The 54133-nt window shown below is 64.7% G+C and carries 62 protein-coding genes (1 of these 62 only partly in view); 31 read left to right on the top strand and 31 right to left on the bottom strand.

Annotated elements, in window-relative coordinates; all coding sequences use genetic code 11:
• Positions 1-319: 319 nt before the first annotated feature.
• The 5 genes from ACJYUO_RS06585 to infB form a co-directional block, all read right to left on the bottom strand.
• Positions 320-652, bottom strand: coding sequence for a DUF7126 family protein (locus ACJYUO_RS06585; RefSeq protein ID WP_494344594.1), 333 nt, complete (start codon positions 650-652; stop codon positions 320-322).
• Entirely contained in the window at positions 649-1566 is a 918-nt protein-coding gene (gene guaA / locus ACJYUO_RS06580) for a glutamine-hydrolyzing GMP synthase (protein WP_494344593.1), read from the bottom strand. Before guaA ends, ACJYUO_RS06585 begins: the two co-directional genes overlap by 4 nt.
• Positions 1566-3257, bottom strand: coding sequence for a glutamine hydrolyzing CTP synthase (pyrG, locus tag ACJYUO_RS06575; protein ID WP_494344592.1), 1692 nt, complete (start codon positions 3255-3257; stop codon positions 1566-1568). Before pyrG ends, guaA begins: the two co-directional genes overlap by 1 nt.
• 151 nt (positions 3258-3408) lie before the next feature.
• Entirely contained in the window at positions 3409-3834 is a 426-nt protein-coding gene (locus ACJYUO_RS06570; RefSeq protein ID WP_494344591.1) for a hypothetical protein, read from the bottom strand.
• 236 nt (positions 3835-4070) lie between these two features.
• A complete protein-coding gene (gene infB, locus ACJYUO_RS06565) occupies positions 4071-5870 on the bottom strand; it encodes a translation initiation factor IF-2 (protein ID WP_494344590.1) in 1800 nt (599 codons plus the stop codon).
• A gap of 200 nt (positions 5871-6070) precedes the next feature.
• On the opposite strand from infB, the gene ACJYUO_RS06560 reads away from it, so the two are divergent.
• Both ACJYUO_RS06560 and ACJYUO_RS06555 read left to right on the top strand, forming a co-directional pair.
• Complete coding sequence (locus ACJYUO_RS06560) at positions 6071-6316, top strand: PRC-barrel domain-containing protein (RefSeq protein WP_006430467.1); 246 nt, start codon at positions 6071-6073, stop codon at positions 6314-6316.
• A 4-nt stretch (positions 6317-6320) separates the two neighbouring features.
• A complete protein-coding gene (locus ACJYUO_RS06555; protein WP_494344589.1) occupies positions 6321-6779 on the top strand; it encodes an NOB1 family endonuclease in 459 nt (152 codons plus the stop codon).
• Positions 6780-6854: 75 nt separating this feature from the next.
• On the opposite strand, the gene ACJYUO_RS06550 is transcribed toward ACJYUO_RS06555, so the two are convergent.
• Both ACJYUO_RS06550 and ACJYUO_RS06545 read right to left on the bottom strand, forming a co-directional pair.
• Positions 6855-7976: a CPBP family intramembrane glutamic endopeptidase gene (locus ACJYUO_RS06550; protein WP_494344588.1), complete on the bottom strand. Its 1122-nt coding sequence runs from the start codon at positions 7974-7976 to the stop codon at positions 6855-6857.
• Positions 7977-8081: 105 nt separating this feature from the next.
• On the bottom strand, positions 8082-9377 hold the full coding sequence (locus ACJYUO_RS06545) for a phosphoglucose isomerase-related protein (RefSeq protein WP_494344587.1): 1296 nt from the start codon (positions 9375-9377) through the stop codon (positions 8082-8084).
• Positions 9378-9533: 156 nt separating this feature from the next.
• On the opposite strand from ACJYUO_RS06545, the gene ACJYUO_RS06540 reads away from it, so the two are divergent.
• The 4 genes from ACJYUO_RS06540 (at position 9534) to ACJYUO_RS06525 (ending at position 12981) form a co-directional block, all read left to right on the top strand.
• Positions 9534-9758: a hypothetical protein gene (locus tag ACJYUO_RS06540; RefSeq protein WP_494344586.1), complete on the top strand. Its 225-nt coding sequence runs from the start codon at positions 9534-9536 to the stop codon at positions 9756-9758.
• Between the two features lie 65 nt (positions 9759-9823).
• Positions 9824-10297 (top strand): DUF5812 family protein, encoded by a 474-nt coding sequence (locus tag ACJYUO_RS06535; protein ID WP_494344585.1) that lies wholly within the window; start codon positions 9824-9826, stop codon positions 10295-10297.
• A gap of 186 nt (positions 10298-10483) precedes the next feature.
• A complete protein-coding gene (secF, locus tag ACJYUO_RS06530; RefSeq protein WP_494344584.1) occupies positions 10484-11359 on the top strand; it encodes a protein translocase subunit SecF in 876 nt (291 codons plus the stop codon).
• Positions 11356-12981 (top strand): preprotein translocase subunit SecD, encoded by a 1626-nt coding sequence (locus ACJYUO_RS06525; protein WP_494344583.1) that lies wholly within the window; start codon positions 11356-11358, stop codon positions 12979-12981. Before secF ends, ACJYUO_RS06525 begins: the two co-directional genes overlap by 4 nt.
• Positions 12982-13020: 39 nt before the next feature.
• Here the strand turns inward: ACJYUO_RS06525 and ACJYUO_RS06520 are convergent, their stop codons facing one another.
• The 3 genes from ACJYUO_RS06520 to ACJYUO_RS06510 all read right to left on the bottom strand — a co-directional run bounded on the left by ACJYUO_RS06520 (position 13021) and on the right by ACJYUO_RS06510 (position 14523).
• Complete coding sequence (locus ACJYUO_RS06520) at positions 13021-13128, bottom strand: DUF7563 family protein (RefSeq protein ID WP_494344582.1); 108 nt, start codon at positions 13126-13128, stop codon at positions 13021-13023.
• A gap of 151 nt (positions 13129-13279) precedes the next feature.
• On the bottom strand, positions 13280-14176 hold the full coding sequence (locus tag ACJYUO_RS06515; RefSeq protein ID WP_494344581.1) for an acyltransferase: 897 nt from the start codon (positions 14174-14176) through the stop codon (positions 13280-13282).
• Positions 14177-14301: 125 nt separating this feature from the next.
• Positions 14302-14523, bottom strand: a complete 222-nt coding sequence (locus ACJYUO_RS06510) for a hypothetical protein (protein ID WP_494344580.1) — start codon at positions 14521-14523, stop codon at positions 14302-14304.
• A gap of 127 nt (positions 14524-14650) precedes the next feature.
• Here ACJYUO_RS06510 and ACJYUO_RS06505 point away from each other — a divergent pair, with 127 nt between their 5' ends.
• Positions 14651-15757 (top strand): aldo/keto reductase, encoded by a 1107-nt coding sequence (locus ACJYUO_RS06505; RefSeq protein WP_494344579.1) that lies wholly within the window; start codon positions 14651-14653, stop codon positions 15755-15757.
• A 45-nt stretch (positions 15758-15802) separates the two neighbouring features.
• On the opposite strand, the gene ACJYUO_RS06500 is transcribed toward ACJYUO_RS06505, so the two are convergent.
• From ACJYUO_RS06500 to ACJYUO_RS06490, 3 genes are all read right to left on the bottom strand, one after another.
• Positions 15803-16072 carry a hypothetical protein gene (locus tag ACJYUO_RS06500; protein WP_494344578.1) on the bottom strand — a complete coding sequence of 90 codons (270 nt, stop codon included), beginning with the start codon at positions 16070-16072 and terminating at the stop codon, positions 15803-15805.
• A 104-nt stretch (positions 16073-16176) separates the two neighbouring features.
• Positions 16177-16497 carry a DUF7521 family protein gene (locus ACJYUO_RS06495; protein ID WP_494344577.1) on the bottom strand — a complete coding sequence of 107 codons (321 nt, stop codon included), beginning with the start codon at positions 16495-16497 and terminating at the stop codon, positions 16177-16179.
• 1 nt (position 16498) lies between these two features.
• Positions 16499-16843, bottom strand: a complete 345-nt coding sequence (locus ACJYUO_RS06490; RefSeq protein WP_494344576.1) for a helix-turn-helix domain-containing protein — start codon at positions 16841-16843, stop codon at positions 16499-16501.
• A 102-nt stretch (positions 16844-16945) separates the two neighbouring features.
• Between ACJYUO_RS06490 and ACJYUO_RS06485 the strand changes: the two genes are divergently transcribed.
• From ACJYUO_RS06485 to ACJYUO_RS06470, 4 genes are all read left to right on the top strand, one after another.
• On the top strand, positions 16946-17380 hold the full coding sequence (locus ACJYUO_RS06485; protein WP_494344575.1) for a hypothetical protein: 435 nt from the start codon (positions 16946-16948) through the stop codon (positions 17378-17380).
• Between the two features lie 278 nt (positions 17381-17658).
• Positions 17659-17793: a DUF7560 family zinc ribbon protein gene (locus tag ACJYUO_RS06480; protein WP_494344574.1), complete on the top strand. Its 135-nt coding sequence runs from the start codon at positions 17659-17661 to the stop codon at positions 17791-17793.
• Positions 17794-17948: 155 nt separating this feature from the next.
• A complete protein-coding gene (locus ACJYUO_RS06475) occupies positions 17949-18935 on the top strand; it encodes a bile acid:sodium symporter family protein (RefSeq protein ID WP_494344573.1) in 987 nt (328 codons plus the stop codon).
• Between the two features lie 110 nt (positions 18936-19045).
• Positions 19046-19498 (top strand): NUDIX hydrolase, encoded by a 453-nt coding sequence (locus ACJYUO_RS06470; protein WP_494344572.1) that lies wholly within the window; start codon positions 19046-19048, stop codon positions 19496-19498.
• 94 nt (positions 19499-19592) lie between these two features.
• Here the strand turns inward: ACJYUO_RS06470 and ACJYUO_RS06465 are convergent, their stop codons facing one another.
• Positions 19593-21029: a ribonuclease FAU-1 family protein gene (locus ACJYUO_RS06465; RefSeq protein WP_494344571.1), complete on the bottom strand. Its 1437-nt coding sequence runs from the start codon at positions 21027-21029 to the stop codon at positions 19593-19595.
• On the bottom strand, positions 21026-21403 hold the full coding sequence (locus ACJYUO_RS06460) for a DUF7532 family protein (RefSeq protein WP_494344570.1): 378 nt from the start codon (positions 21401-21403) through the stop codon (positions 21026-21028). Before ACJYUO_RS06460 ends, ACJYUO_RS06465 begins: the two co-directional genes overlap by 4 nt.
• 171 nt (positions 21404-21574) lie before the next feature.
• On the opposite strand from ACJYUO_RS06460, the gene ACJYUO_RS06455 reads away from it, so the two are divergent.
• Entirely contained in the window at positions 21575-22627 is a 1053-nt protein-coding gene (locus ACJYUO_RS06455) for a pentapeptide repeat-containing protein (protein WP_494344569.1), read from the top strand.
• Between the two features lie 19 nt (positions 22628-22646).
• Here the strand turns inward: ACJYUO_RS06455 and ACJYUO_RS06450 are convergent, their stop codons facing one another.
• On the bottom strand, positions 22647-23354 hold the full coding sequence (locus ACJYUO_RS06450) for a DUF2270 domain-containing protein (RefSeq protein ID WP_494344568.1): 708 nt from the start codon (positions 23352-23354) through the stop codon (positions 22647-22649).
• Between the two features lie 217 nt (positions 23355-23571).
• On the opposite strand from ACJYUO_RS06450, the gene ACJYUO_RS06445 reads away from it, so the two are divergent.
• Positions 23572-24594 carry a PrsW family intramembrane metalloprotease gene (locus ACJYUO_RS06445; protein ID WP_494344567.1) on the top strand — a complete coding sequence of 341 codons (1023 nt, stop codon included), beginning with the start codon at positions 23572-23574 and terminating at the stop codon, positions 24592-24594.
• A gap of 57 nt (positions 24595-24651) precedes the next feature.
• On the opposite strand, the gene ACJYUO_RS06440 is transcribed toward ACJYUO_RS06445, so the two are convergent.
• The gene (locus ACJYUO_RS06440; protein WP_494344566.1) at positions 24652-25257 is read right to left on the bottom strand and encodes a riboflavin synthase; all 606 of its coding nucleotides are present in this window, start codon (positions 25255-25257) and stop codon (positions 24652-24654) included.
• Positions 25258-25378: 121 nt separating this feature from the next.
• Here ACJYUO_RS06440 and ACJYUO_RS06435 point away from each other — a divergent pair, with 121 nt between their 5' ends.
• Positions 25379-25630 (top strand): DUF7533 family protein, encoded by a 252-nt coding sequence (locus ACJYUO_RS06435; protein WP_494344565.1) that lies wholly within the window; start codon positions 25379-25381, stop codon positions 25628-25630.
• Positions 25631-25852: 222 nt separating this feature from the next.
• Here ACJYUO_RS06435 and ACJYUO_RS06430 read toward each other — a convergent pair whose 3' ends face one another.
• The 4 genes from ACJYUO_RS06430 to ACJYUO_RS06415 form a co-directional block, all read right to left on the bottom strand.
• Positions 25853-27019 (bottom strand): M24 family metallopeptidase, encoded by a 1167-nt coding sequence (locus tag ACJYUO_RS06430; RefSeq protein ID WP_494344564.1) that lies wholly within the window; start codon positions 27017-27019, stop codon positions 25853-25855.
• Positions 27016-28893: a UvrD-helicase domain-containing protein gene (locus ACJYUO_RS06425; RefSeq protein WP_494344563.1), complete on the bottom strand. Its 1878-nt coding sequence runs from the start codon at positions 28891-28893 to the stop codon at positions 27016-27018. Before ACJYUO_RS06425 ends, ACJYUO_RS06430 begins: the two co-directional genes overlap by 4 nt.
• A 63-nt stretch (positions 28894-28956) precedes the next feature.
• On the bottom strand, positions 28957-29115 hold the full coding sequence (locus tag ACJYUO_RS06420) for a DUF7563 family protein (RefSeq protein WP_494344562.1): 159 nt from the start codon (positions 29113-29115) through the stop codon (positions 28957-28959).
• Between the two features lie 206 nt (positions 29116-29321).
• Positions 29322-29507 (bottom strand): HVO_0416 family zinc finger protein, encoded by a 186-nt coding sequence (locus tag ACJYUO_RS06415; protein WP_083902775.1) that lies wholly within the window; start codon positions 29505-29507, stop codon positions 29322-29324.
• Between the two features lie 179 nt (positions 29508-29686).
• Between ACJYUO_RS06415 and ubaA the strand changes: the two genes are divergently transcribed.
• Complete coding sequence (ubaA, locus tag ACJYUO_RS06410; protein ID WP_494344561.1) at positions 29687-30529, top strand: SAMP-activating enzyme E1; 843 nt, start codon at positions 29687-29689, stop codon at positions 30527-30529.
• Positions 30530-30586: 57 nt separating this feature from the next.
• Here ubaA and ACJYUO_RS06405 read toward each other — a convergent pair whose 3' ends face one another.
• Positions 30587-31561: a hypothetical protein gene (locus ACJYUO_RS06405; RefSeq protein WP_494344560.1), complete on the bottom strand. Its 975-nt coding sequence runs from the start codon at positions 31559-31561 to the stop codon at positions 30587-30589.
• 105 nt (positions 31562-31666) lie between these two features.
• Positions 31667-32452 carry an SDR family oxidoreductase gene (locus ACJYUO_RS06400; RefSeq protein ID WP_494344559.1) on the bottom strand — a complete coding sequence of 262 codons (786 nt, stop codon included), beginning with the start codon at positions 32450-32452 and terminating at the stop codon, positions 31667-31669.
• Between the two features lie 111 nt (positions 32453-32563).
• Here ACJYUO_RS06400 and ACJYUO_RS06395 point away from each other — a divergent pair, with 111 nt between their 5' ends.
• Positions 32564-32884, top strand: a complete 321-nt coding sequence (locus ACJYUO_RS06395) for a DMT family transporter (RefSeq protein WP_494344558.1) — start codon at positions 32564-32566, stop codon at positions 32882-32884.
• A gap of 39 nt (positions 32885-32923) precedes the next feature.
• Here ACJYUO_RS06395 and ACJYUO_RS06390 read toward each other — a convergent pair whose 3' ends face one another.
• The 4 genes from ACJYUO_RS06390 to ACJYUO_RS06375 form a co-directional block, all read right to left on the bottom strand.
• Positions 32924-33382, bottom strand: coding sequence for a Tfx family DNA-binding protein (locus tag ACJYUO_RS06390; protein ID WP_494344557.1), 459 nt, complete (start codon positions 33380-33382; stop codon positions 32924-32926).
• 290 nt (positions 33383-33672) lie between these two features.
• On the bottom strand, positions 33673-34029 hold the full coding sequence (locus tag ACJYUO_RS06385) for a hypothetical protein (RefSeq protein ID WP_494344556.1): 357 nt from the start codon (positions 34027-34029) through the stop codon (positions 33673-33675).
• 171 nt (positions 34030-34200) lie between these two features.
• A complete protein-coding gene (locus ACJYUO_RS06380) occupies positions 34201-35193 on the bottom strand; it encodes an MBL fold metallo-hydrolase (protein ID WP_494344555.1) in 993 nt (330 codons plus the stop codon).
• Positions 35194-35330: 137 nt separating this feature from the next.
• On the bottom strand, positions 35331-35816 hold the full coding sequence (locus ACJYUO_RS06375) for a TRAM domain-containing protein (protein ID WP_494344554.1): 486 nt from the start codon (positions 35814-35816) through the stop codon (positions 35331-35333).
• A gap of 206 nt (positions 35817-36022) precedes the next feature.
• Between ACJYUO_RS06375 and ACJYUO_RS06370 the strand changes: the two genes are divergently transcribed.
• The 3 genes from ACJYUO_RS06370 to ACJYUO_RS06360 all read left to right on the top strand — a co-directional run bounded on the left by ACJYUO_RS06370 (position 36023) and on the right by ACJYUO_RS06360 (position 38991).
• Positions 36023-36814: an electron transfer flavoprotein subunit beta/FixA family protein gene (locus ACJYUO_RS06370; RefSeq protein ID WP_494344553.1), complete on the top strand. Its 792-nt coding sequence runs from the start codon at positions 36023-36025 to the stop codon at positions 36812-36814.
• Complete coding sequence (locus ACJYUO_RS06365) at positions 36811-37764, top strand: electron transfer flavoprotein subunit alpha/FixB family protein (protein WP_494344552.1); 954 nt, start codon at positions 36811-36813, stop codon at positions 37762-37764. Before ACJYUO_RS06370 ends, ACJYUO_RS06365 begins: the two co-directional genes overlap by 4 nt.
• Before the next feature lie 384 nt (positions 37765-38148).
• Positions 38149-38991, top strand: coding sequence for a polyprenyl synthetase family protein (locus ACJYUO_RS06360; protein ID WP_494344551.1), 843 nt, complete (start codon positions 38149-38151; stop codon positions 38989-38991).
• A 7-nt stretch (positions 38992-38998) separates the two neighbouring features.
• Here the strand turns inward: ACJYUO_RS06360 and ACJYUO_RS06355 are convergent, their stop codons facing one another.
• Both ACJYUO_RS06355 and ACJYUO_RS06350 read right to left on the bottom strand, forming a co-directional pair.
• Positions 38999-40114, bottom strand: a complete 1116-nt coding sequence (locus ACJYUO_RS06355; RefSeq protein WP_494344550.1) for a DUF373 family protein — start codon at positions 40112-40114, stop codon at positions 38999-39001.
• Positions 40115-40243: 129 nt separating this feature from the next.
• On the bottom strand, positions 40244-41806 hold the full coding sequence (locus tag ACJYUO_RS06350; RefSeq protein WP_494344549.1) for a hybrid sensor histidine kinase/response regulator: 1563 nt from the start codon (positions 41804-41806) through the stop codon (positions 40244-40246).
• A gap of 143 nt (positions 41807-41949) precedes the next feature.
• Here ACJYUO_RS06350 and ACJYUO_RS06345 point away from each other — a divergent pair, with 143 nt between their 5' ends.
• The 3 genes from ACJYUO_RS06345 to ACJYUO_RS06335 all read left to right on the top strand — a co-directional run bounded on the left by ACJYUO_RS06345 (position 41950) and on the right by ACJYUO_RS06335 (position 44090).
• The gene (locus ACJYUO_RS06345; protein ID WP_494344548.1) at positions 41950-42945 is read left to right on the top strand and encodes a radical SAM protein; all 996 of its coding nucleotides are present in this window, start codon (positions 41950-41952) and stop codon (positions 42943-42945) included.
• Positions 42834-43088, top strand: a complete 255-nt coding sequence (locus tag ACJYUO_RS06340; protein ID WP_494344547.1) for a DUF8061 domain-containing protein — start codon at positions 42834-42836, stop codon at positions 43086-43088. The genes ACJYUO_RS06345 and ACJYUO_RS06340 overlap by 112 nt, the downstream gene beginning before the upstream one ends.
• Positions 43089-43355: 267 nt before the next feature.
• On the top strand, positions 43356-44090 hold the full coding sequence (locus ACJYUO_RS06335; protein WP_494344546.1) for a hypothetical protein: 735 nt from the start codon (positions 43356-43358) through the stop codon (positions 44088-44090).
• A 33-nt stretch (positions 44091-44123) separates the two neighbouring features.
• Here the strand turns inward: ACJYUO_RS06335 and ACJYUO_RS06330 are convergent, their stop codons facing one another.
• On the bottom strand, positions 44124-45200 hold the full coding sequence (locus ACJYUO_RS06330) for a helix-turn-helix transcriptional regulator (protein WP_494345380.1): 1077 nt from the start codon (positions 45198-45200) through the stop codon (positions 44124-44126).
• Positions 45201-45680: 480 nt separating this feature from the next.
• On the opposite strand from ACJYUO_RS06330, the gene ACJYUO_RS06325 reads away from it, so the two are divergent.
• Positions 45681-46916: a DUF7096 domain-containing protein gene (locus ACJYUO_RS06325; protein ID WP_494344545.1), complete on the top strand. Its 1236-nt coding sequence runs from the start codon at positions 45681-45683 to the stop codon at positions 46914-46916.
• A 210-nt stretch (positions 46917-47126) separates the two neighbouring features.
• Positions 47127-47585 (top strand): type IV pilin domain-containing protein, encoded by a 459-nt coding sequence (locus ACJYUO_RS06320; protein WP_494345379.1) that lies wholly within the window; start codon positions 47127-47129, stop codon positions 47583-47585.
• Positions 47586-47605: 20 nt separating this feature from the next.
• On the opposite strand, the gene ACJYUO_RS06315 is transcribed toward ACJYUO_RS06320, so the two are convergent.
• Positions 47606-48229: a methyltransferase domain-containing protein gene (locus tag ACJYUO_RS06315; protein WP_494344544.1), complete on the bottom strand. Its 624-nt coding sequence runs from the start codon at positions 48227-48229 to the stop codon at positions 47606-47608.
• Positions 48230-48386: 157 nt separating this feature from the next.
• Here ACJYUO_RS06315 and ahaH point away from each other — a divergent pair, with 157 nt between their 5' ends.
• The 7 genes from ahaH to ACJYUO_RS06280 form a co-directional block, all read left to right on the top strand.
• A complete protein-coding gene (gene ahaH, locus ACJYUO_RS06310; protein WP_006430417.1) occupies positions 48387-48719 on the top strand; it encodes an ATP synthase archaeal subunit H in 333 nt (110 codons plus the stop codon).
• Complete coding sequence (locus tag ACJYUO_RS06305; protein ID WP_494344543.1) at positions 48706-50970, top strand: V-type ATP synthase subunit I; 2265 nt, start codon at positions 48706-48708, stop codon at positions 50968-50970. The genes ahaH and ACJYUO_RS06305 overlap by 14 nt, the downstream gene beginning before the upstream one ends.
• 229 nt (positions 50971-51199) lie before the next feature.
• A complete protein-coding gene (locus ACJYUO_RS06300) occupies positions 51200-51475 on the top strand; it encodes a hypothetical protein (protein ID WP_494345378.1) in 276 nt (91 codons plus the stop codon).
• Between the two features lie 24 nt (positions 51476-51499).
• A complete protein-coding gene (locus ACJYUO_RS06295; protein ID WP_494344542.1) occupies positions 51500-52081 on the top strand; it encodes a V-type ATP synthase subunit E in 582 nt (193 codons plus the stop codon).
• Positions 52078-53130: a V-type ATP synthase subunit C gene (locus ACJYUO_RS06290; RefSeq protein WP_494344541.1), complete on the top strand. Its 1053-nt coding sequence runs from the start codon at positions 52078-52080 to the stop codon at positions 53128-53130. The genes ACJYUO_RS06295 and ACJYUO_RS06290 overlap by 4 nt, the downstream gene beginning before the upstream one ends.
• Positions 53127-53459, top strand: coding sequence for a V-type ATP synthase subunit F (locus tag ACJYUO_RS06285; protein WP_494344540.1), 333 nt, complete (start codon positions 53127-53129; stop codon positions 53457-53459). The genes ACJYUO_RS06290 and ACJYUO_RS06285 overlap by 4 nt, the downstream gene beginning before the upstream one ends.
• A 3-nt stretch (positions 53460-53462) precedes the next feature.
• Positions 53463-54133, top strand: partial view of an ATP synthase subunit A gene (locus ACJYUO_RS06280; protein WP_494344539.1) — the start only. It continues 1093 nt past the right edge of the window; 671 of the gene's 1764 nt are visible here — the first part of the coding sequence; the start codon lies at positions 53463-53465; the stop codon falls past the right edge of the window.

The following is a 54133-nucleotide window of genomic DNA, read 5'->3' as shown; positions in this document are numbered from 1 at the left end:
GGTTGGCAGTGGTGGGAAGGGTGCTGTGGTGGGGTTGCTGGAAGTCGCGGGTGCAGGTGGTGGGGTGGGTGCCATCGGTGGGGTCTGCCCGTCGACCTCCATTGCTACACAGCGGCGAATACCACTTGAACGGCGGCGATGGTATACCGCTCTTACGTCGAATTGCCTTCGAGTCAATCCGAATTTATTTGGCCGAAATGGCGGCCAAGAAAGTTCATGCGGAAGGTGCAAGTAACAGTAATTAACTGTCGAAACGAACGGTCGAATTCGGGCCAGCACTCGAGAAAGGTGTCCTTCCCCGGGGTCGGCGGGCCGGAAGTCAGTTAACGAGTTCGTCGGCGACGACACTCGCATCCATTAGCTGTGGATCGATGGCGATATCGAGTTGTCCCTTGACGAACTCGGGAACGGTCCGCCGAGCGTAGACGACGGTCCGCACGTCCTCGTTCAGATCACAGACGATCGGGATCGTCGTCGCCTGTCCGACGTCGGTCAGCACGTACAGGTCAGTGTCGACGACGCCTGCCTCCTCGAGTTCCGGGCGCGAGATGACGCCCTCGAGTCGGGTCACGTCGACTCCTTCGGCCTCGAGAGCCGCCGCGATGCCGTCCTCGTCGGGGCCGACGACGACGGCGGTCGTCCCGGGACTCATTCGTACTCGATGGTCGCGGGCGGTTTGTGGGTCACGTCGTAGACGACGCGGGCGACGTTCTCGTGTGCGCCCGTGATCCGGGACTGCATGCGCTGGAGGGTGTCCCAGTCGATTTCCTGTGCGCGGGCGGTCATCCCGTCGCGGGACTCGACCGAGCGCACGGAGACGACCCAGCCGTGGACGCGGTTATCGCCCTTGACCCCCGTCGCCTTGCCGATGACGGCCGCCAGGGCCTGCCACGGCTCGTACTCCTCGAGTTCCTCCTCGACGACGTGGTTCGCCTCGCGAGCGACCTCTAGCTTCTCCTCGGTGATCTCGCCGATGATCCGCACGGCGAGGCCGGGACCGGGGAACGGCATCCGCTCGGCGACGAGTTCGTCGAGCCCGAGGTGGCGAGCGACCTCGCGGACCTCGTCCTTGTAGAGGTCGCGAACGGGTTCGACGATCCCCTCGAAGTCGACGACCTCCGGCAGGCCACCGACGTTGTGGTGGGACTTGATCCCACCCTCGCTCTCGATGCGGTCGGGGTAGATCGTCCCCTGGACGAGGAAGTCGGCGTCCGCGTCTTTGGCCTCGCGCTCGAACTCCCGGATGAACTGCTCGCCGATGACCGACCGCTTCTCCTCGGGGTCGGTGACGCCCGACAGGGCCTCGAGGAATCGGTCTTTGGCGTCGACGATCCGCAACGAGTCCATGTAGTCGAAGGTCTCGCGGATCTGGTCGGTCTCGCCTTTCCGCATCAGACCGGTGTCGACGTAGACCGGCGTGAGTCGGTCGCCGATGGCCTCGTAGGCCAACGCGGCGGCGACCGAGGAGTCGACGCCGCCCGAGAGGGCGATAACGGCGTTTGCGTCGTCGATTTCGGTCTCGATCTCTGCGACTGCGTCTGGGACGAACGTCTCGGTGTCTACCATCAGTGGGTTACCTCGGTTTCTGTGTCGGAATCGGCGTCTGCAGTCTCGCTATCGGTCTCGGTCCCCGTTTCGGTCTGCTCGAGGACCGCCTCGACCAGCCCCAAAAACGGCGGGCTCGGCTGACCGGGTCGGGACGTGTACTCGGGGTGGAACTGCGTCCCGAGGAAGAAGGGATGGTCCTCGAGTTCGAGGATCTCCATTCGGTTGCCCGCGGTCCCGGAGAAGACCAGCGACTCGTCTTCGAACTGGTCGAAGTACTCGGGATTGACCTCGTAGCGGTGGCGGTGGCGCTCGGAACAGGACGTATCGCCGTAGAGGTCGTAGGCCAGCGTCTCGGGCTCGATGACGGTCGTGTGCTCGCCGAGTCGCATCGTGCCGCCCATGTCCTCGACCTCGTACTGTTCGGGCAGGATGTCGATGACCGGATGCGGCGTGTCTTCCTCCATCTCCGCGGAGTGGGCACCGTCGAGGCCGAGCACGTTCCGGGCGTACTCGACGACGGCCATCTGGAAGCCCAGACAGAGTCCGAGGAAGGGAACGCCGTTCTCGCGGGCGTACTGGACCGCGCGGATCTTTCCTTCGGAACCGCGCATCCCGAAGCCACCGGGGACGATGACCCCGTCCATCCCCTCGAGTTGGCCGTCGTGGCCCTCGCTCAGTTCGTCGGCGGCCACCCAGTGGACGGTCACGTCGCTGCCGACCTCGAAGCCGGCGTGTTTCAGCGACTCGTGGATCGACATGTACGCGTCCTCGAGATCGTACTTGCCGACCAGCGCGATGTCGATCTCGCCGGTTTTCTCGGTGGTGACGATCTCGCGCCACTCGTTCGCCCGTTCGCCCTCCGGCAGTGCCTCGTCGTCGAGGCCGAAGCGCTCGAGGACGTACTGGTCGAGACCTTCGTCTTCGACCATCAGCGGGACGTGATAGACGTCTTCGACGTCCGGGTTCGAGAACACCGCTTCCGTGGGAATGTCACAGAACAGCGCGATCTTCTCTTTGGTCTCAGGGTCCAGTCGGTCCTCGCAGCGGCCGACGATCACGTCGGGCTGGAGGCCGATCGAGCGGACCTCCTTGACCGAGTGTTGGGTCGGCTTAGTCTTCTGTTCGCCGTTTTTCGAGTAGGGAACGAGGGTGACGTGGGTAAAGAGGACGTTCTCCTCGGGTTCCTCGTGGGCGAACTGGCGTAAGGCCTCGAGGTAGGGCATCCCCTCGATGTCTCCCACCGTCCCGCCGACTTCGATGATACAGACGTCGGTCCCCTCGGCGGCCTCGCGAATGCGTCGCTTGATGTCGTCGGTGATGTGGGGGATGATCTGGACCGTCTTTCCCAGATAGTCGCCCGCACGCTCTTGCTCGATGACGTGCTGGTAGGTCTTGCCCGTCGTAATGTTGTGGTCCGAGGTCATGTCGATGTCGAGGAACCGCTCGTAGTTCCCGAGATCGAGGTCAACCTCGCCGCCGTCCTCCAAGACGTAGACCTCCCCGTGCTGGTAGGGGTTCATCGTGCCCGCGTCGACGTTCAGGTACGGATCGATCTTTACCGCGGTGACGTCGAACCCGGCATTTTTGAGGAGACGGCCGGTGCTCGCGGCCGTAATCCCCTTGCCGAGTCCCGACATGACGCCGCCGGTGACGAAGATGAACTTGTTCCCCAGTGAGGGGTCATAATGAGTGTCCGATTCCGTCGGCATACCGAGTGTGCGCGCGACCGCTTGAAAACGATTTCGGGACCGCACCGACTCCGACAGAGGTTGTCATCCCTCACCGGTTCGGATTCGATCGGCGGTTGCCTCCTCGAGTCGACGTTCGTCCAAAAAGAGACACTGACTCGAGCGAGGCCGCCTACGGCTCGTCGTCCATGGACGTCTTCCCGTGGGAGTCGTCGTCGCTGGCAGCCTTCCCCTCGGCCGGCTCTGCTTGGACCTCGAGGTCCTGTACCTCGACGATCTCGGCCTGTGGGACGTTTTCGATGCCGCCACCCATGCGCAACTGGAGTGTCCGTCCGGGAAGGTCCGGATCGTCCTCGGCGGTCGGCTCCCGCGGGACGGAAACGGCGGTGACGCCGTCGATGGTCAGCGAGCGGCGCTGGATCGGATCGCCCTCGTGCTCGACGGTATCCCACGTCTCGATGTCGAGGTCGTCCATGTCCGTGCCGAAGTAGTCCTCCGCGTCCGGATTGACCGTGTCTTCGGTCTGGGATTCGCCGGTCGTCCTGTTGTCGTCGAACTGGACCTCCTCGTGTTTGTACTGGCGGAGTTGGACGAGCATACACCACCTACGACCTGCTGTGTGGTAACTCTCATACCGGAACTCGCCGGGCCGACTCGAGCGGCCCAAGGAGTGAGTTCGCGGACGCTCTGGTTACCACCGAAGCATCCGCGAGCGTAGCGAGCGGTTCGCCGCCGAAGCGGGCGAAGCCCGCGAAGGCGGCCTTTTTAGCGTAGATTTTTGCGCCGAGTGGTGAGCGAGCATAGCGAGCGAACCCGAGGCGGAAAAAGGTACGTTTACTTGCCCCAGAAGGGGTCCCGACTGCGCTGCTTGTCGAGGTACATGTTCAGCGCCTCGAGTTCGTCGGCGGGGATCTCGCTCGCGAGTTCCTGCTCTAAGATCTTCGCGTGTTTCTCGGGGATCTCGATCCAGAGTTCGTCATCCTCCTCGATCTGGCGGCCGACGGTCGGGCCGTCGATGGCGACCGAGACGCGGTTGCCCGCGCGGGCCTCGTCGACGTCCTCGCCCTGCTCTTGAATCCCCTTGACCTGCCCGACGCGGTCGGGCTCGTTGCCATCGAATTTGACGACGTTCGCGTTGTTCTGGACCGTTCCGGAGTTGACCTCGACGCCGACGACCGCGGGGTCGTTCTGGCGGAAGGTGTGATCCGGCAGGATGCGGAATCGAGCGGGCCGGGTGATGTTGTCGAGGATGGTGTCCTGCTGGGCCTGTTCGATCCCTTCGACGTACTCCTCGTACTCCTCGATGAGTTGGTAGATGACCTCGTCGGTGAAGATGGTCACGTCCTCGATTCCCGCGCGCTGCTCGGCGTCGTCGAGCACGTCGACGTTGAACCCGAGGATGGCCTTCTGTTTGCCGTCTTCGGCCGTCGATGCGACCGAAACGTCCCGCGGCGCGACATCGCCGACCTCCGCGCGGACGATCGGCACCTCCGCGTCGTCGAGGGCGTCGGCCATCGCCTCGAGGCTGCCGAGGGTGTCGGCCTTGACGACGACCCCCTCCTCGGCGGTGTCGACGGCGATGTCCGCGAGTTCGGCCTGCACTTCCGCGATGACCTCGTCGAGGTCGCGGTCGCGGACGACCCGGACCGGCGCGCCGGCCATGGCGTCGGCGAGTTCCGGCGCGGCGACCTTGATACCGGACGCGGCCGAGACCTCGTCGACCTTTTCGAAGCGGCTCTCGGTGCGGATCTCGGCCAGCGGGCGCGGCTGGAGCAGCGCGCGCACGTCGGTGACGATCGGCTCGTTTTGCCCGCCGACGACGAGCTGATCGTCCGAGCGGATCGTTCCGTCGTAGAGGACGGTATCGATCGTCGTCCCGAACCCTTTCTCCTCTTTGACCTCGAGGACGGTGCCGACGCCAGGGCCGGCGACGTCGATCTCCATCTCCTCTTTCATGTAGCGCTGGGAGAGGCCCATCATGACGGTCAGGAGGTCGGGAACGCCCTCGCCGGTCATCGCCGAGACCGGGACGACGCCGACGTTGCGCTGGAAGTTCTGAACCCGCCAGTAGAGGTCGGCGGAGAAGCCCTCGTCCGAGAGGTTGCCGATGATCTCGTAGAGGCTTTTGTCGAGGCGCTCGCGCACGCGGTCGGACTGGGCCTCGTAGGTGTCGTTGATCGGCGAGTCCTCGTTGGCGTTCCACCCTGGAACGGTGTCGATCTTGTTCGCCGCGACGATGAACGGGGTTTCCGACCGCCGGAGGATGTCTAAGGCCTCGAGGGTCTGGGGCTGGAAGCCGTCGTTGACGTCGACGACGAGGATGGCGATGTCGGCCAGCGCGCCCCCGCGGGATCGCAGCGTGGTAAAGGAGTGGTGACCCGGCGTGTCGATGAACAGGAGGCCGGGGAGGTCGAAGTCGTCCGGGTCGACGAGATCGCCCGCGATCGTCGAGATGATGTCCAGCGGAACGGCGGTCGCGCCGATGTGCTGGGTGATCGCGCCTGCTTCGCCCTCGATGACCGCGGAGCCGCGGATCTTATCGAGGAGACTTGTCTTGCCGTGATCGACGTGTCCGAGGACGGCGACGATCGGCGTTCTGAGAGATGTGGGGTCGCGTGTATCCGTGTCCGACATGATGAACCACCCGAGAAGGTCTTACCTGAATCGTCCGTAGCGCCGTAGTTAAACCCATCGTCATCCGCGTTCCGAACGCGACGGCGAGCGCCGCGGTCACGATCGTCACAGGCGAGTCCGTTTTCTCGGCGTCGAGCGGATTCCGTCGCCCGTGGGCGTTCCCCGTGGTCTTTAATACCGATTAGTAAGTACGGGGATGCATGAGCGATATACTCGCTGAAAACCTCTCGGGGAAGTCCGTCATGGGGTCGGACGGCACCGAGCTCGGATTGCTCTACAACATCACGATGGATCTGAAATCCGGCAAGCTCCACGATCTCGTTATCGAGCCCGACGAGGAACTCTCGAGTCGCGCCGTCGATTTCGACAGCGACGACGCCGGCCGATTTCTCGTGCCCGTCAACCGCGTCCAAGCGGTGAAAGACTACATCGTCGTCCAGCGCTAACGGTATGTACGTTCTCGACTCCTCCGCTTTTATCCACGACTTCCATACGACAGAACAGACTGCAACCATCCCGCTCGTCCGCGAGGAACTCGAAGACGAGAGCGCCTATCGCTACGACGCGATGGAGGGCTCCGGGATGCACATCCACATTCCTAACGACGACACCACCGAAAAAGTCGAGCGTGCGGCCCGGGAATCCGGCGATCTCGACGTCCTCTCGGAGACCGACGTTCGACTCGTCGCGGCGAGTTTCGAACTCGACGCCACCCTCGTGACCGACGACTACGCGATGCAAAACGTCGCGGAGAAACTCAACGTCGGGGTCGAGGTGATCGCCCGCGAGGGGATCGACGAACAGCGCCACTGGCGCTATCAGTGTCAGGGCTGCGGTCGCGAGTTCGACGAAGAAAAGGATCGCTGTCCGATCTGCGGGTCGGAACTGGCACGGAAGAACCCGTCGTAGGCCACGATCGCTGAGTCCGAAATCGATTTCTGTCGCAGTCAGTCCGACTCAGGGAGCTACCGCTCGAGCGAGCGGTCAGCCGTAGACGAAGTAGAGGTTCGCAAAGAGGATCGCATTGTAGACGCCGTGGATCAGCGCCGGGACGAGGAGGTTGTCCGTTCGCTCGTAGATGACGCCGAGGACGATCGCGAGCCCGAAGATGGTCCCTAGACTGGCGATCACCGCGCCCAGTCCGGCGGTGGCGTACGCGAGCACGTGGACCGCCGCGAAGATGACGCTGGCCACGGCGACGGCACCCGGCCGCGAGAACGTATCGTACAGTGACTTCTGGATCACGTTCCGATAGAGCAGTTCCTCGAACGGCCCGATGATCAGGATGGCAAGCGGGACCAATACCAGCATTAGATCGGGACTCTCCTGGGCCCGCTGGGTCGTGGAGTGGTCGGCGCTTTCGACGCCGGTCGACTCCATGAGAAAGGAGATCAGAAAGAGCGCGCCGAAGAGGACGACCAGTCCGCCGATCATCCAGCCGATGTCCCGCAGCGTCGGTCGACGCACGTCGATAAAGGACAGGTCGCGGTCGGTCAACGAGAGGTAGGTCCCCGCGACGAGCATCGTTCCGAGGGCCATACACACCTGCGTGAAGACGGTGCTTTCGATCTGGGAGATCGGCTCGAGCAGCGGCCGGACCGGAATCACGAGGATGGCGACGACGAAGGGCGTGACGAGGAGGCCGGCGAGGCCGACGGCGGACAGTATCAGGGCCTGTACGGTCCGCTGTTTGAGCCCGTGACCGCTGATGCCGTAGTAATCCGCGACCCCGGCGGCGACGGTTAGTCCCGCCGTGAGGAAGGCCACGAAGACGATCGGGATCGACAGCGGAACCGTCGGCACGCCGGTCGGTGCGGTCACCCCCTGGTTCAACGCGTAGCCGGCGAGCAACACGACGGCACCGCTCGAGCCGGCGGCAGTGAGGCCGGCGATTTCCCCCTCGAGAAAGCCGTGGCGTTGGGCCAGGAACGCGAGGACGGCGGCGACGGCGAACGCTGCGCCGGCCCAGACGACCGGGTCGTCGACGCCGCGGCGAACGGGAACGAACATGGCGACCATCGTGATTCCCGCGAGAATGGTCCCGACGCCGGGAACCACGCCGGACGCGACCGGGGCGGCGTCGTCGGTCCGTGCAGTCTCGGTCATACGTCGATATTCGTGCGAGGGCTCATACAAATTTCGAGGCGGGAACGATGAGCGCGACACGCTGGCCGTCGCCCGCTCGAGTCACAGAAGAACCAGCGTCACGGCCTATCGCTCGACTCGAAGCTCCGTCTTCTCGGCGACCGCGTTCGCCTCCTCGAAGTCGCCGCCGCCGAGCAGGCCGCGGGTGGCCTTTTTCGCCCACTCGACGGCCGGCTGTTCGAAGGTGTTCACGCCGGAAAGCTCGCCCGCGAGCACGCAAGCGGCCTCCATCCCGTAGAGCAGCCCGCCGAGTTCGTACTCGTCGACGCGCTCGAGTTCGACGCGGACGTTCGGCCGGCCGGCGGCCGCGAGGCTCGCCTCGGTGGCTTCGAACTCGGCCTCGAGCAGTTCCCCGAGCGTCGCGTCGCCGAGATACGCGAGATCCTCGACGTCGGTGTCCGGGATCGGCCGGTCCGGACCCTGCTCGGTCGTGACGAAGGTGACGAGCTTGTCCCGCGGGCCCGCGCGATAGAGCTGCAGTTGCGAGTGCTGATCGGTGACGCCGAGCGCTCGCACCGGGGTCTGGCCGAGGTCGTCTTTCCCCAGACTCTCGGCCCACAGCTGGGCGAACCACTCCGCGTACGTCTCGAGGGATTCCGCGTAGGGCATTACGGCGTTTACGCCGGCCCCGCGCTGGTCGAGCGCGTAGGTCGTCGCGCCGTAGGCGTAGGCGGGACAGTCGAACAGCGAGCCCGACAGCGTCTCGGCCTCGGCTGCGGCACCCGAAAGCAGCGCCTCGAGGTCGTGGCCGCAGACGGCCGCGGCGACCATGCCGACCGCCGACAGCGCCGAGAAGCGACCGGGGACGCCGTCGGGGACTTTCAGCGACGGCAGATCGTGGCGGTTCGCAAGGTCCCGAAGCGGACCGGACTCGCCGGTCGTGACGATGGTCCGCTCGGTCCAGTCGACGCCGGCGGACTCGAAGGCCTCCCGGACGACGAGGAAGTTCGCCAGCGTCTCCGCGGTCGTCCCCGACCGCGAGACCACGTTGATCGCCGTCTCCTCGAGTGGCAGTCCCTCGAGGTGAGACGAGATCCACGCGGGATCGACGTTGTCCAGAAAGACCGTCTCGGTGTCCGACTCGAGCGCGTTCGTGATCGTCGCCGCGCCGAGGGAACTGCCGCCGATGCCGATGGTCAGCAGCGCCTCGGCGTCCGCCACCGGTTCGACCGCCGCCCGAATCTCGTCGGGTTCGGTTCGCTGTGGAAGATTCAGCGCCTCGTAGCCGTGTTCTTCGTTCGCCATCCCCGTCTCGATGCGCTCGTGGGCGGCCGCGACCTGTTCGTCCAGTCGCTCGAGGGAGTCCCGCGAGACGCCCGGCGAGGCGACCGACGACAGCGCGTTGCCGATGTCGACGTTCATACGGAAGGGCGCAACACCCTACAGTAAAGGCGTTCCGTGATCGAATCGGATCGTCGGTCGGCGCCGGCGGAGGCGGGTCGGCAGACCGGATCCCAATCTGACACCGAGCTAACGGAACATACTTATTACCGATCACTCAACCGATTGACTACATCCGTGTCAGACGAATCCGACGACGCGGCCGCCGACGTCGACGCCAGACTCGAGACGCTGGAGACCCGAGTCGACGAGCAAGCCGCCCAACTGCGGTTCATCTGGGTGCTGTTCCTCTACGGCGTCGCGACGCTGATCGTCTCCGTGCTCGTCCCGCAGATAGGGCTGATACTCGGACTGATGGGTGCGATGTTCGGGTGCGCGGTCGCGGTCGCCCGAGTCACCTAATCGACCGTTCCGAACGGCAATCGAAAGCCGAAACCCGGAAAACGACGCTGTGCCTACGACCGTCCATGACCGAAAAGACCGGCACCTTCGTCGTCACCCACGCCGAGGCCGAGTCGGCCGTCGTCCGCGACGCCGAGACCGCACAAGTCCACACCCTCGCGTCGAACCCCGGCCTCGAGGTCCACGACGTTCTCGAGGCGACCGTCGCACCGGAGCCGCCGCTGGAAGTCGCCTGGGAAGTCGTCGACGTCGAGGACAGGCGGACGATCGAACTGGTCGACAGCGACCTCGAGCCGACCACACACGAAATGGAACTGGCGGCTGAGGTCGAAGTCGGCGACCTCGTTCAAGAAGACCGGGCCGGAACGGGGGAACTCCACGTCTTCAACCTCCCCGACGGCGAGGTCGAATCCGCGGCACAGGACGTCCTCGACGACGAGGAAACGATCGCTCGAGCAGCCCGGCTCGAGGCCGTCCGCGTGGAGGTGCGCCGTTCGGCCGAGGACGGCGTGTTGAGCGTTCGGTATCTGCCGGACTGATCGGCGGAAAGCCGGCGACCAGCACGGACGGCCGATAACTGATCCCCGCACCTGTTCGTCGCGAATCGCGACTCGGCGGACTCGAGCAGTCGCAAATCCCGGAAGTGAGGGTGCCAGAGTGTGACGAACAATCACGTTTTCGAAATTGAGAAGGCTTACCTCGGGGGGCTTCGAGTAGTCCGGTATATGGCGTATTTCGACGTACCGGAGATCGATTACACCCGGTACAGTAACCGCCAGCTCGCGGCGGTTCCGCTCGCGGTTCTCGCGGTTGCACTGCTCGTCCTCAGCGGCTCGTTTCTCGTGTACGGCACGCCGGTGCCGCTCGGGATGGACTTCGCTGGCGGTTCGGAGCTAACCGTCCAGACGACGACGCCGGAAGGCGACATTCCGGCGGCGTTCGACGAACAGCCCGAATCCGTCACGGGAACGAGCGGCGACAATCAGTACATCGTTCGGTTCTCCTCGACCGACGCACAGACGCTCGAGGATCAGGCCACCGACGGACTACAACAGGACGGCAACGCCGATATCGTGCAGTCGGTCTCGTCCACGTCGGCGAGTTTCGGCCAGCAGAGCCAACGGACGGCCATGATCGGGATCGCAGTGGCGTTCATCGGTATGAGCGCGATCGCCTTCCTCCTCTTTCGGACGTTCGTCCCGTCGATCGCGATCGTTCTCTCGGCGTTTTCCGACCTCGTGATCCCGCTCGCGTTCATGCGGCTCGCCGGCATCCCACTCTCGCTCGGGACGGTCGCCGGCCTGCTGATGTTGATCGGATACTCCGTGGACTCGGATATCCTGTTAAACAACCACATCCTGCGCCGCAGCGGTGACTTCTACGAAAGCACGCACCGCGCGATGCGGACCGGTGTCACGATGACGGTGACGTCGATGGCCGCGATGTTCGTCATGGGCGTCGCGGCGTACCTGCTCGGCATCGATCTCTTGGCCTCGATCGGGATCATCCTGTTCGTCGGCCTCGCAACCGACCTGCTGAACACCTACATGTTGAATCTGAGCTTGCTTCGCTGGTACAAATTCGAGGGGGTGCGATCATGAGTCCGATCGACGCGCTCAAGAACAACTGGCGTGTCCTTCTGCTCGTGGTGTTCGTCGGCTTCTCCGCCGTCGCGCTCTTCATTCCCGGCGGGATCGTCGCCGACGACAGTCTCGCCGACGACAGCATCGACGACAGTCCCACCAACCTCGAGTTCGGCCTCAGCCTCGAGGGCGGAACCCGGATGCGGGCTCCGGTCGATGGGCTGACCGCCGAGGACATCGACACCGGCGCGGTCAGCGACGACGGACAGATCGATCAGGACCGGCTCGACGAGGTCGACGCGACGATCCGCGAGGAACTCGACCTCGACCCGGCCGACTCCAATATCAACGTTCAGGACGACGGGACCGTCACCGCGGAAGTGTTCGACGGGAACGTGACCGAAGCCGAGTTCGCCGCGGCGTTGCAGGCGGCGGACGTCGACGCCACCGAGGACGACATTCGCCCGGGCGTCACCCAAGAGACCCGCGATAGTATCATCGAGACGCTCCAGTCGAAGATTAACGCGGCCGGCCTCTCCGGCGGGACGGCCTACGAGTCCTCGACGCTCGAGGGCGATCACTACATCGTCGTGGAAGTGCCGAACATGGGTGCCAGCGAACTCCGCGATATCCTCTCCGACCGCGGGCAGGTCGAGGTTAGAGCCTACTACCCGGACGACAGCGGCAACCAGACGAATCAAACGAACGAGACGGTGCTGACGGGTGAGGACATCGCTAACGTCGACCCGCCGGAACAGAGCCAGCGCGGGTCGGGATACGTGGTCCCGGTTCAAGTGAGCGAGGACGCCGCACCCGGGTTCCAACAGCAGATGAACGACCTCGGCTTCACCGGCGAGGGACAGGGGCGGTGTAACCTCCGCGGCGACGGCGAGACCATCAGTTTCGACCACGAGAACGAACAGTACTGTCTGCTGACCGTCGTCGACGATGAGGTCGTCGACGCCCACAGCATGGGCCAGAGTCTCGCGACCAGTATGTCGAGCGGCAGTTGGGAGAGCAACCCGACCTTCCAGATGGGCGCACAGAACCAGCAGGACGCCCAGTCGCTCTCGGTCAACCTCCGAGCGGGGAGCCTGCGTGCACCGCTCGACATGGACAACAATCAGGTCTACTCGATCCAGCCGTCCCACGCTGACCAGTTCAAGCAGTACTCGCTGCTGATCGGGCTGCTTTCGGTGGTCACCGTCAGCGGCGTCGTCTACTCCCGGTACACGGACACGCGCGTTGCCCTGCCGATGATCCTCACGGCGGTAGCCGAGGTCGCAATCCTGCTCGGGTTCGCCGCGCTGATACGCATGCCGCTGGATCTCTCCCACGTCGCCGGATTCATCGCCGTCGTCGGGACGGGGGTCGACGACCTCGTAATCATCGCCGACGAGGTGATGGACGAAGGCGATGTCAGTTCGGAACGGGTCTTCCAATCGCGGTTCCGCAAAGCCTTCTGGGTTATCGGGGCCGCCGCGGCGACGACGATCATCGCGCTCTCGCCGCTCGCGGTCATGAGCCTCGGCGACCTCCAAGGGTTCGCCATCATCACCATCCTCGGCGTGCTCATCGGGGTCCTCATCACCCGGCCCGCCTACGGTGACATCCTGCGGCGGCTGCTGACCGACCGGTAGCGAGTTCGGTTCGCCGCTCTTAGTTCTCACCGACCGATCCTACCGCCCGTTCTGACACCGCGGACACCAGTCGACGGATCCTTCTACACCGTGTGCGCGAGCAAAATCGTACGAAACGGGATTGTCACACGTCGTACAGCGTGGCATAGAGAGTCACCACACCAATGCACCGGCGGCCGACTACTGAGTCCCCGGCCTGCAATCGCAGCGGCTCGGGTAGAAGCGGATACTCGAGGACGGGCACAGAAACGGTCGATTGCCGCTCGTCGGGTTGCCGTCGACTCGAGGCGAAGCGACGCTAGGGCTGTTGCAGGTCCCGCTGGAACTCGTCGAAGACCTCGAGGTCGTCAGGGAGGTCGTACTCGCGGTGGCGCTGTTCCTGGCGGTTGGTGCCGGCGTCGTCGATGGGCGTGGCGGTGTCCTCCCAGCCGGGTTTGATCTTGACGCTCTTTGCGGGCATTCCGATCGCGATGTGGTGGGCGGGAATGTCGTGTTGGACGATACCGCGTGCGCCGACGATGGCGTTTTCGCCGACCTTGCAGCCGGCGCGGACCATCGCGTCGTAGGTGAGCCGGACGTCGTTCTCGACGATGGTGTGGTAGTTGCGGACCTCGGTCTGGTCGACGACGTCGTGGTCGTGGCTGTAGATGTGGACGCCGTCGGAGATCGAGACGCGGTCGCCGATGGTGAGCTTCCCGCGATCGTCCAGATGGACATCGTCGTGGATGACCGTGTTGTCCCCGATCGTGATGTTGTGGCCGTAGGTAAACGAGATGCCTTTGAAAAAGCGACAGCCGTCACCACAGTCCTCGAACAGGTGGTCGGCGAGCATCCGGCGAAATCGCAGCGCGAACTCGACGTTGTCCGCGATCGGCAGACTGTCGAACTGCCGCCAGAGCCACTGTAGGTGTTTCGAGCGCCGGAATTTGTCTTCGTCCTTTTCGGCGTAGTACTCGCTCTCGAGGGTCGTGTTACAGGGATCGTAGCTCTGCAGACGGACGCGCTCGGCGGCCGAGACCGACTCGCCGCGCTGCCAGCGTTCGTAGGCCTCGCGGTCGCCCGAGAGGTCGATCAGGACGTCCTCGACGACCGAGCAGGTGTCCTCGTCGCTCGAGAGCCGTCGATCGACCTCGTCGATGAACTCGCGCATCCCCGCTTCCGCCTCGTCGGGGAGCGCAACGTACCGCTTTGTCATACCCCGAAGTATTGCCCGCCGAGTTGATAGGGGTTCGGTTGTCCGGACGCGGTTGCCGGACCCGCTGGCACGCGGGTTACCAGTTCGTCGGGCCGGCACGGCTCGGCGCGCTCGGCCCGATGATTTCACTCCTCGTCGGCGTTCTCGCTCGACTGCCAGCCCGAAAGGAGCAACGCGGGCAGCGCGAGCGCGCTGATCACCAATAGGGCCCCGCCGACGACCGCACCGATCGTGACGCGGTCCCCGGGAAACTCGAGCGCCCTCGCGGCGAGGAGTCCGAGCGAGACGGTGACGAGGAGGACCGTCAGCACGAGCGGGGCGGGGTTCCGAGCGCGAGCGTCGGCCATACGAAGACGTGTCAGCCGCGACCCAAGAGCGGTTCGACTCGAGCCGGCGGCCGGAATCCCGAATCCGTTCGGGTCGCTGCTCGCGCGTTCCGCACGCCATAAGTTCCCCCGCTTCGAAGGGTCGTGCATGCAACACAGCGAACTCGGCGACTCCGGAGTCGAGGTTAGCGAGGTCGGTTTCGGCGCGTGGACCGTCGGCACCGACTGGTGGGGCGACCGCTCGGAAGAGGACGCGATCGAGATGCTCCAGTACGCCGTCGATCAGGGAATTACCTACTTCGATACGGGCGACGTCTACGGCCACGGCCGCAGCGAGGAACTGGTTGGAAAGGCCCTGAGCGAGATCCGCGACGAGGTCACGATCGCCACCAAGGTCGGCTACGACTTCTACAACAATCCCCAAGCCGGCCACGGGGAACTCCCCAAGGAAATGGACGTCGACTACCTCCGCGAAGCCGTCGAAAAGAGCCTCGATCGGCTCGGCCTCGAGTCGGTCGACGTGCTCCAACTTCACAACGCCGACGTCGAGGAGATCACGCCCGACGTCCTCGAGTTGCTCGACGAACTCGAGGAGGAGGGGACGATCGAGGCCACCGGGCTCGCGCTCGGTCCCTCGATCGGCTGGCTCGCCGAGGGCGATCTGGCGATCGAAGAGGAGTTCGATTCGGTCCAACTCGTCTGGAATATGCTCGAACAGGAGGTCGGCGACCACTTCCTCGAGACGATCGACCGAACGGGCTCGTCGACGAGCCTGATCCCCCGCGTCCCCCACTCCTCGGGGATTCTGAACGAGCAGGTCACCCCCGAGACCGAACTCGGCGAGGGCGACCACCGCGGGTTCCGTCCCGAGGAATGGTACGAGACCGGCTGGGAGAAACTCGAAAAGCTCCGCTTCCTCGAGCGCGCGGAGCCACGTTCCGCGGCTGGCTCGAGCGAGCAGGGCTCGCGAGAGCGGGACGGCGAGCGGACGATGGGTCAGGCGTCGATCGCGTGGCTCCTCTCCCACGACCCCGTCGCGTCCGTAACGCCGACGTTCCGCACGAAGGCGGATATCGACGAGTGGGCGGCCGCCAGCGACGTGCCGAAGCTCTCCGACGAGGAGATGAGCCGCGTCGCGGAGCTCTACGAGCACGACTTCGACATCGACCGCGACGACGGCATGGACTCGCTGCGCTCGTCCGTCGACGGTGAGGACATCCGGTCGGCCGGACTGGACAAGCTCGCGGCCGACTGATCGCGCGGCTCGAGCGGGTACAGCCCTGCGGCTCCGCGGACCGACCTACTCCGATGTGGATTCGGTAAACCGGAACTCCAGTTCCAGCTTCCCCTCCGTCTTTACGTTCACCCCGCCGAAGGTCTCCGAGAGCTGGTCTCGCGCTCGAGAGCTCGGTTCGACGGTGACCGAGACGCTGTTACTGTTCGCATTGTACGAGATGTTGCCGACCGCGACGTCGAAGTCGAACAGGTCCGGGATTTCTTCCCGGAGGCGCGTTCGCACGTCGTCGACCTCCGACCGAACGTCGGACATCTCGTCGTGTAGCGTGCTCATCGATCGTGTTAGCACCCACCAAGACTTAACGGTTCACCCTGTCAGTTCGTATCGCCGAACCCGCTCGGTCGGTCGACTCGAGCGGTCCAGCGAAAGCGGCGCGGTCACGCCGGCATTCTGAGGGCGTACAGGATCGCGAGCAGCCCCGAAATCTGGCTGAGCTGACTGAGGACGGCGACGAACGTCTCCGAAAGGAACGGGACCAGCACGTACAGCACCACCAGGAGGAACGGGACGGCGAGTCCGAAGAGGAAGCCGACGGCGATGACCAGCATCGGCCGACTGTCGTTTCGCCGGTAGCCGCGGTAGGCCTGATAGGCGATGAACAAGCCGATGAGCGCGCTCAGGACGTCGGTCGCTTGGACGAACGTCGCGACCCACTCGGCGGGTGACGCCTCCCAGAGCTGGATCGGTATCGGGCGCACGTCAGATCCCCTCGATTAGGGCCGTAAACCTGTCCGCGATGTCCTCGCGGCGGTCGATACTGACCGTCAGTCCGTCTCCGTCGAGGTCGACCGTGATCCGCTCGAGATTCGTCGAGTAGACAGTCCGATGGTGGCCCCCGTCGGGGTCGGGTTTCGTCCGTTCGACGAGGAGATCGCACTCGCGGAGGTCCTCCAGTCGCCGGTACACGGTGGGTTGGGACGCGTCGCAGTGGTCGCTCAGAGTGCTCGCTGACATGGGTTCCTGGCTCGTCTTGGTGAGGATCGTACGCACTGTCGGGTCCTCTAACAGGGTCCCGATCGTCTCGACGTCCGGCTCCTCACTCACGGTACTGACGTGTACCGAGAACGAACGTAAAGGGATTTCCACGACTGCAGCCGCTGCAGTCGTGAACGGCGGGTTTTGGTCCGCTGTCCCGTTGGGACACACATGTCATCGACTCGTCGCTCGGAAATGGTCGGACGGATCGCCGAACGATTGCGTTGTGTCGCGGCGCGGCTGGCCGCGCTGTGTGCCGGTTCCGACGGTGGCCGGTTTCGGCCGACGGCGGCCGGCGGGGGGCTGCTCGTGCTCGCGAGCGCCGCGGTGAGTCTCGCGTCCGCCCGGGTGCTGGGTGATAGCGTCCGGATCCGCTGGGGCGTCGGCGTCTACTACGGGCCGGAGTACGCGCCGACGCCCGTCGTGCTGGTGCTCTTTCCGGCGATCGTGGCAGCGACCTATCTCGGCCTCCGAGCCCTCGGAACCGCTCTCGAGGCCGTCCCTGAATTCGACCGCCACCGCGGGTACTACGAACTGTGCACGCTGGCGGTCCTCACGGTCCTCGTGCTCGTCCAGATCGCATTCGTCGCGGCGAACCTCCGGTGAACGCGCCGGTGCGTGCCGCGGGAAGTCGCCGCGAGCGGCCGGCGTCGAGGACCCGCGCTACGCTCGCGATCGGTGCCTATCGTAACCGCTGACGGTCACTGGAAACCTGATCGCAGGATAGCACCACGAACGGCGTGTACATCGGTTCAGTGGCTACGATAACCAGCGAGCGACGCGGTCCGCCGGCGACCCGCGTATATACGTCCCTCCATATCTGGGTCCATCCCCTATCGGGTCCCGGTCCGTAGGAACAGGTGTCGAGCCCACCATCTAGACCCATGAAACCGTACGAATTCACCTGCCCGGATTGCGGCCGCAAGATCCCGGTAACCGATCCGATGCGCGAGGCGACGTTAGCCAACGGCTGTCCCGTCTGCGGGCGGTCGGTCGCGGAAAGCCACTTTGCGACCTGATCCCGCTGTGACTGGTCGTCGTTCGATCCCGTCGCAACCCGCTGCTCCCCGGCGGACTGACCCCATGAAAGCGGCCTCGAGCGCCCGGAAGCCGTAGTATTGATATATCACACTTACCGACGGGTGAGCATGTCTCTCACTGCGGTGAGAATCGAATGAGTTGGCAACGGACGCTGGAACGAATCGGCACGGTCACGAGCAAATACTTCGTCCTCTGGGTGCTGATCGTCTCCCCGCTGGCGCTCTACTCGCCCGAGACGTTCACCCCGATCGCGCCCTATATCACCCCGCTGCTGGGCGTCATCATGCTCGGCATGGGGCTCACGCTCACGCCGGCGGATTTCCGCCGCATCTTAGAGCGGCCTCGAGACGTCGTCATCGGGGCGACGAGCCAGTGGCTCCTGATGCCGACGATCGCCTTCGTTCTCGTCTTCGCGCTCGGACTGCCCGAAGAGATCGGGCTCGGACTGATCATCGTCGGCGCGGCGCCGGGCGGGACCGCCTCGAACGTGATGACCTACCTCGGTCGCGGCGACGTCGCGCTGTCGGTGTCGATCACCACGGTGACGACGATCGCCGCGCCGGTGGTGATGCCGGCGTGGATCGTTCTGCTCGCGGGCGAGTCGATCACGGTCACGTTCGCCGAGATGGCGACCTCGATCGTGCAGGTCGTCTTGCTCCCGGTCATCGGCGGGCTGGTCTTGCGCTACGTGCTCGACGAGTACGCGCCGGCGGTCGCACGGGTCGGGCTGTCGATCTTCCCGGCGATCAGCGTGGTCGCAATCGTCGCCATCGTCGCGGCCGTTGTGGGCCTCAACGTCGAGACGATCCTCGGCGCGGGCGCGCTCGTCTTCCTCGCGGTCGTGCTCCACAACGGCCTCGGACTGGGCTCGGGCTACGCCATCGGCCACGCGGCGAACATGGCCGAAGACCGGGCGCGAGCGTGCGCGTTCGAAGTCGGCCTGCAGAACAGCGGACTGGCGGTCGCGCTCGCGACGACCTACTTCAGTCCCGCGGCCGCGCTGATCCCGGCGCTGTTCAGCGTCTGGCACAACGTCTCCGGGCCGGCGCTGGCGACGCTCTTTACCTATCTCGACGGTGATGCGCCCGTCACGGACGACGCGGCCGTCGCCTCCGACTGATCGCTCGGCGCTCGTCGGTCGACCGCCGAACCGATCCTTCGACTTCCTTAAGGTCATTTAATCACCCCTATGATAGGTTTTTACGCCGGAACGGTGTGTTACATTGTATCATGAACGAAATAACGTACGTCCAGAAGGCGTGCGCCTACATCACTCGCGGCACCGGCGAGTTACTGGTCTTCGAGGGCCCCGGCCACGAGGGCTTGCAGATCCCCAAGGGAACGCTCGAGTCGGGCGAATCACCGCGCGAGGCGCTGTTCAGGGAGGTCCTCGAGGAGAGCGGCCTCGGGGCGTTAAACGGGACGAGCCACCTGACGACCGATATCTGGACGCGACGCGAGGGCAGACGCTACGTGCGCCACTTCTTCCACTCGACGGTCCACGAACCGCGCGATCGCTGGACCCACACCGTCACCGACGGCGGCGGGGAACACGGCTCCGAGTTCGAGTTCCGCTGGGTCCGGCCGCGGACCGCGGGGGAGTTCGCGCTCGACCTCGACGAGTACGTCGGCTTGCTCCCGACCGCCACCGGAACCGAGACGGTCGCGAGCCTGTCGGACTGATCACCAGTCGAACATCCGCGACGAGGGTCACACGCTGGACGACAACCGCCCGGAGAACGTCTCGGCGGCGAAACTCTCTATCTCCTCGAGTCGATTACTTCGAGAGCGCGCGTTCGACCGCTTCGGCCACGTCCATCGCCTTCTCGCCCAAGTCCTCGGCAACCAACCCGTCGTCGACGGCCGACTCGAGTTCGTCCGCATCGACGATTTCGACCGTGCCGTCGCCCTGTCGGATCACGTCGACGTAGAGGTCGACGTATCGAACCGTGTCGGGAAAGAGTTCGACGGGGGTACAGACGTTGACGTAGGTCCCTTTCGAGGTGCCGTCGGCCGCCTTGTACGTCGTCGGATACCACCAGCGCCCCTCGCGGAACTTCGTCACGGCCACGTCGCCGGACTCCTTGGCGACCCCGAGCGCGTCGTAGCTGCCGCCGGCGCGCATGGAGCGCTCGAGCGTCACCTTCCCCTCGGGGTCCCAATCGGTGACCTCGCCGCGACCCAGCGAGATGAGCCGGCCGTCGGGTTTGCCGTGTCCGATCTCGAGGCGGTCGCCGTTCGTCGGGCCGAACTGCCGGGCGACCGCGGCGAAGGGGAACTCGCCGTCGGCCGCGCCGTCCGCGCCCATCGAACCGCAGACCGCTTCTGCGAAGTCGACCGCGGCGCTCGCGGCCCGATCGGCGGCTTTGGATCGGTGGTGGCCCGGCATCGTCGTCTCGACCCGCCGGCGGACGCCGTCCAGCGCGAACCGAGTCTTGCGGCCGAACCAGCACCACTCGGTTCGCCGGGGGGCGGCGAGCAGTCCCGGCTCGCCGGGGTCGTCCGGCGCCTCAGAGAGCGCGTCCTCGAGCACCCGCGCCCGGCTCACGGCGTCCTCGAGTGCAGTGCCCATCGCCGCGAGGTCGGCGTCTGTCGCGGCGTGTTGCCAGCGCAGTCCCCAGCCGTCGGGAATATCGACCGAGAGCAGGTCGGTCATGCCGACCAGTTCGTCGCCGCGCTGGCCGCGAAGCGCCGCCGAGACGCCGGTCCGGTCCCGCGAGAGCGTACAGAGGCCGCCCTGGACCTCGAGGGTCGGCCGGACGAGCGGTCGGTCGTCGTCCCACGGCGGCGCGGGCTCGTGGACCTGCACCCGGAACCGGTCACCGTCATCCACGTAGCCGTCCGCGTCGTCGTAGTTGAGATAGCCGCGGCGGCCGTCGCCGAGGTCGACCACCGCACCGCTGCCGCCGGCGGCCTCGAGCACTTCCGCGTCGAAGACCGCGCCGCGAGGGATCTCGTCGTCCCAGCGGAAGGCGTCGATCGCGAGGGCCGCGAGTTCGCCGGCGACCGTTTCGACCGGGTCGGGGTCGCCAGAGATTTCGACCCCTTGCCGGTTACCGGTCGTCTCGATCGTTACGTCCGCCGGCGCGGCGTCGAACGACTGGTCGAAGCGCTCCCGAATCGGCTCGGACGCCTGAACGACCTCGTACCCGGCTTCGCTCAGCAGTTGCGTGACGGCCGTCGTGTAGATGCCCCGGACTCGAGCCGTCGTCATCGCAGGATGTCGCGGTCGGCGGCGAACCGCACCCGATCGTTGATCGTCGGCCCGAGGGAGAGTTCGACGTACTCCTCGTCCAGAATGCGGCCGCCCTCGACGGAAACGCCCCACGTCTCGAAGCGGAGCCAGCCGCGCATCTCGTCGGCGTGGGTCGTGATATCGGCATAGTCGACCTCGTGTTCCGGATAGTCGGCACTCGAGTGGGCCATGTCCATATCCGAGTAGACGGTGTCGTGCTCGTCGAAAAACGCCTCGAGGGCCGCCGCGTCCTCGGCGACGGCTTCGACGACGGCCTCCGAGGCGGCCCGGAGGTCGTCGGTCTCGAGGCCGGCGTCCCGAAGCGCCTGCTGGGTTCGCTGGTCGAAGTGCATACCCGCCGGTTGGGCCGGGAGGCCTTTGATAATTCCGAGTCTGCGCCACCGCACGTGTCGGTCGACCTCGCGAACGCGGTTCTCCGTCCATCGTTTCCGGTGACCGCGAGCGCGTTGTGCCAGTCCGTCCCGGGCGAGACCCTTCTATACGGTCGAGCACCTTCGGAACACATGAATACTGCCACCGCGTCCCGGTGCGGACACGTCCAGGAAGAGCTGACGCGGGAGGCCGTCGGTGCCGTGTGCTGCTGGCGGCCGACGTGGGACGGAACCGACCGGTGTATCTGGCACGCCGACGTAGAAAACAAGCCTCGAGACGAGTTCGAGGCGGCACGACCCGAACGCGAGGAACGCCTCGACGGATCGATCCTCCGCGGCGCATCGCTCGCCGGGTCGGCCCTGTTTTCGGGGTGTACCTTCATCGGCGCGGACTTCACCGGTGCCATCGTTCGCGAGGCAGATTTCTCCGACGCGGACCTCCGTCGAGCGACGTTTCGGGACGTCGACGCGCGCCGCGCTCGCTTCGAACGGGCGACGGTCGAGGATGCGCGGTTCGTCAACACCGATCTCCGGGAGACGAGCTTCGTGGACGCCCGCTTCGACCGCGCGATCTTTTCGAACACGCCGGTAGACCGGGACACGGATTTCGGCGATCCGATCGGATACGAGCGACTGCTCGCCGAGGGAGGCGATCAGGATCGACGGGACGGTCTCGTTGAATCGGCGACGTGGTCGTATCGCGAACTCCAGCGGCTCTTCGACGAGAACGCGATCCCGGAGCAATCGCTTCGATACTACCGCTCGGAGATGGACCTGCGCCGGCGGGTCGCCTGGGCGAGACGGGACTGGATTCGGGCGCTCAAGTTGGCCGGCTCCCACTGGATCATGCGGTACGGGACCAGCCCGTGGCGCGTCGTCGCGAGTTCGCTGGTACTGATACTGCTCTGTGCGCTGCTGTACCCGGTGACCGGCGGTATTCAGACGGTCGGGGTCGACCGGGCGATCACGTACACGCTCGAGAACCCGAGCAGGGCGTCGGTCGGCACGCTCGTCACGGTGTTCCTCGAGAGCCTCTACTTCAGCATCGTCACGTTCGCGACGTTGGGATACGGGGACATTCAGCCGGTGGGGACGTGGGCGCGGTTGCTGGCCGGCTTCGAATCGCTCGTGGGATCGCTGCTGATGGCCCTCCTCGTGTTCGTGCTCACGCGGTCCGTACGGTGAACGCGGTGAGCGGGGTCGATCACGTCTCCTTCCACTCGCCGTACGCAGTCTCGGTGACTTCGCCTTTGGCCCGCCGATCGTGCGGCCAGACGGCGAGTCCCACCGCAACCGCGTAAAACAGGCCGACGGTACTCAGAACGACCGCTCCCGGAATCCGGGGGAGCGATGCGGCCTGTACGAACGGCTGGTCGGAGTAGGCTCCGATTCGAAACGCCCAACTGGCCAGTACGATGGCCAGCAGCGGGAAGTACACCCGTCGGAGCCGCCGTCCGATCGCCTCGTGATAGGGGACCTTTATCGACGGCGTCCGATAGTCCTCGCTCAGTTCCGCCCGCCACCGCGGTCGTTCGACGCCGGCCGACGGATCGAGCGCGTTCGCGAACAGGTTCTCCTGCAACAATCGGGCGCGCGAACGCCACACGTCGTAGCTCTGGTACCGACGCGCCTCGATACAGAGAAACACCGCCATCACGAGCATCCCGACGAGCAGGATGGCGTGGGAGGCCCCGTCGCTCGAGAACGCGTAGACGAGAATCGCCGCCATGACGGTGACCGCCCAGTTGGTCGTCTCGTCGAGTCGCCCGCGCCACGTCGTCACGCGCTCGACCTCGCCGCGGTAGAGGTGCGCAGCGACCGATCCGAGCCCGGTACTCTGGTCGACCATTTCTCGTCCGATTTCCCGCTGTTCAGGCGCTTCCGGGTCGAATTCTCGCTTTCCTCGAGTCATCGCGACAGATACCGCCAGTGGCGGGATAACGAGCGCGCCTACACAACAGGGTAGCCGGCGCAGCGACCCGTATCCGCCGCTGGCGGAGCGCAGCAGCCGTCGGTCGTCCCGGAAGGGGCGATTCGGGGCCGCGGCGAGTATGGCGGATGGATCGAAAGACGCCGTTCGAGTCGCCGGTTGCCGAACCTATACCGGGCCGGCGCGTATACACACGGCCATGCAGCGCAGGCGCGACCCGGTCGAACGAGCGGAGGAGCGAAGCGGCAACGAGGCGAGTGATCTCTACGACGTCTCGACGTGGGAACCGCGATCCATTCCGGATCTGTTCGCGTACACGCTCTACAACGCGGTCAGCTACGGGTTCCGGGCGATCGTGCTGTTGATCGCGATCGCGATCACGCTCTCCCTGCTCGTCTCGCCGGCCGCACTCGTCCTCGAGGACCCGTTCCTCGCCGGCTTCTTCGCGCTATCGGTCGTCCCGGCGGGGCTGCTCGCGGCCTATATCTGGTACGCCGATATCACGACGAGCGAACCGCTTCGACTGCTGGTGGTGACCTTCCTGCTCGCAATCCTGTTCGCGACGTTCGCCGCGGTCGTCAACTCCGTCACGCGACCGCTGTTCGGCGCCGGATTCCTCGGCAGCCTCCTCTTTTTCTACCTGATCGTCGGCCCCATCGAGGAGACCGTAAAGCTGCTCGCCGTGCAGGTGTTCGCTTATCGGAGCACCAGCTTCAACGCGGTCATCGACGGCGCGGTCTACGGGGCCGTCGCCGGACTCGGCTTCGCGGCCATCGAGAACGCGATCTACATCGGCCGCGTCGTCGGCGAGGCAGATCCCGAAGCGGGCGCGCTCGCCACTGCGGGCGGAATCGCCACGGTTCGGGCGCTGGCCGGTCCCGGTCACGTCATCTACTCCGCGATCGCGGGCTACTACCTCGGACTGGCGAAGTTCAACCGCGAGTACGCCGGCCCGATCGTCCTCAAGGGGCTACTCGTCGCCGCCTTCGTCCACGGGACCTACAACGTCACGGTCGGAATCGCTCCCGAGATCATCACCGGGTTCCTCCCGATCGGGACCGGCCTCGCCTTCGTCGCCTACGTGATCGTCTACGACCTCGCGATCGGCTACTACCTCTACCGGAAGATCGCTCGCTACCGCCGGACCTATCAGTCGGTCACGAGCGGCATCGACGGCGATTCGCGGCCCGAACTGACCGAGTTCGAGCCGCCACAGCGCTGATCGGGACAGTAGCGACAACGAGACCAGAGAAAAGAGCGCGAGAGCATAGCCCCGTCGTTAATCGAACCGTGCCTCGAGCAGCCGTTCGACGTACTTCGAGAGCACGTCGACCTCGAGGTGGATCGGGTCGCCGGGCGCTTTCTCGGAAAGCGTCGTCAGGTCGTAGGTCGTCGGGATAATGGCGACGGTGACGCGGTCGGTTTCCGTGTCGAGATCGGCGACGGTCAGGCTGATCCCGTCGAGCGTGATCGACCCCTTCTCGACGACGTAGCGGCCGTACCCCTCGGGGAGGTCGAACTCGAAGAACCAATCCTCGTCGACCGACTCGACGTTCGTCACCGTCGCGACCGCGTCGACGTGGCCCTGCACGACGTGGCCGTCGAACCGGCCGTCGGCCGGCATCGCCCGCTCGAGGTTGACCCGCTCACCCTCTGTGAGTTCGCCTAGATAGGTCCGCTCGACGGTTTCAGTCGCCAGAAAGACCTCGAACCACTCGCCGTCGGCGTACTCCTCGACCGTGAGACACGCGCCGCTGACGCTGATACTCTGGCCGTAGTCGAGTTCCGTCGCGACCTCTTCGGCCCCGATTCGCAGCCGGAGGCCGTCGTCGGTACGCTCTCGAGCGACGATCTTGCCGGTCTCCTCGACGATCCCCGTGAACATACGTACAGGTGGCGGGCGAGGTGGGAAAGCCGTTCCGGGTCCGACTGGGCTCGCGGCGATCGAGTCGAGCCGAGCGCGGGCCGTCGTCGCGTTTTTGGTCGTCCCCCACGATCAACCACCAATGGCCGGCATTATCGATACGATCAAACTCGCGGGTACTCTCGTCTTCGCGCTCCCCGCTGCGATGGCCGGGATCGGGCTTCTCAACGGTGATCGGCCGCTGTTCGGCGGGGCGCTCATCGGGCTCGCGATCGGGCTCATCGTGATTCAACACTGGCTGACGATGCCCACCGATATCCCCGAGATTCTGGCCCAACGGGTCGTCGGAACGGTCGCAAAAGAGCCGGACTCGGAGCCGGACGACGAGCGGTAGCGTCGCGGGAGCGCGAGCGATTCGGTCTGCCGATCGGTTCAGTTCGGTGGTGCGCTGTGGCGCGGTGACGTACGGGGCGCGAGTGCAACGAGCGCCTCGGAAAGCGACGGTGACCGCGGGGAACCGTGAGCCACTGACGAACCGCGACACGACTCTCTGCGAGGGATGTGCGAACGAAGTCACACTTGGCCATCACGACTCGAGTCCCACTGCCCCCGAAAATTACTCGAGCAGTGCCGTCGGCGAAAGCGACTGCGACGGCGCGGCCAGCCAGTCAGGCCGCTCGCCCTCGCCGTTGACCGCCATGAGATCGGCGATCCGGACCCACTGTTCCTCCGCTACTCGAGCGGCCACGTCGAGTCGTACGACCGTTCCGGGATGGATCTCGTCGCCCCCGGCAACGGGGCGTTCGCGCGGTTCGAGGCCGACGCCCGCGACCCGCGTTTCGATCGCGTCGCCGTCGCCGAACCCGAACGAGCGGACCTCCGCCTCGAGGTCGGCTTCGACGGCGGTCACGGACTCGGTTCCGGCAGTCAGCATCGACCGCGCGGAGCGAAACGATTGCGTGACGCCGACGTGGACCCGGCGCTCCCGACCGCCGTCGCTGTCGACGACGAGCGTCCGGACCAAGCCGCCGTAGTAGCCGGCCAGCCCGCGAGGCGCGGTCTCGAGGACAATCGGCTCGCCGGGACGGAGCGGCGTCTCGGAATCGGCGCTCGAGTCGGGATCGACGGCGGTGTTGCCGGCCGGAAACGCACCCACACCGACGATGGCCTCGTCGATCGCGATCCGAAGTCGGGCGGGTGTCAGCGGGTCGGGCTCGCCACCGTCGCTCGCGTCGACTGCGAGTCGCCCGTCGACGACCGTCGTGTCTGCAAGTTCCGCCGCCGCCCGCCGGATCCCGGCGCTCGCAGCCCGCTGGGCGGCCGCAATCCGCTTCCGTTCGCCGGCCGTCTTCGTCGCTCGAGCGCGCTCGAGGGCGTCCGTCGACGCCAGTTCGAAACCGGCCTGCTCGAGGTAGAGTGCGGCGTCGTGTGGCACTCGCGGGGGCGTCAGGAGTCGCCCCTCGAGTCCGCGGTCGGCAAGCGCCGCTGCGAGCCCCTCGGCGGGGTGGCCCCGGGACGCATCGGCCGCCGAGCGGACGAGCCACTCGTCTGCGGTCCCGTCGTAGGCGAGAGCGGTCTGGCCGGTCGACGGTCGTGGGCAGCTATATCGAATCCCCGGATCGTGCTCGGTGCCGACGTGGACGAACGCGGCGGCGTCGCGCTCGGCGAGCGCCCCCGAGATGACCGTCGTCGCGCGGTCGCGTCGCTCGTGGCTATCTGCGGGGCTGTCGGTCTCGGAAAACTGGGCTCCACCTGCGACACCGCGTTCGTTCCCACCGGTCACGGCGCTTCGGCTTCGGCCTCGACTTCGTCCGCATCAGCGTCGGCGACCGGTTCCTGGGCCTCCTCGATCAGTTCCTCGAGGGTCGAGTCGGTCAGCTGATTTCGGAGCAACACGTCGATCGGCAGCGTCGGCGCGCCGTCGACGAGGTTTTCGAGCAAGACGAGCCGTTCGCGGGCCCGAGACATGCCGACGTAGAAGACGCGGCGCTCGTTGTCGGTCAGCACGGGAACTGGCGAGGTGGTCTTGGTGAACTCCTCGCAGTTGGGGACATCTGTAGGGTCGTCGACGGTGGCGACCATCTGCTCGACGACCTTCTCGGTGAGGTCGGTGCCGACGAAGACGTGGTCGGCCTCGCGACCCTTCGCGGAGTGGATCGTGCCGACGCGGACGCGGTCGGTGTCCATCCCCTGATACTCGCCGATGGCGAAGTACGAGCGGATGCTCTTCTTCTGGAAGTTGGTGACTTTCCGGAGCATGTCGGCCGCCGACCCTGGGCCGGGCATGAACGGCGCGTGGTCCTCGACGACCTTGGCGGGGATCATGAGATTTTCGAGGTCGTCGATACCGGCTTCCTCCTGCCGGTCGTCGATCTCGTCGAAGAGGGCGTCGCGTTCCTTCGTGCCGAAGGCCGAGTCCTGTAGCATATCGGCGAGTCGCCGGGCCTGCAGGCCGGTAACGTCCTCGCCGGCGTCGATGGCCTCGACTGCGCGGACATATTGCGTGAGCCGATCGGTCCACATCCGCTGGTCGGTCAGGGAGGTAAACGGAACTCCCTCAGTGATGAACTCGTCGATGAACTGGAACATCTGGTAGCGCGCCCGGAACAGGACCATGATGGTGCCGTCGCCCTCGACGAGCGTGCGTCGAACCATCCGGACCACGTCGAGCATCGAGCCGTTCGTCCGCGCCTCGACGGCCCCGCCTTCGGTCCGCGGCTTGAGGTCCTTGTCCTGGCGCTGATCGATGTGGCGGATCTCCTTGTTGACCGCGTTGAGCACGTTCGACGGCAGTCGGTAGGAGTTCGGGAGAATAACGTCCTCGTCGACCTCCTCCTCGAGGAGGAGCGCGGGATCGGCACCTTGCCACGAGTAGACGACCTGATCGTCGTCGCCGGCGATCAGGACCTGTTCCATGTGGGGTTTCCACTCCTCGTAGACATCGTACTGCAGCGTCGTGATGTCCTGGAACTCGTCGATCACTAGGTAGTCGACGCTCGGCAGGAGCGAGCGTTGCTGGACCCGCTCGAGCATGTCCGCGAAACCGATTTTCCCGTTTTCACCCTTGTAGGAGCGCCACGCGCGGATGGCTTCGGGGACGTCGATCCGGTCGTCGTCGCTCGGCCACGTTGGGGTGTACTTGTTGCCCTCCTGTGCGTTCGGGTCGATTTCGGGCGGCAGTCTGACTTCCTCCTCGTCCCACTGGAACGGAACGTCGTACCAGTCGGAGACGTCGCGGCTGGTCCGCTGGAGCCACTGGCTCGTCGCGATGACCTTGTTGCCGATCGTCGTCGAGCGGGCGGTCCGGCGGCCGGCACCCGAGTACTCGTCTTCGTACTCGATGCCGTATTCGTCACAGAACTCCTCCTTATCGGATTCGCCGATCACGTCGCTTCGAGAGAGATCGAGCAGTTCGTAGGCCTTGGCGTGCATCGTACAGACGTTTCCTTGCAGTGCACGCGGGCTCTCGTCGAGTCGCTCGGCAAGCCGCTCGCGAACCTCTTGGGCCGCCGCTCGCGTATACGAGACGACGAGAATGTCGCGAAAGGTGACGCCGTCCTGCTCGAGAATTTCCTCGACGTGGTCGAGAAGGGCGGTCGTCTTCCCGCTCCCGGGACCACCGAACAGGCGGGTAACCGTCGTATCCGTCGTAGTCATTGTAGCGACACAAGAGCGCGACACCCATAAGTGACGTGGGTTTTCTGCGACAGAAACGAGCGGTCAGGGATCGCGGGGAGAACGGGCCTCGCGGACGTCGGCACCGTCGCGAATTTTGTCCTGACAGTCCGGACAAACGCGCGGATCGTCGACACCCGGCGGGGTGAACACTCGAGCGTAGGCGTCCGTCACGAACCCGCCGCAGTTCTGACATTCCGGCATCGTTATTCTCACCGGACGATGGTCAGTAATGCACCATAATTGTGTCGGAATATTGGATAGAAACCGGCACACAATCGGCGACTGAACGTGTCTGAGTACTGGGAAAATGACGAATTACGTCGGATCGACACGGCGCGTCGATCCAGGCAGGCAGACGGCAGTCGGAGTCGAGCGGCCGGCGGCCGGCAGTCGGAGTCGACCGCGCGCTACGGCGCTGGTTCCCACCCGCAGACGGTACAGGAGTGAGCGGACGTGTCGTGGAGACCGCCGCATTCGGGACACTGCTTCTTGTTATACTCCTGCTCCCACCCTACTCGTTCGACCGAGTGGCCGCGATCGGACAGGAATTGATCGATGACGTCGTCACCGGCATCAGTGGGTGAGGTTGCCATAGGTGTGTGAATGACCACCACGCTATTAAATCGTTGGGTCGGTGAAGATCCTGCCACCTCCGCGCGGGAACGCGTCGTCGCGCCAGCCACGAAACGAAGGTCACACGCCGTCGCGTCCGCAAGCCGCTGCAGGCGAACCGACCCGCGAACTTTTCTCCCTCTCGCGCCAACACACCCCCATGAGCGACCTGCGTCTCGATTCGACCCAACTCGATCGCTACTCGAGACACGTCATTATGGACGAGATCGGCCCCGAGGGCCAGCAACGCCTGCTCGAGGGCTCCGTGCTGGTCGTCGGCGCGGGCGGGCTAGGGTCGCCGGCGATCCAGTACCTCGCGGCGGCCGGCGTCGGCCGACTGGGGATCGTCGACGACGACGTCGTCGAACGATCGAACCTCCAGCGCCAGATCGTCCACCGCGACGACGACGTGGGGCGACCGAAAGTCGAGAGCGCCGCCGATTACGTCGCCGGGCTGAACCCCGACATCGAGGTCGAGACCTACGAGACCCGCGTCACGGCCGACACCGTCGCGGACCTCGTCGCGGCGTACGACATCGTCGTAGACGCCAGCGACAATTTCGCCACCCGGTACCTGCTCAACGACCACTGCGTGCTCACCGAGATGCCGCTGTTCCACGGCGCGATCTACCGCTTCGAGGGGCAGATCACGTCCTTTACCAACGAACGCGGCGACGACCGCGCCGAGTCACCGCCGTGTTACCGCTGTCTCTTCCCCGAGGCACCCGAGCCCGGAACCGTTCCCGACTGCGCGACCACCGGCGTGCTCGGTGTTCTCCCCGGCACCGTCGGCTGCATTCAGGCCACCGAGGCCGTCAAGTACCTTCTCGGCAAGGGCGACCTGCTCGAGGGACGGCTGCTGATGTACGACGCGATGGGCATGACCTTCGAGGAGGTCCCGATCCAGTCGAACCCGGCGTGTCCGGTCTGTGGCGAGGACCCCGAGATCGAGTCCGTCGGGGATGTCGCCTACGAGGGAACCTGCGAAATCTCGGCCGACTGACCGGCGGCGAGACGATCGATCCCGAGGAGGGACCGACGCCCGCACCGGCCCGACGGCTCACGGCCGGTCGCTTGCCGTATCGAAACCCCTCGAGCGGACGGCGGTGGGCAGTCGTAGAGCGCCGGCGACGGCGAGACAGGAGACAAAGGCGGTGGTACCGAGCTTGCCGCCCGCACCGGACAGGGCCGGCGCGACCGCGAGATAGACGAGACCACAGAGGCAGCCGGCGGCGGCGACCTGTCCGATGGTCGCCAACCGCTTGTCGCCAGACATCCCGACGAACGAGGCACAGAAAGCGACCGCGGCCAGCGTCGACCCGAACGACGGGAGAAGCGAGGGGAGTGCGACGCCGGCGACGAGGCCGATCGCGGCGGAGGCAACGACGGCGCTGGTACCCCAACGGGTCCGAAGCGCGACGGTCGCGACCGCCGCGACGACGGCGACGGCGACTATCGGCGGGCCGAGTCGTGGCTCGAGCGCGCTGGCGGCCGCGTAATCGACGTCGAGTGCGGCGACCGCCGCGATGCAGCCGAAGAGGGCGATGGTCCCGTACTTGCCGCCGAAGCCGTCGAACGAGCCGGTCGTCAGGACGAACGCGAGGCCGGCGATGGTCCCGGCGATCGCGACCGGCTCGAGCGAGGGAAAGACGGCGGGCGAGGCCATCCCGACGAACGTCCCGCAGTAGGCCGGGCCGTCGACCCGGGGGAGCCCGACGCCCACGAGCAGGCCGACGACGGCAGCAGCCACGACCGGGCCGAGCCCGGCGTGAACGCTCAGGCCGTACGTGACCACCGCCGCGGCCGCGACCGCGAGCGCATCGACGGCGTCCGCTCGAGCGAGTTCGCTCCCGTCGAGGCTCGAGAGTCGCCGTCGCTCCGTCGCGGCGACGACGGTCCCGGTGAGCCCGGCACCGAGCAGCACCCAGACCGCTCCGACGTAGCGTTCGGGCGGCGCACGGACGGCACCGAGGAGCAACGTGGCCGGCGTCACGAGCAGCGCGAGGTAGCCAGCGGCTCGGGTCGGACCGTACACACACCAACTCTCCCGAAGGGGTCCGAGAGGGTTACGATTCGGAGAACAGAGTGGCGGCCGTCAGGTCGCGGACGCGACGGTCGGCCGCCGTCTCGCGGGCCCGCCTCAACTCCGCAGCAGGCCCCCGTCGATCGGGATCTCGGCTCCGTTGACGAAACTGGCACGCGGGCTCGAGAGGAAGGCGACGACGTCGCCCAGTTCGCGGGGGTCGCCGATGCGGTCCATCGGAATGTCGTCGGCCATCGCGGCAAGTCCCTGCTCGTAGTCGTCGTAGGTGCCGCGCTCGACGCGGGCCTCGAGGAGTTCCTCGATCCGGGCCGTTTCGATCGTCCCCGGGAGGACCGCGTTAGCACGGATTTCGGGGGCGAACTCCCGCGAAACCGTTTTGACGAGGCCGATCACGCCCCGGCGCACCGAGTTCGAGAGCAGCAGGCCGTCCGCCACCTCCCGGACGGTCCGGGAGGTGATGCAGGTGATCGTCCCGTGGTCGGACGCGAGGAGGTGCTCGTAGCTCTCCTCGATCGTCCAGACGACGCTCATCACCAGCAGGTCGTAGGCCTGATACCAGTCCTGTTCGTCGGTCTCGAGGAAGGTCGTACTCGGCGGGCCGCCAGAGGAGGTGACGACGTGATCGAGCCCGCCGAAGGCGTCGACCGTCTCGCTCACGAGGTGGGAGACGTCGTCCGGATCGGTGAGGTCGGCCTGCACGGCGAGCACCTCGCCGTCGCCCATCTCGGCGAGTTCGTCGCGCGCGTCCTCGAGTCGCGCCGCGTCGCGGCCACAGATCGCGACGTTTGCGCCGTCCGCTGCCAACGCCTGTGCGCTCGCAAAGCCGAGGCCGCTCGAGGCGGCGGTCACCAGTGCGCTGTTGCCGTCGAGGTCGAAGTCCATACCGGGGTCGACGGGGGCGGCCTACAAATCTCTCCGGGAATCGACCGCGTCTGATCCGGCGGTTGGGCGAACATCGCTGTACTATAGTCGGGCGAGCCCGGAGTGACACCGATGTCGTGGCCGCTGCTCTTCGTCGCGGGACTGTTCGAAATCGCGTGGGCCATCGGGCTCCACTACTCCGATGGGCTCTCGAGGCCGATCCCGACCCTCGGGACGGCGGTCGCGCTCGTCCTGAGTATGGTACTCCTCTCGCGGGCGGTGCAATCCCTGCCGATCGGAACCGCCTACGCGGTCTGGACCGGAATCGGCGCGGTCGGAACGGCGACGCTCGGAATCGCGTTGCTCGACGAACCGGCAACGGTGGCCCGGCTCGGTTTCATTTCCCTCATCGTCGTCGGAATCGTCGGCCTGCATCTCGTTTCGACCGGCTGATCCCGCCGACGGAACTCGGCTCGACACCGTCCGGTCGGGTCAGCCCTGATGGCGAACGCGGACCATTCCTTCCGAGGTCACCCCGACGATCAGCGGCGTCGACACCTGCCGACCGGTGACGGCCGATCCCGCGGCGTCGCTGACGACCTTCATCAGGTCCGGCGCGGTGTGATCGACCTTGACGCCGGCCTCGTCACAGGCGTCGTAGACCAACTGGGGCACGTCGTAGAGGTCGGTGCCCGAGGGAACCCGAACCCGGACCGGCGCGCGAAGCGCCTCCGCGAACGCGACCGTCTCACGGGCTTTCGAGACGTTCTCGCGGGCGCTCGACTCGATCGAGGAGACGTTCGCCCGCGAGGTCCCGAGCGCGTCGGCGATATCGGCCTGCGAAACCTCGCGTTCCCGCAGTGCGAGCACCTGCGCCTGCCGGTAGGTCAACACGCTCGTCTCGGGGTCGAACCCGATCTCCTCGAGGAGTTCCTCGACGTCGTCGATCACGGCGACATCCCTCTCCCGAATCCGTGGACTCGCGTGTGCATGTGTATTGCCTAATTTCGGCGGGATCAAAGCTTCCCGGGTCTCGGCACTGCGTGAGCCGCGCGACCGCCGGACTCGAGATCGGGATCTGCGAAACTATAGTAGCCACTGAAACGATTTACACACTGATCGCAACGCAGTCGTGCGATCAGGTGTGCACTGACTTTCAGTGGCTACTATAGACGAGGCCGTCGCGACTGGTCGAATACGGACAGCGGAAAACGGATCGCGGTCGGGGTCGAGCGCTCGAGTCAGTCGGCCGACTGACCGGTCGCGGGGTACTCCTCGTCGGACAGAACGTCGCTTACGGTCCGTCGTGCCTGTCGGGCTAGCGAGCCGGCGAACCGGACAACGTTCGCGGGGCCGTCGCGGGGCCCGGGCGAGCGGTAGGAGACGATCAGCGACCACATCGTCGCGACGCCGAGCGAGCCCGCGGCCGAGAAGGTCATTCCCATCGTCGCGTACGTCACGGCGTAGATCGCGCCGATTGTCATCGAGGGAACGCTCGAGCCGAGCGGGATGTTCGCCGTCGTGTCGCGCACCGTCGGCGCGAGGAACACGATCGAGAGGACGCTTCCGGCGAGGAATATCAGGTCTTGCCACATCATAGTCATTCATAACTCGGGTGCGAGTAAATACTTCTCGGTATCGAACCGGGTCGAAATATATTCGAATTTGTCTGTAAAATACGGCTGACTATCTCCGGGCACGGAGTTTCGCGATCTCGAGAAAGGGACCGATCCTGGGGGCCGCAACGTCGCGTCGGCCCGGTCTCGGCGTCAGTGCTCGAGGTCCCAGCGTTCGGCCTCGAGTCCGGCGAGATCGTCGGCGACGCCGTCAGCGAGCCGGTATGCGGAGCCTTCGCGAACGACGGTGCCCGCTCGTTCGAGGTGTTCCAGATGCGCGTATGACTCGCCGGGGCCGTGGAGGATGTGGATGCCGTCGAGGTCGCCGAACAGGTCGGCGCTGACCGTCCACACGTCGCAGGGGCCGAGCCGATTCAGCGCGTCGAGGACCCGCCACGAGCGCTCCGCGTGGTGGTCGATAATGTCCTGTGCCCGCTCGGCGGGGTCGTCGATCGGGTCGCGGTGGCCCGGCCACGCACGGGCGTAGTCGGCGTCGGTGATCCCCTGCAGCGCGCGGAGGTACTTCTCGAGCGGGCGGTCGACGCGGACGTCTGCACCGCCGACGTTTGGCGTGTAGACGGGCAACAGCGTATCGCCCGCGAACACCTCCCGGCCCCGCTCGAGGTCGGCCTCGAACATGCACAGTCCGGCCGCGTGCCCGGGCGTGTGGACGACCTCGAGTTCGGTGCCGGGGACCGAGAACGTGTCACCGTCGGCGAACGGGGTCACGGTCGGCGTCTCGGTCGCCATCACATCGGGGCGCATGCGCTCCCGTAGGACCTCGCGCTCGGCCTCGGGCATGCCCCACTCCTCGAAGTACCGCTCTTGGCGGTCGTACATCGTCTCCCACGCGTCTTCGTCGCCTTCGATAAGCGCCGCGTCGGCGGCGTGTGCGTACACGTCGGCCCCGCTTGCGGCCTGAATGTCGCCGGCCAGCCCGCAGTGGTCGTGGTGCCAGTGTGTGAGGAAGATTCGGTCGATAGCCGCGAACTCGAGTCCGCGGTCGGCGAGTGCTGCCTCGAGGGCCTCGCGTGTCGCGTCGGTCCAGTCGCCGGTATCGATCAGCGCCGTCTCCGAGCCATCGGTGAAGAGGTAGGCGTTGTTGTCACCCTCGAAAGCCGAGTTCGACAGCGAAATGCGCTCCATGCGTCTCCATCGCACGGGACCGAGAAAACGTTGTGTGAGCCGGAACGGTGCGTCGATAAGCACAGCGGCTGAACCAGGCCAGTTGAACGCCGGAGAAAATCAACCGATACAGCGCGATCTGTCCACTCGAGGGGGCGTTACGAGCCCCAGAAGTTATCGCGACTGCCGAGTCGCTCGCGCTCGGGACCGCCGTCGTCGTCCGCACCGGACTCGGCGTCAACGGCATCACCACCGTCACCGTCGTCTCCCGACGCCGCGCTCTCCTCGTCGGAGTCGTCTTCGTCGGGATCCATCGGGAGGAGTTCCAACTCCTCGGCGCGCGCGTGATTGCTGTGTACCCGCGTGATCTCGACTCGCGCGCGGGCTTCCGGCAGGACGCCATCGACCATCACGATGAACCCGTCCTCGGTTCGGCCGACGCCGGCACCGCTTTCGTGCATATCGACGACGTCGATGACGACTTCCTCGCCCGACTTGACCGGCTGTGTTTTGAGGTCTTCGATCGGTTGGCCGTAGTGGTTACACCACTCCTTGCCACCCCGATCACCGTAGTGTTGACATCCCATTCCCGAAATCCGTTCGGAGAACTCCGGGCAGTCGTCGGCGAGTGGACAGTCTGCCATACTCAGCACTACCAGCGGTGGCGTTAAACCGTTTCCGTCTTGGAGATCGACCGGGCACGCAAACGAAACGCTGGTAGCTCACTCCCCGGAGACCGCCAGCAAACGTAGCGCGAAACAAATCATTCGAAAAACATGGTAACTGAACGGCTTCCCCGTGAGGGGCGGTTTCGAAAAGATTTACGGTATGGACGTAGCAGTGACAAACGATGAAAATTCTCGTAACGGTCAAAGAGGTGGCGACCGTCGAAGACGAGTTCGAAATCGAGGGAACCGAAATCGCAGACCAGTACCTCGGTGCCGACCTCAACGAGTGGGATGATTACGCGATCGAAGAAGCCGTCCAGTTGCAGGAAGACGGCATCGCCGACGAAGTCGTGACCGTCACCATCGGACCGGAAGAGTGTGAACAGACCATCCGGCAGGCCCTCGCGAAGGGTGCCGACCGCGCGGTTCGCGTCTGGGACGACTCCCTCGAGGACATCGATCTGCTCGATGTCAACGCCAAGACGGAGATCCTGAGCGCCGTCGTCGAGGAAGAGGACCCCGACCTCGTGCTCTCGGGTGTCCAAGCCGGCGACGACAGCTTCGCCGCGACCGGCGTCTCCGTCGCCGAGAACCTCGGCTTCCAGTGGGGGGCCGTCGTCAACCACCTCGAGCACGACTTCGACGACGACCTGGCTTCGGTGCGACGCGAACTCGAGGGCGGCGTCGAGGAGCTGACCGACATCGAGCTTCCGGCCGTGCTGACGATCCAGACGGGGATCAACGAGCCCCGCTACGCGAGCCTGCGGGGCATCCGGCAGGCCCAACAGAAGCCGATGGACGTCAAGGCACTCGCCGACATCGGCGTCGACGAGAGCGCGATCGAGGCCGACCTCGAGCTGACGGCCATGTACGAGCCCGAAAGCGAGAGCGACGCGACGTTCTGGGAGGGCAGCGCCGAGGAGACCGCCTCGGAGCTGGGTGAACTGCTCCGCGACAAGGGGGTGGCACAATGAGCGACATCCTCGCGGTCGCGGACCACCGCCGCGGCGAACTGCGCGATGTCAGCTACGAGATCATCACCGCCGGCCGCCAGCTCGCCGACGAGACCGGCGGCGACCTCCATCTCGCGGTTATCAGCGGCACCGTCGACGACTTCGCCGCGAAGCTCAACCGCGACGGCGTCGACGCGATCCACACCGTCTCTCACGGCGAGGAGTTCAACCACGACGTCTACACGCAGGCGATTACGCAGCTCTACGACGAACTCGCCCCGCAGTACGTGTTGACACCCAACAGCGTCAATGGCCTCGACTACGCCCCCGCCGTCGCCAATCAACTCGATCTGCCGGTCGTCACCGACACGATCGGCCTCGACAACGACGACGAGACGCTCGTCGCCACCCGCGAGATGTACGGCGGCAAGGTCGAGACGACCACCGAACTCGCCGGCGACGCGGTCGTCACGATCCGCGGTGCCGAGTGGCCCGCCGCCGAAGGAACCGGCGACGCCGCGATCGAGGCCTTCGAGGCCGACATCGACGAGGACGCCGTCGGTTCGACCGTCAACGGCTTCGAGGAAGTCGGCGGCGGCGACGTTGACATCAGCGAGGCCGACGTGCTCGTCTCGATCGGCCGCGGGATCGAGGAAGAGGAGAACCTCGATCTCATCCGGGATCTGGCGGACGCACTCGGCGCGACGCTGTCCTCGTCCCGCCCGATCGTCGACAACGGCTGGCTGCCCAAGAACCGGCAGGTCGGCCAGTCCGGCAAAGTCGTCACCCCCGACGTCTACATCGCCATCGGGATCTCCGGCGCAGTCCAGCACGTCGCCGGCATGAAGGGCTCCGATACGATCGTCGCGATCAACACGGACCCCAACGCGCCGATCATGGACATCGCCGACTACGCGATCGTCGACGACCTCTTCGACGTCGTCCCCGAACTCATCGAGGAGTTCCAGTAGCTGTCCCGCGAACGAGCATCGCGAGTGAGCGGTCTTCCTCGTGAACGGAGTGGACGAGGGCTCGGAAGAACGGAGTTCTTCCGGTGTTTTTGGTCCAAGTTTTTGCGAGAGTGATCGCGAACGGAGTGAGCGATCCGAGCGGAAAAAGGTGGTCGCACGTTGTCCCCGAACTCATCGAGGAGTTTCAGTAGTCGTCTCGCGACGGTCGGCTCGTCGTTTCGTGAGGCTCGTTTCGATCCGCGTTTTTGATCCCGTCGACTCGAGTAGCGATGCGGAACCCCGCCGTGCGACCGGTTGATTGCCCGCTTTCCTGCAGAGCTGTCGTCGCAGGTGGAAAGGAATCGATCCGTTAGCTACTTTTCCACCCCATCCTAAGCGCGGGTGATGGAACTGCTGGAGCGCCGACGGGCGCTGATCGAGGAGCGTCTTGTCGAGGTCGTCGAGGGGGTCGAACCCGAGACGCTCAGCGAGGAGGTTCGCCACGTCGCGCTCTCCGGAGGGAAGCGCGTTCGACCGATGGTGACGCTGCTGGCCTGCGAAACGGTTGGCGGGCGGGCCGAGGACGCGGTCGAGTTCGGCGTCGGCATCGAACTCGTCCACAGCGCCTCACTCGTCGTCGACGACATCATCGACCGCTCGGAACTGCGCCGGGGCACGACCAGCGCGTGGGCCGAGTTCGGCCACGGGCCGGCGATCATCACCAGCGACGGGTTGCTGGGCGAGGCCTTCGCCCTCTTTTCGACCGATCCGGATGCTACCCGCGTCGTCGCCGAGGCGATGGTCGAACTCGGTATCGGCGAGGCGACCGAGCTCTCAGCTGAACCCACGAACGAAGACGAGTACATGACTTTGGCCCGGCGCAAGACCGGTGCGCTCTTTCGGGCCGCGGCCGAACTCGGCGCGATCGCCGCCGACTCCGATCCCGTCACCGTCGAGGCGCTTGGCGAGTACGCCGAGCGGGTCGGCGTCGCCTTCCAGATCAGGGACGACGTATTAGACGCCGTCGCCGACCCCGAGGAACTCGGCAAGCCGACCGGACACGACGCTGCCTTAGAGCGGCCATCGGTCGTTCAAGTGACCGATCTCACGCCCGACGAAGCCAATGCACACGCCCAAGCGGAGGCAGATCGGGCACTCGACGCGCTGGACCGGGTCGAGGTCGCCGACCCCGAGGCTCGACAGTATCTACTCGAGCTAGCGGAGTTCGTCGTCGAACGGGAACGCTAATCGTCGCTTAGACTCGCTCGGCTCCTCGTTGTCCCCCATCTCGATCCGAGTCGGAAAGCCACGACTCAGCGACGGCAAAGGCCAGCGTGCTCGCGATTCCGAGCAGCGTGCCGGCGGTCAGCGCTGTCGCGAGGTAGGTAATCCCCACCCGATCGAGGAAGAAGGCGCTCACCGCGTGGAGGACGGTTGCGATCGAGAGCACGTAGAAAGGCGCGTTGAGATAGCGCCACTCCAGGGTCCCCGCGATGTACTCGTCGGTGATCTGGCCGAGACTGGTGGTGACGCCCGCGGCGGCAAACCAATGGATCGAACCGTTGACCAGTGCCGCGAGCATGACCGGCACTTCGACGGCCCCGTCGGTCGATTGGCGGACCGCCTCGAGGGTGTCCGTCCCGCTGACGCCACCGAGGACGAACAGCGCGGCCGCCACGATGTACGCGAGCAAGGTGGTCCGACCGGCATACAGCGAGTGGCGGGCGCGTTCGACGGTCGCGTCCAACCGATCGCCCAACCCCAGTCCGCGCGAGATGAGATAGAAGCCGAGCAGTGCCGACGTCATTCCCAGGACGAAGCCCGGCATATCCAGCGCGGATCCGATGAGCGCCAGCGGGTAGATCAACAGGAGGATCCCCAGCGGAATGAGCACCGTTCCCCGGGTCTCGGGGTCGTCGAGAACCTGCTTGATCGTGTAGTACATCGACTCGAGGTTCTGCGCCTGTCTGACGACCACCCGTCGGACGCCGTCGATCGGGACCCGTGAGCGGATGATCGGGATGACGGACTCGTCTTGTGCGCCGTCGGTGACGACGAGCGCGGTGATGTCCTCGGCGGTCGAGAGGCTCGCGAGGACGGTATCGACCTCGTCGCCGACCTCGCGGTTGGCGCTGACGTCGCCCTCGTCGTTGCCGGTGACGACGGCGACCTCGACGCTCTCGTTGCGTTCTGCTAGATCGTCGTAGACGTGCAACCCCTGAAAGATGACGTTGACGTCCGAGTCCTCCGGGTCCGCGGTGGCCAGTGCCACGGCCGCCTCCTCGACCGGGTCGCGACCGATGACCGGCGTGGAGAAGCCGGTCTTTCGCCCGAGATCGTCGTCGAGATCGACACAGAGGACCAACAGCATCGGATCGTGGTTGCACGCCGCGCTATTTCCCTCTTCTGGGACGGCGAGACCGTATTCCGTACTGACGCGTCGACGGCGATCGAGAGCGACTCGAGACCGAGTCCGGGCAGGGCCGAGACGCCGGCTCGCTCAGGCGGAATCGGTGGCGTCGTCGGATGCGGTATCGTCGCCGGCGTCAGCGTTGACTCGCACGTCGTCGAACTCGAAGCGAGCGCCGCCGGACGGTCCGTTTCGGGCCGCGATCGACCAGCCGTGGGCCGTCACGATCCCCTCGACGATCGCCAACCCGAGCCCGGTCCCGTCCGCATCGGTCGTGTAGCCGAACTCGAACAGTGACTCGCGATCGGCGGGCAGCCCCGATCCCGTGTCCTCGACGTAGAATCCGCGCGGACGCGTCCCATCGCCACCTCGAGAATCCGACTCGAGGGTTCCGACGGTGACGAGCAGGCGATCGGGCCCCTCGCTGTGACCCTCCCCGTCGGATGTCGAGCCATGCTCGACGGCGTTTCGGAAGAGGTTCTCGAGCAATTCCCGAACGCGGGTCTCGTCGCCGTAGATTCGGCTGTCCGTCTCGATCTCGAGGCGGGCGTCGCCGGTGTCGACGGTCGACCACGCTTCGCGGGCCGCCGAGGCGAGCGAGAGCCACGATTCGTCGCCGATCGTCTTCCCCTGCCGGGCCAACTCGAGGAGGCCGTCGATGAGTTCCTCCATCCGCGACAGCGACCACTGCAGTTCGTCGACGCGCGGACTCTCGACTTGCTCCGCGAGCAGATCGAGGTTCCCCTGTGCGACGTTTAACGGGTTCTGCAAGTCGTGGCTGACGAAGCCGGCGAACTCGACCAACCGCTCGTTCTGGCGCTCGAGTTCCCGCCGGTAACGACGCCGGCGAGTGAGGTCGCGGATGGCGTGGATCGTCCCCGTGAACTCCCCGTCCTCGAGCGGGAGGAGTCTCGTGTGGACATCGTGGATCCGCTCCTCGCCGTTCGGCGTGTGAAACCGCACCTGATACTTCGCCCGATCGCGGTCGATCGACGAGGTCAGCAGTCCGCGAACTTCCTCGATGTACTTGCTCGTCACGCACTCGTCGTAGTATCCCCGGTCGATAAGCGTCGGAAACGGCGTTCCGATCAGGTCCGCCCTGTTCTCGGTGAACGCGTCGGCGAACTCCTCGTTCGACCAGCCGATCGTCGCGTTCGCGTCGAGCACGAAGAGCGCGGTCGGCACGAGTTCGACGAGTCGCTCGTGGCGAGCGAGTTCGCGCTCGCCCTCGCGTCGCGCCCGCTCGGCGCGGCGTTTCTCGACGGCGGCTTCGATTCGATCCGCCAGTACGGCGTACTGGTCCGTCCCGGATCCCGTCCGAACGTAGTCGGTGACGCCGGCCGAAATCGCCTCGCTCGCGATCGCCTCGGACCCGTTGGTCGGAAAGAGAACGAACGGAACCGTCGGGTCGAGCTTCCGAACCGTCGCGAGCAACTCGAGGCCGTCCATGTCGGGCAGTTCGTAGCCGCTGACGACGCAATCGACGACCGCGGATTCGGCGTCGCTCCCGCCGTCGAAGACCGCCAGCCCCTCGCGACCGGTTCTGGCAGTCGTCACGTCGATAGCGTCGCGCCGTCGTTCGAGAACGGTCGCCGTCCGCGAACGGCTATCGGGGTCGTCGTCGACACAGAGAACGTGGATCCCGCCGAACATCGGATAGATGACAGTCCGAGCGAACCGTCTAATAGTATGTGGCCGACACCCACATCGCGCGACGCCATGAGACCGGGCAACGGGGCACAGCGGCGCTCTCGATCCGCACCGCTTTTGAGGCTCGGGTGGGTACGTATCCTCGAATGATCTCGAAGGGCTGTGAGCAGTGCGCGAAAGGTGGCAAGATGGTGCTGTTCGTCTACGGATACTGCGACCAGCGCGACTGCTTTTACTGCCCGCTCGGTGAGAACCGCAAGAACGTCACCGACGTCTACGCCAACGAACGGCTCGTCGAAAGCGACGAGGACGTCCTGATCGAGGCAAACCGAATGGACGCACTGGGTACCTCGATCACCGGCGGCGAACCCCAAGAGGCGCTGGGTCGGACCTGTCACTATCTCGAACTCCTCAAAGACGAGTTCGGCGAGGACCACCACACCCACCTCTACACCGGTATTCCCGGCGGCCGCGAGAACATGCGCCGCCTCTCGGAGGCCGGCCTCGACGAGATTCGCTTCCACCCGCCGTACGAACAGTGGGGCGACCTCCACGGCACCGAGTGGGAGGAAATCCTCCACATCGCCCGCGAAGAGGGACTCACTCCCGCGTTCGAAATTCCCGGCATCCGCGCCGAAGAAGAGTTCCTCGAGTTTCTGGACGAGGGCGCGGCCGAGTTCTGTAACATCAACGAGTTCGAAATGTCCGACGGGAACTACCGCCGGATGCAAGAACAGGGCTTCGAACTCAAGGAAGACCACATGAGCGCCGTCGACGGCTCCCGCGAGGACATCCTCGAGGAGATGGGCGACCACGAGAAGGTCTACTTCTGTACCTCCGTATTCAAGGACGCGGCCCAGCACCGTCGCCGTCTCAAGCGGATGGCCCGTAACGTCCGCCGCGAGTTCGACGACATCACCGACGACGGCACCCTCGTCTACGGGAAGACCTATACCGATCCCGACCGCCTCGAGGCGCTTGGCGTCCCCGAGGAGTTCTACACCGTCAAAACCGACCACGTCGAAGTCGCGTGGTGGCTCCTAGAGGAGATGATCGAGGAGGGCGACCTCGAGGACGGCGAGATCGTCGAGCAGTATCCCACCTACGACGGGCAGGTCGTCGAGCGCACGCCGCTGGCGTAAGTACCGCGAGTGAGCGGCTTTTTGGTGCAGATTTTTGGAGGCGGGTGAGCGAAGCGAATCCGACGAGAAAAAGGTGCGCGAAGATCGTCGAGCAGTATCCCACCAACGATGGCCAAGTGGTCGAGCGCACGCCGCTAGCCTGAGTCCCGCGAGCGAACGAGCGGCGTTTTGGTAACGATTTTTCGCGAGCGGTGAGCGGAACGGATTTCGTGATTTTGTACACGAGCCGGAGACTCCGAGCCAGAAGACGGTCGGTGACATCGTTTGCGGACACGATAAGAATCGTTCCACAGCGCGAAAGCGCAGGAATCAGCCGTCTCGAGCGATTTTGATGCCGTTTCCCGACGAACGAGTGGTAACCGCTTATTTGGGCTGTAATAATAGCCGTCGTCCCGGTACGACCGGGTACGATGCAATTCCGAACCGTCGCTGTCGTCGCGGTCGCACTGCTCGTTGCCCTCTCCGGTTGTAGCGCCCTCGGAGGCTCACAAGCTGACGGGCCGTCGGATACGAACGAGACAGAACCGTTGACCGATAGCGAGACGGGCACGAACGGGTCCGACGACGCAGTGACTGACACCGGTGACGACGACGAACCGAACAGTACTGCTGGGAGTACGAACAGTAGTGACGGGGCTGACACCGCAGATACAGACGAGACTGCGAACGCAACGTGGACCCCACCCGAAGAGCCGAATCGCCCGCTCGAGGACAAGCGTGAGGATCGAATCGAATCCGTCGAGTTCGTCGACACGCAACCCGCGGAGAGCGGCGACGGCTACTCGAACTTCAACCTCGAGGTCACTGCTAATACCAGTATGGAGAACGTCGATCCGCCAGAGCACGGCGACGTGATCGGCGAGCCGTACTTCTTCGTCAAGATCAACGAAGACGAACAGAAGCTGATCGAGCGCACGGGAGAAGTCAGCATGGACGAGAACGGAACCTATCACATCGACGTCCGACCCGACGGGACCGAGGAGTTCGGCGAGGGGTCGTTAACCGTCGAGGTCTTCCTCATGGACGAGGACAAAGACTGGGACGATATCTACGACTCCGTCGGAACGGAAATCCAGTACAACCCGGAGACAGGCACTGACGACTCGAACACGACCGCTACCGACTCGGACTCGAGCGAAAACTGAGTATCACGGCCGACCGCTGTCGAGGCGAGGCGATCAATCGAGTTCGGTCGGATCGACGCCCGGCAGCGTGATGAGGTTCTCCCGACCGATCCGGAGCTTCGCGATCTCGTCGTCGTCGTCCATCTTCGAAAGCAGTTGTGACACCTTTGCGTTCGACCAGCCGGTCTCCGAGACGATCGAGGCCTGTTTCATCCGCCCGCCGTTTTGCTTGAGCAGGCGCAAGACACGTTCCTCGTCGCTCAGCAGTTCGGGATCGATATCGTCGTCGTCGTTGGGTTCCTCGAACTCGAGGCTCGTTCCACTTTGACGAGCACCACCATCGGACGGAGTGGTGATAGCGTCCGAATCAAGCTGCGGACCAGTTGGTGAAGTTGTCTCGGAGGAGTCCGGGGGAGCAGCACCTTTCCTACTACTACCACGGATCCTGCTTTCAATGTCGGTTAACGACGGGAGTCGATCGGTCGGGACCGGAAGTTCGGTCCCGTCGTCACGCCGGGCCAACAGGTACCCGCCAGCTCCGAGACCAACGATTACGAGTAAGCCGCCGATCAGCCATCCCGGCATCGACAACAGGGAATCCCCGGTTCGGACGAAAACGATATCGAGTTCGCTGTCGTCGAACTCGTAGGGACCGTTCCACGTGAGGCGGGTCGGCGTCTCGAGGGCGAAGTCGGGCGGTGTCTCAATCACGAGACGCTGCCCGTCGCTCAATCCGATCCACGTGCCACTTTCTGTCTGGAAGGCGTCGCCAAAGTAGATCCGATCACCGTCGACAGTGGCGAAGTTCGTCCATGTAAACGAGTAGGAGAGGACACCGATCCGGACATCCTCGTTATCGGCTATCGTTTCGTCGCTGAGGTCGGCTTCGTCGGGCGATTCGATAATACGCGGCTCGTCCCACTGGTCAGCTTCGATCGACATTTCGCGATTGGTTGATTGTTGTGCCATTTCGCGAAAGTTCTCGAACTGCTCGAGATCGTACTCAACGTCGCGCTGGCCGGACGTAACGCTCTCAGCGTACTCTCGGAAAACGGCGGTGTCACTCTCGTTCGTCAGAAGAAAACGACTCTCAACCGTCCATCGAACATCGCCGTTATCGCGAACGGCGATTCTGATGACCTGCTGCGGATCAGGCTCATCGAGCGAATCGGCCGACTGTGCCGTCGTTTCGGCCGATAGCGACGGCTCAATCGAGTGTTTAGGGGAGTCGATCGGCTGACCGGAGGGCGATGCTCGGTCCAACGGTTGTGGGGGCCGGTCGGCGACTGTCTCCGTCCGTTCGTACTCCGGTGACGAGGCGGACGCAGTCGGTGTGGCGGCCACCGGCCCCAAGAGAGACAGCGTGAGGAGGACTGTGAGGGCGAATGTGATGGCGGCGGATACCCGCATGCGTACCAACGGGTGGTTCCCCGGGGGAAAAAACCCTTTCCATCGAAAATAAAACGTTACCAGCGGATGTAAAGCATCTCGACGGGAGAGAGGGGATCTGCTGACAGCACCGATCCGTTGTTAGTGGCACTTTATCCGCTGTAATCTAGCCGCAATAGTAGTGCGACCAGTTTTTGTATCAGGAGGGCATACGGTTGGTCGATGAACCGCGCGATCCCGCCCCTCCTCGCACTGTTTTTGGTTTTATCCCTGACCGTCGCCCCCGGAATGGCGGACTCCGGGAGTGCGACAGATACGCTCTCCGAAACGCCCCTGCAAAACCAGGTATCGAGCGCTGCCCAGATGGACTCGAGTCCGCAGCCGGTAGCAAACACGACGAATCGCCTCTCCCTTGAGGAACCCTCGAGAAGCGAGTATACCGAGTACGGACCCGATCTCGGCGCGACGCTCGCAAGTAAGGACGACGAACTCCGGGTTGACCACGCCCAATACGCCGTCATCGACCGGGAGTTCGACGACGCATCGCCCGAAGAGCGGCGTGTGCTGTTACAGGGCGCGTACGATCGGCTGACAGAACGATCGAACGGTCTCGAGGCGCGCGAACAACGGGCCGTACGAGCACATGCAAACGGGGAGACATCGAGTGATCAGTTACTGCAGACGCTGCTTCGAAATTACAGGGAAGCGTCGGTTCTCTCCGAAGAGTTCGACGAACTCGAGGAGCGCTCTGATCTGGTTCCGAACGCATCGCTATCGGTTGAAGATGATCGAAATAAACTCGAGATGCATCGAACCGAACTTCGGTCGCAACTGGAATCGGCCACATATGGAACCGTTCAGACTGGAAGTACCGACTATATTACTGTCGAGACGTCCCAGAACGGGTACGTCATCTCGAGGCTCGGTGAGAGCTACATCCGTGAAGCGACCAGGTTTGATAACCGCGATAGCACACGCCAATCCCAATTTAACAACACGATGGACGCGTATCGGCACGCTCAAGAGCAGTACCCGTGGGCGTACGAGACCGGTCAGTCACCGTCGTTCAACGAGCATACAACGGTCCAGCTGTACCTGTTTGATATCAGCCACGGCCACGGCGATCTCGAGGCGTATCTCGACGGTGCCACGGGTGAGATCTATCGAGAAACGCAGATCTTAGATCAGGAAGCGCTACCGAAGAACGGAAAGACATCGGTCAAGAACGGAACGAGACTCTCGATCGAAGAAACGACGGCGAACGGACCGGCTAATGTACAGGTAGCCGATTCGGAGACAAGAGAGGCCAAATCGGCGACGATCGTAATAAATGGGTTTGAAGTAGGCGAGACCAATGGCAACGACAGACTCTGGTATGTGCCGCCTGCGGGCGAGTACGAACTGACAGCACGGACATCAACGGGAGAGAATATTAGCACTACCGTTTCGAACAGCTAAGACCGGCAGTACACGTATTTGAGATCCTAAGTCAGTAACAGTTCTACAAAAGTAATTCGTTGCTCTCTTTTTTGGTCGGGTGCCCAAAATTCCCATCATCAAAATTTCAGTTGATAGCTATGACGAGCGGACGCACGTTTATACCGTAATGCGCAGCAAGGACGGTTCGTGACTGGACAGACGAAACCGAACACGACAACTGCCGGGGAGATGCGCGCCGTGAGTCCGGTTATCGGAGTCCTCCTCCTCGTCGCCCTCACCGTCTGTCTAGCAGCCGGTATCGCCGTCGGTGTCGGCGCGTTGTCGCTCGAGTCGCCCGGGCCGACCGCGACGTTCGAACTGTCGGCCGACGGCGATCAGTCGTCGATTTCGATCGAACACGTCGCCGGCGACGCGGTCGACATTGAGGCGCTCTCGGTGACGGTTGCGGTAAACGGGACGGAGCTGGCCGCACAGCCGCCAGTCCCGTTCGCCGGTGCGAGCGGCTTCGACGGTGCGCCGACGGGTCCGTTCAATTCGAGAGCGGATTCGGAGTGGTCCGTCGGGGAACGGGCGAGCCTGACGGTCGCCGATACGAACTCCCCGTCGCTCGAGACGGGCGATTCGGTTACCGTTACGCTCGCGGTCGACGGCCGGCGGGTGGCGACACTCGAGACGACGGCAGCCTGAGAGTCGGTGCGTGAGGTGACCTATTCGGGCGCGCGACCGATGGTCGTGATCGCGACCTCGGGATCGTATGACGGCCCCATGAAGGCGTGCTTGACGTTTTCGAAGCCGGCGGTTTTGAACATCCGGTCGGCCTCGTACTCGTCGTAGAAGAGCATGATCGAGTCGGCAAGCAGTTGGCTGACGACGTTGTCGGGGTAGTTCGGGCCGACGACGAGTACCTGCCCGCCGGGTTTGAGGACGCGGCGGAACTCCCGCAACGCAAGGATAGGGTTGGGCCAGTACTCGATCGAGCCCGACGACCAGACGACGTCGAACGTGTCCGTCGCGAACGGGAGTCGCTCGGCGTCACCGCGATGGAAGTGGACCGGCGGGGCCTGCTTCCCGAACTTGTCGTAGGCCTGCTCGAGTTGGTGTTGGCTCTGGTCGAGGGCGTACACCTCGTCGACGCGCTCGAGGAGTCCTTCGGTCGCGAAGCCGGTTCCACAGCCGACGTCGAGGACGGTCATGTCGTCCTCGAAATCGAGGAGGGAGAGGGCCTCGGTTCGCATGTCCTCGGTCCAGATGAAGGGGTTCACCTGATCGTAGACCCGTGAAAGGTACTTATAGAACAGTCGAGCACGGGCCTTGTTCTCGAGAATTCCCATTAGTGAAGGGTTTCGGTCGAATCGGCATATGTCTACTGTTCCGGCCGGAATCCCGGAGCGCATAATCGATTATTACCGGCCGTTCGGAGCGGCGTCCGCTGAGGCACTTTCGCAACTACCATATACGCGCTCTAGCAAACGTTCGCTTGCTTAGAATATGCCGAGGCCAGAGGTTCTCGAACGAATTAAGTCGGCGGAAGAGGAGGCCGACGAGATCGTCGCATTGGCAGAAAACGACCGCGACGAGCGAATAGCCGAGGCCCGGGAACGCGCCGAGGAGATTCGCACGGAAGCGGAACAGGAGGCCCAAGAGATCAGGGAGCGCCGTCTGGAGGAAGCTCGCGAAGAGATCGATGCGGAGTGCGAGCGCGTCCTCGAAGCAGGTGAACAGGAGCGCGAGGAACTCGCCGAGCGCGCCCGAGACCGGGTCGACGAAGTGACCGCTCACGTCGTCGAACTGTTCCAGGAGGACGTCCATGCTCAGACCTGAACGGATGAGTAAGGTCTCGGTGACCGGCTCGCGGGGCGTCATGCCCACGGTCATCGAGACGGTTCACGACCTGAGCTTGGTCCACCTTTCGGACTACGACGGCTCCTGGGAGGGGTTCGATAACGGCGACCCCATCGAGGGAGCTGAGACCGCCTCCGAGAAGCTGGTGACCGTCCGCGCCCTCGAGAGTACTCTCGATCTCTCGGCCGACGAGGCCGAACCGGGAACTCTCGAGGACGGTTGGGAACAGCGACTCGAGGAGATCCGCACGCGGATTAACGAACTCGACGACCGTCGCGCGGAGATCAACGACGAACTGCGGCAGGTCAACGAAAAGATCGATCGCGTGGCTCCGTTCGCGGAGCTGGGCATCGATCTCGATCTGCTGTCGGGCTACGAGACGGTCGACGTCCTCGTCGGTGAGGGCTCGCTCGAGGAAGTCGAGGGCGCCGTCAGCGCCTCGGACGACATTCGAGCCTTCGAGACGTTTACCGGCGGGAACGTCGTGGCGGTCGTCGCCGCGCCCACCGAGAGCGCCGACGAGAGCCCGATCGACGACGCGCTGGTCGGCGTCGAATTCACCCGATACGAGGTGCCCGACACCGACCAGAGTCCCGACGATTACGTCTCGGACCTCGAGAGTCGAAAGCGCGACCTCGAGTCCCAACTCGAGGAGATCGACGCGGAACTCGAGGAGATCAAGCAGGCGGAAGCCGGTTTCCTCCTGCGCGTCGAAGAAGAGCTGACGATCGAGGTTCAGCAAGCGGAAGCGCCGCTGCAGTTCGCGACGACCGACCACGCGTTCGTCGCGGAGGGCTGGCTCCCGACCGAGGAGTACGACCGGCTCGTCGCGACACTGAACGATGCGGTCGGCGACAGCGTCGAGGTCGAAGAACTCGTCCGCGCCGACTACAACGACGAGGGGTATCCGACGCGAACGGAAGACGTCGACCACGGCGGCTCCGGCGGAGCCGAGGAGACGACCGACGAGGAAGAACGCGAAGTCGCGACCCAAGAAGCAATCGCCGACGGCGGCACGACCGCCGCCAGCGGCGACGTCGTGACGATGGTCGACGAACCGCCGGTTATCCAGGACAACAGCGGCCCTGCAAAACCGTTCGAGTTCTTGCTCCGGCTAATCGATCGGCCGAAGTATAGCGAACTCGACCCGACCGTCGTCTTGCTGTTGACGTTCCCAGCGTTCTACGGCTTCATGTTGGGTGACCTCGGCTACGGGATGATCTACACGGCCGCCGGCTTCTTCATGTACAGCCGATTCGACGAGGACATCATCCGAAGTCTGGGTGCGATCGGCATGTGGGCCGGCGGGTTCACGATGCTGTTCGGCGTCCTCTACGGCGAATTCTTCGGGATGCACTTCCTGGGAGAGGTCGTCTTCGGCGGCAGCCCGCCGCTGCACAAGGGCCTCCAGCCCGTGTACGCGAACTACGGCCAGACGTGGCTGATGGTGAGCGTCCTGATCGGACTGGCCCACCTCACGCTCGGCTACGCCTTCGGCTTCGTCAACGATCTCGACCACGGCGTCGGCGACGCGTTCCTCGAGAACGGTTCGTGGGCGCTGCTCATGATCGGCGTCTGGGTCTGGATCTTCAGCCATCACGGAGAGGGCGTCAAGCCGGAGTTCCTGTACACCTCGTTCGGGAACGGTTCCGAGGCGGCGTTCGAACTCGGATTCACCGGCTTCGCCACCGAAGTCGGGATATACGTCGGACTCCCACTCGCCGCGATCGGGTTCGTGACGATGGTCTACGGCGAGGTCAAACACTACGGCGGGCTCGGCATCATCATCGGCGCACTCGAGAGCTTCAACGTCCTCGGTGACGTGCTCTCGTACCTGCGGATCGCCGCAGTCATCCTCGCGAAGGCAGGCATGGCGTTCGTCGTCAACATGCTGTTCTTCGGGGTGTACGTCGTCGATACCGATCACGGCGCGGAGTGGCACTTCGGTACCAGCCACGCGCCCCAGCACATGCTCGAGCAGGGAACCTACCACGGTCACGAGGTGACCGAGGTCATGTTCGGCGGCCTGCTCCACGGCGGCATCGTCATGGCGGTTCTCGGCGTGATCGTCCTCGTGCTCGGTCACATCGTGGTCCTGCTGCTCGGGATCACGAGCGCCGGGCTGCAGGGGATCCGCCTCGAGTACGTCGAATTCTTCAACCGGTTCTACGAGGGCGGTGGGCGGACGTTCGAACCCTTCGGCGGGATTCGATCCGACGACGAGAACTGACACGCGTCGACCCACCCTCTCGGCGACCGAAATCCGTGCTAGCTCGACTCGTATTTTCCCACCAGTATCGAAAGTGTAATACCTCCGGACAGCGAGTATCGAGGGTTATAACGGGGAAATCGGCAGTTTGGTTTGGGAAGTTTTAAGAACACGCTGGGGAGTAGTACCACCTGTCCGGTTGCAAAACCACGAGGAAAACTCAATCATGACAATCGAAACTCTACCCGAAATGGCGCTCGTGCTGAACAGTCTCGCAGAGAACGCGGTCGCGCTGCAGGAGGGCGGTGCTGCTGCCGGTAGCGGCGGTCCCGCGATCGAGCAGGGTGCGGCGGCGGCGCTGGGCATCGGGCTAGCGGCCATCGGTGCGGGGTATGCAGAGCGAGCGATCGGCGCGTCGGTCGTCGGCGCACTCGCCGAGGACTCCATCTCGCCGGGTATCGGGATTCTGCTGACGGTCCTGCCCGAGACGCTCGTGATCTTCGCACTGGTCGCGCTCTTCGTCTAAAGCGTCCCATCGAACTTTCTTACAATGAGTTTGGATACAGTCGTTGAGGACATTCGAGAAGAGGCTCACGCGCGTGCGGAGGACATCCGCGCTGAGGGCGAAACGCGCGCCGAAGAGATCGAATCGGCCGCCCAGGAAGACGCAGACGAGATCGTCGCCGACGCCGAAGCCGACGTCGACCGCGAGATCGAGCAGTTGCGCGAACAGCGACTCTCCAGTGCGAAACTGGAGGCGAAACAGCAGCGCCTGGAGGCACGACGGGACGTCCTCACGGAAGTCCGCGAGGCAGTCGAGGACGAGCTCGCCGCTCTCGAGGGAGACACCCGCGAGGAGCTCACCCGCGACCTGCTCGAGGCAGCGACGGTCGAGTTCGACGAGGGCGACGACGTCGCGGTCTACGGTCGGGCCGACGACGCGGAGTTGATCGAATCGATTCTCGCCGACTACGACGGCTACGAATACGCCGGTGACTACGACTGTCTCGGCGGCGTCGTCGTCGAGAGCGAGGCATCCCGCGTCCGCGTCAACAACACCTTCGATTCGGTGCTCGAGGACGTCTGGGAAGACAACCTTCAGGAGATCAGTAACCGACTCTTCGAGCAATGAGTACGGGAGCCTCGAATCCGGAGTACGTAAACGCTCGCGTCCGCTCGCGTCGAGCGGCGATGTTGTCCGACGAGGACTACCGCAAGCTGATCCGGATGGGGCCGAGCGAGATCGCGCGGTTCATGGAGGAAACGGAGTACGAACGGGAGATCAACGCGCTCGGAACGCGGTTTTCCGGCGTCGACCTGATCGAGTACGCGTTAAACCGCAACCTCGCGAAGCACTTCGACGACCTCCTCGAGTGGTCCGAAGGACAACTCTACGACCGCATCGTTCGGTACCTCCGGAAATTCGACGTCTGGAACCTGAAGACGATCATCCGCGGTATCTATACGGATTCCGATCCCGAGGAGATCAGCACCGATCTCATCCGGGCGGGCGAACTCGACGACGGCACGATCGACCGGCTAGTCGAAGTCGACTCGATCGAGGACGTCATCGAGATCCTCGAGGGGACGATCTTCGCCGAGCAGCTCGAAGACGCCTACGAGGAGTTCGAAGAAAGCGGCGCGCTGGTTCCGCTCGAGAACGCGCTCGATCGTGCCTTCTACGAGAACCTGCTCGAGGACCTCGGCCGACCCCGCGAGGGGCCGGAGGCGAAGTACGTCGAGTTCCTCGAGGCCGAGATCGACTTCCTGAACGCACGGAACACGTTGCGCCTCGCACGGAGCGGAGCCGATCTCGACCCCGCTGCCTACTACATCGACGGCGGCGTGTTGTTCGACGAGTCGGACCTGAACCGCTTGGTCGGCGATTACGACGCGCTCGTCGACCACATTGCCGAGAACAAACGCTACGGCGACCGCCTCTCGGGAGCGCTGGATCGGCTGCGCGATGCTGACAGCCTTATCCAGTTCGAGCACGCACTAGACGCTGCGTTGCTCGAGTACGCGGATACGCTCTCGAGTGTCTACCCGACCTCGATATCGCCCGTTCTGTCGTTCGTCCTCGCCAAAGAGCGCGAGGTCGAGAACATTCGCGCGATCGCGCGGGGTCGCGAGGTCGGACTCGACGAAAACGAGATCGAAGAGGAGCTGGTGATCCTATGAGCCAGGAAATCGCAGTCGTCGGCAGTCCGGAGTTTACGACCGGCTTCCGCCTCGCGGGAGTGCGACGGTTCGAGAACGTCCCGGACGACGAGAAAGACGAACGCCTCGATGACGCAGCGACGGCGGCCCTCGAAGACGAGAGCGTCGGGATCGTCGTCATGCACGACGACGACCTCGAGCACCTGTCGCGGTCGGTTCGCCAAGAGGTCGAGACGAGCGTCGAGCCGGTCGTCGTTACGATCGGCAGCGGCACTGGTGGCGGCGGACTGCGCGACCAGATCAAACGCGCCATCGGTATCGACCTGATGGAAGAGGACGAAGACAGCTAAACTATGAGCCAGGCAGAAGACATCGAATCCGTCGACGAAGACGGTGTAATCGAAAGCGTGAGTGGTCCCGTCGTGACCGCCACGGACCTCGACGCCCGGATGAACGACGTCGTCTACGTCGGCGACGAAGGACTGATGGGCGAGGTCATCGAGATCGAAGGGAACCTGACCACGATTCAGGTCTACGAGGAAACCTCCGGCGTCGGCCCGGGCGAACCCGTCCAGAACACGGGCGAGCCCCTGAGCGTCGACCTCGGACCGGGCATGATGGACTCCATCTACGACGGTGTCCAGCGCCCGCTCGACGTCCTCGAGGACAAGATGGGGACGGCGTTCCTCGACCGCGGGGTCGACGCCCCCGGGATCGACCTCGAGAAGGAGTGGGAGTTCGAACCCACCGTCGAGGAAGGCGAGACGGTCGAATCCGGCGACGCCGTCGGTGTCGTCGAAGAGACCGTCACCATCGACCACAAGGTCATGGTGCCGCCGGACTACGAGGGCGGTGAGGTAACCGCAATCGAGGCCGGCGAATTCAACGTCGAGGAGACGGTCGCTGAACTCTCGAGTGGCGAAGAGATCCAGATGCACCAGGAGTGGCCGGTCCGAGAGGCCCGACCAGCCGGTGACAAGGAGACGCCGACCGAGCCGCTGGTGACGGGCCAGCGGGTTCAGGA

It is taken from the genome of Natrinema sp. CRL1 (assembly GCF_059162405.1).
The sequence above is the reverse complement of the archived record's forward strand: the minus strand, read 5'-3'. Positions and strand labels throughout refer to the sequence as shown.

Coding starts and splice junctions, on each gene's coding strand:
- ACJYUO_RS06515 (WP_494344581.1), bottom strand. CDS start 14,176: ATGACAAAGCGGTACGTTGCGCTCCCCGACGAGGCGGAAGCGGGGATG.
- ACJYUO_RS06385 (WP_494344556.1), bottom strand. CDS start 34,029: ATGATGTGGCAAGACCTGATATTCCTCGCCGGAAGCGTCCTCTCGATC.
- ACJYUO_RS06395 (WP_494344558.1), top strand. CDS start 32,564: ATGTCGTGGCCGCTGCTCTTCGTCGCGGGACTGTTCGAAATCGCGTGG.
- ACJYUO_RS06560 (WP_006430467.1), top strand. CDS start 6,071: ATGAGCGATATACTCGCTGAAAACCTCTCGGGGAAGTCCGTCATGGGG.
- ACJYUO_RS06520 (WP_494344582.1), bottom strand. CDS start 13,128: ATGCCACGCTGTACGACGTGTGACAATCCCGTTTCGTACGATTTTGCT.
- ACJYUO_RS06525 (WP_494344583.1), top strand. CDS start 11,356: ATGAGTCCGATCGACGCGCTCAAGAACAACTGGCGTGTCCTTCTGCTC.
- ACJYUO_RS06510 (WP_494344580.1), bottom strand. CDS start 14,523: ATGGCCGACGCTCGCGCTCGGAACCCCGCCCCGCTCGTGCTGACGGTC.
- ACJYUO_RS06445 (WP_494344567.1), top strand. CDS start 23,572: ATGCAGCGCAGGCGCGACCCGGTCGAACGAGCGGAGGAGCGAAGCGGC.
- ACJYUO_RS06300 (WP_494345378.1), top strand. CDS start 51,200: ATGGCGCTCGTGCTGAACAGTCTCGCAGAGAACGCGGTCGCGCTGCAG.
- ACJYUO_RS06375 (WP_494344554.1), bottom strand. CDS start 35,816: ATGGCAGACTGTCCACTCGCCGACGACTGCCCGGAGTTCTCCGAACGG.
- ACJYUO_RS06585 (WP_494344594.1), bottom strand. CDS start 652: ATGAGTCCCGGGACGACCGCCGTCGTCGTCGGCCCCGACGAGGACGGC.
- ACJYUO_RS06465 (WP_494344571.1), bottom strand. CDS start 21,029: ATGACGACGGCTCGAGTCCGGGGCATCTACACGACGGCCGTCACGCAA.
- ubaA (WP_494344561.1), top strand. CDS start 29,687: ATGAGCGACCTGCGTCTCGATTCGACCCAACTCGATCGCTACTCGAGA.
- ACJYUO_RS06440 (WP_494344566.1), bottom strand. CDS start 25,257: ATGTTCACGGGGATCGTCGAGGAGACCGGCAAGATCGTCGCTCGAGAG.
- guaA (WP_494344593.1), bottom strand. CDS start 1,566: ATGGTAGACACCGAGACGTTCGTCCCAGACGCAGTCGCAGAGATCGAG.
- ACJYUO_RS06450 (WP_494344568.1), bottom strand. CDS start 23,354: ATGACTCGAGGAAAGCGAGAATTCGACCCGGAAGCGCCTGAACAGCGG.
- ACJYUO_RS06380 (WP_494344555.1), bottom strand. CDS start 35,193: ATGGAGCGCATTTCGCTGTCGAACTCGGCTTTCGAGGGTGACAACAAC.
- ACJYUO_RS06480 (WP_494344574.1), top strand. CDS start 17,659: ATGAAACCGTACGAATTCACCTGCCCGGATTGCGGCCGCAAGATCCCG.
- ACJYUO_RS06370 (WP_494344553.1), top strand. CDS start 36,023: ATGAAAATTCTCGTAACGGTCAAAGAGGTGGCGACCGTCGAAGACGAG.
- ACJYUO_RS06455 (WP_494344569.1), top strand. CDS start 21,575: ATGAATACTGCCACCGCGTCCCGGTGCGGACACGTCCAGGAAGAGCTG.
- ACJYUO_RS06400 (WP_494344559.1), bottom strand. CDS start 32,452: ATGGACTTCGACCTCGACGGCAACAGCGCACTGGTGACCGCCGCCTCG.
- ACJYUO_RS06570 (WP_494344591.1), bottom strand. CDS start 3,834: ATGCTCGTCCAACTCCGCCAGTACAAACACGAGGAGGTCCAGTTCGAC.
- ACJYUO_RS06350 (WP_494344549.1), bottom strand. CDS start 41,806: ATGTTCGGCGGGATCCACGTTCTCTGTGTCGACGACGACCCCGATAGC.
- ACJYUO_RS06320 (WP_494345379.1), top strand. CDS start 47,127: ATGCGCGCCGTGAGTCCGGTTATCGGAGTCCTCCTCCTCGTCGCCCTC.
- ACJYUO_RS06550 (WP_494344588.1), bottom strand. CDS start 7,976: ATGACCGAGACTGCACGGACCGACGACGCCGCCCCGGTCGCGTCCGGC.
- ACJYUO_RS06325 (WP_494344545.1), top strand. CDS start 45,681: ATGAACCGCGCGATCCCGCCCCTCCTCGCACTGTTTTTGGTTTTATCC.
- ACJYUO_RS06470 (WP_494344572.1), top strand. CDS start 19,046: ATGAACGAAATAACGTACGTCCAGAAGGCGTGCGCCTACATCACTCGC.
- ACJYUO_RS06435 (WP_494344565.1), top strand. CDS start 25,379: ATGGCCGGCATTATCGATACGATCAAACTCGCGGGTACTCTCGTCTTC.
- ACJYUO_RS06315 (WP_494344544.1), bottom strand. CDS start 48,229: ATGGGAATTCTCGAGAACAAGGCCCGTGCTCGACTGTTCTATAAGTAC.
- ACJYUO_RS06335 (WP_494344546.1), top strand. CDS start 43,356: ATGCAATTCCGAACCGTCGCTGTCGTCGCGGTCGCACTGCTCGTTGCC.
- ACJYUO_RS06505 (WP_494344579.1), top strand. CDS start 14,651: ATGCAACACAGCGAACTCGGCGACTCCGGAGTCGAGGTTAGCGAGGTC.
- ACJYUO_RS06425 (WP_494344563.1), bottom strand. CDS start 28,893: ATGACTACGACGGATACGACGGTTACCCGCCTGTTCGGTGGTCCCGGG.
- ACJYUO_RS06415 (WP_083902775.1), bottom strand. CDS start 29,507: ATGGCAACCTCACCCACTGATGCCGGTGACGACGTCATCGATCAATTC.
- ACJYUO_RS06420 (WP_494344562.1), bottom strand. CDS start 29,115: ATGCCGGAATGTCAGAACTGCGGCGGGTTCGTGACGGACGCCTACGCT.
- ACJYUO_RS06355 (WP_494344550.1), bottom strand. CDS start 40,114: ATGCTGTTGGTCCTCTGTGTCGATCTCGACGACGATCTCGGGCGAAAG.
- secF (WP_494344584.1), top strand. CDS start 10,484: ATGGCGTATTTCGACGTACCGGAGATCGATTACACCCGGTACAGTAAC.
- ACJYUO_RS06535 (WP_494344585.1), top strand. CDS start 9,824: ATGACCGAAAAGACCGGCACCTTCGTCGTCACCCACGCCGAGGCCGAG.
- ACJYUO_RS06475 (WP_494344573.1), top strand. CDS start 17,949: ATGAGTTGGCAACGGACGCTGGAACGAATCGGCACGGTCACGAGCAAA.
- pyrG (WP_494344592.1), bottom strand. CDS start 3,257: ATGCCGACGGAATCGGACACTCATTATGACCCCTCACTGGGGAACAAG.
- infB (WP_494344590.1), bottom strand. CDS start 5,870: ATGTCGGACACGGATACACGCGACCCCACATCTCTCAGAACGCCGATC.
- ACJYUO_RS06345 (WP_494344548.1), top strand. CDS start 41,950: ATGATCTCGAAGGGCTGTGAGCAGTGCGCGAAAGGTGGCAAGATGGTG.
- ACJYUO_RS06545 (WP_494344587.1), bottom strand. CDS start 9,377: ATGAACGTCGACATCGGCAACGCGCTGTCGTCGGTCGCCTCGCCGGGC.
- ahaH (WP_006430417.1), top strand. CDS start 48,387: ATGCCGAGGCCAGAGGTTCTCGAACGAATTAAGTCGGCGGAAGAGGAG.
- ACJYUO_RS06555 (WP_494344589.1), top strand. CDS start 6,321: ATGTACGTTCTCGACTCCTCCGCTTTTATCCACGACTTCCATACGACA.
- ACJYUO_RS06460 (WP_494344570.1), bottom strand. CDS start 21,403: ATGCACTTCGACCAGCGAACCCAGCAGGCGCTTCGGGACGCCGGCCTC.
- ACJYUO_RS06295 (WP_494344542.1), top strand. CDS start 51,500: ATGAGTTTGGATACAGTCGTTGAGGACATTCGAGAAGAGGCTCACGCG.
- ACJYUO_RS06500 (WP_494344578.1), bottom strand. CDS start 16,072: ATGAGCACGCTACACGACGAGATGTCCGACGTTCGGTCGGAGGTCGAC.
- ACJYUO_RS06360 (WP_494344551.1), top strand. CDS start 38,149: ATGGAACTGCTGGAGCGCCGACGGGCGCTGATCGAGGAGCGTCTTGTC.
- ACJYUO_RS06290 (WP_494344541.1), top strand. CDS start 52,078: ATGAGTACGGGAGCCTCGAATCCGGAGTACGTAAACGCTCGCGTCCGC.
- ACJYUO_RS06365 (WP_494344552.1), top strand. CDS start 36,811: ATGAGCGACATCCTCGCGGTCGCGGACCACCGCCGCGGCGAACTGCGC.
- ACJYUO_RS06285 (WP_494344540.1), top strand. CDS start 53,127: ATGAGCCAGGAAATCGCAGTCGTCGGCAGTCCGGAGTTTACGACCGGC.
- ACJYUO_RS06485 (WP_494344575.1), top strand. CDS start 16,946: ATGTCATCGACTCGTCGCTCGGAAATGGTCGGACGGATCGCCGAACGA.
- ACJYUO_RS06305 (WP_494344543.1), top strand. CDS start 48,706: ATGCTCAGACCTGAACGGATGAGTAAGGTCTCGGTGACCGGCTCGCGG.